General features: G+C 68.8%; 55 protein-coding genes, 1 pseudogene and 1 riboswitch (2 of these 57 running past the window's edge). Of the genes and pseudogenes, 33 read left to right on the top strand and 23 right to left on the bottom strand.

Features of this window, described 5'->3' with window-relative positions:
- Together treS and ACFPN9_RS23995 are read right to left on the bottom strand one after the other, a co-directional pair.
- Positions 1–1,660, bottom strand: the 5' portion of a protein-coding gene (gene treS / locus ACFPN9_RS24000; RefSeq protein ID WP_377817736.1) for a maltose alpha-D-glucosyltransferase. The gene continues 1,625 nt to the left of window position 1, outside the view; the window shows 1,660 of its 3,285 coding nt (coding positions 1–1,660); its start codon is at positions 1,658–1,660; its stop codon lies off the left edge, out of view.
- A complete protein-coding gene (locus tag ACFPN9_RS23995) occupies positions 1,657–4,644 on the bottom strand; it encodes a maltotransferase domain-containing protein (RefSeq protein WP_377817735.1) in 2,988 nt (995 codons plus the stop codon). Before ACFPN9_RS23995 ends, treS begins: the two co-directional genes overlap by 4 nt.
- A gap of 451 nt (positions 4,645–5,095) precedes the next feature.
- Between ACFPN9_RS23995 and ACFPN9_RS23990 the strand changes: the two genes are divergently transcribed.
- The 4 genes from ACFPN9_RS23990 to ACFPN9_RS23975 are packed head-to-tail and all read left to right on the top strand — an operon-like array spanning position 5,096 to position 6,593.
- On the top strand, positions 5,096–5,350 hold the full coding sequence (locus ACFPN9_RS23990; protein WP_066735543.1) for a hypothetical protein: 255 nt from the start codon (positions 5,096–5,098) through the stop codon (positions 5,348–5,350).
- 23 nt (positions 5,351–5,373) lie between these two features.
- Positions 5,374–6,033 carry a DNA-3-methyladenine glycosylase gene (locus ACFPN9_RS23985; protein WP_377817734.1) on the top strand — a complete coding sequence of 220 codons (660 nt, stop codon included), beginning with the start codon at positions 5,374–5,376 and terminating at the stop codon, positions 6,031–6,033.
- Positions 6,030–6,155, top strand: a complete 126-nt coding sequence (locus tag ACFPN9_RS23980; protein WP_377817733.1) for a hypothetical protein — start codon at positions 6,030–6,032, stop codon at positions 6,153–6,155. Before ACFPN9_RS23985 ends, ACFPN9_RS23980 begins: the two co-directional genes overlap by 4 nt.
- Positions 6,156–6,593, top strand: a complete 438-nt coding sequence (locus ACFPN9_RS23975) for a CinA family protein (RefSeq protein WP_377817772.1) — start codon at positions 6,156–6,158, stop codon at positions 6,591–6,593. It begins immediately after the preceding gene.
- Here the strand turns inward: ACFPN9_RS23975 and ACFPN9_RS23970 are convergent.
- The gene (locus ACFPN9_RS23970) at positions 6,560–7,408 is read right to left on the bottom strand and encodes an SDR family oxidoreductase (RefSeq protein WP_377817732.1); all 849 of its coding nucleotides are present in this window, start codon (positions 7,406–7,408) and stop codon (positions 6,560–6,562) included. The two genes, ACFPN9_RS23975 and ACFPN9_RS23970, sit on opposite strands and share 34 nt — an antisense overlap.
- 139 nt (positions 7,409–7,547) lie before the next feature.
- On the opposite strand from ACFPN9_RS23970, the gene ACFPN9_RS23965 reads away from it, so the two are divergent.
- From ACFPN9_RS23965 to ACFPN9_RS23950, 4 genes are all read left to right on the top strand, one after another.
- Positions 7,548–8,555: an alpha/beta fold hydrolase gene (locus ACFPN9_RS23965; protein WP_377817731.1), complete on the top strand. Its 1,008-nt coding sequence runs from the start codon at positions 7,548–7,550 to the stop codon at positions 8,553–8,555.
- Positions 8,552–8,851, top strand: a complete 300-nt coding sequence (locus ACFPN9_RS23960; protein WP_377817730.1) for a SemiSWEET family sugar transporter — start codon at positions 8,552–8,554, stop codon at positions 8,849–8,851. The genes ACFPN9_RS23965 and ACFPN9_RS23960 overlap by 4 nt, the downstream gene beginning before the upstream one ends.
- Positions 8,852–9,039: 188 nt before the next feature.
- On the top strand, positions 9,040–9,543 hold the full coding sequence (locus tag ACFPN9_RS23955; protein WP_067987728.1) for a YciE/YciF ferroxidase family protein: 504 nt from the start codon (positions 9,040–9,042) through the stop codon (positions 9,541–9,543).
- Between the two features lie 42 nt (positions 9,544–9,585).
- A complete protein-coding gene (locus ACFPN9_RS23950) occupies positions 9,586–10,050 on the top strand; it encodes a hypothetical protein (RefSeq protein WP_066735574.1) in 465 nt (154 codons plus the stop codon).
- 92 nt (positions 10,051–10,142) lie between these two features.
- On the opposite strand, the gene ACFPN9_RS23945 is transcribed toward ACFPN9_RS23950, so the two are convergent.
- The 3 genes from ACFPN9_RS23945 to ACFPN9_RS23935 form a co-directional block, all read right to left on the bottom strand.
- Positions 10,143–11,825, bottom strand: coding sequence for a sensor histidine kinase (locus ACFPN9_RS23945; protein ID WP_377817729.1), 1,683 nt, complete (start codon positions 11,823–11,825; stop codon positions 10,143–10,145).
- 385 nt (positions 11,826–12,210) lie between these two features.
- Entirely contained in the window at positions 12,211–12,954 is a 744-nt protein-coding gene (locus tag ACFPN9_RS23940; protein WP_377817728.1) for a Crp/Fnr family transcriptional regulator, read from the bottom strand.
- 69 nt (positions 12,955–13,023) lie between these two features.
- The gene (locus ACFPN9_RS23935; protein WP_066735583.1) at positions 13,024–13,899 is read right to left on the bottom strand and encodes a DUF6551 family protein; all 876 of its coding nucleotides are present in this window, start codon (positions 13,897–13,899) and stop codon (positions 13,024–13,026) included.
- A gap of 389 nt (positions 13,900–14,288) precedes the next feature.
- Between ACFPN9_RS23935 and ACFPN9_RS23930 the strand changes: the two are divergent.
- The 6 genes and pseudogenes from ACFPN9_RS23930 to ACFPN9_RS23905 all read left to right on the top strand — a co-directional run.
- Positions 14,289–15,452 (top strand): annotated as a pseudogene (locus ACFPN9_RS23930) (CaiB/BaiF CoA transferase family protein); the annotation flags it as partial.
- Positions 15,426–16,388 carry an NAD(P)-dependent oxidoreductase gene (locus ACFPN9_RS23925; protein ID WP_377817771.1) on the top strand — a complete coding sequence of 321 codons (963 nt, stop codon included), beginning with the start codon at positions 15,426–15,428 and terminating at the stop codon, positions 16,386–16,388. The pseudogene ACFPN9_RS23930 and the gene ACFPN9_RS23925, both read left to right, overlap by 27 nt.
- A complete protein-coding gene (locus tag ACFPN9_RS23920) occupies positions 16,385–17,305 on the top strand; it encodes an amidohydrolase family protein (protein WP_377817727.1) in 921 nt (306 codons plus the stop codon). The genes ACFPN9_RS23925 and ACFPN9_RS23920 overlap by 4 nt, the downstream gene beginning before the upstream one ends.
- Before the next feature lie 84 nt (positions 17,306–17,389).
- Positions 17,390–17,707, top strand: a complete 318-nt coding sequence (locus ACFPN9_RS23915) for an ArsR/SmtB family transcription factor (protein WP_377817726.1) — start codon at positions 17,390–17,392, stop codon at positions 17,705–17,707.
- 33 nt (positions 17,708–17,740) lie between these two features.
- Positions 17,741–19,141 carry an NAD(P)-binding domain-containing protein gene (locus ACFPN9_RS23910; RefSeq protein WP_377817725.1) on the top strand — a complete coding sequence of 467 codons (1,401 nt, stop codon included), beginning with the start codon at positions 17,741–17,743 and terminating at the stop codon, positions 19,139–19,141.
- On the top strand, positions 19,141–20,376 hold the full coding sequence (locus ACFPN9_RS23905; RefSeq protein ID WP_066723209.1) for an MFS transporter: 1,236 nt from the start codon (positions 19,141–19,143) through the stop codon (positions 20,374–20,376). The genes ACFPN9_RS23910 and ACFPN9_RS23905 overlap by 1 nt, the downstream gene beginning before the upstream one ends.
- Before the next feature lie 145 nt (positions 20,377–20,521).
- Here ACFPN9_RS23905 and ACFPN9_RS23900 read toward each other — a convergent pair whose 3' ends face one another.
- Both ACFPN9_RS23900 and ACFPN9_RS23895 read right to left on the bottom strand, forming a co-directional pair.
- Positions 20,522–21,415 carry a metalloregulator ArsR/SmtB family transcription factor gene (locus ACFPN9_RS23900; RefSeq protein WP_066723212.1) on the bottom strand — a complete coding sequence of 298 codons (894 nt, stop codon included), beginning with the start codon at positions 21,413–21,415 and terminating at the stop codon, positions 20,522–20,524.
- Positions 21,412–21,942, bottom strand: a complete 531-nt coding sequence (locus tag ACFPN9_RS23895; RefSeq protein ID WP_066723214.1) for an arsenate reductase ArsC — start codon at positions 21,940–21,942, stop codon at positions 21,412–21,414. The genes ACFPN9_RS23900 and ACFPN9_RS23895 overlap by 4 nt, the downstream gene beginning before the upstream one ends.
- Positions 21,943–22,074: 132 nt before the next feature.
- Here ACFPN9_RS23895 and ACFPN9_RS23890 point away from each other — a divergent pair, with 132 nt between their 5' ends.
- Both ACFPN9_RS23890 and arsJ read left to right on the top strand, forming a co-directional pair.
- Entirely contained in the window at positions 22,075–23,118 is a 1,044-nt protein-coding gene (locus ACFPN9_RS23890; RefSeq protein WP_377817722.1) for an ArsJ-associated glyceraldehyde-3-phosphate dehydrogenase, read from the top strand.
- A 4-nt stretch (positions 23,119–23,122) separates the two neighbouring features.
- Positions 23,123–24,364 (top strand): organoarsenical effux MFS transporter ArsJ, encoded by a 1,242-nt coding sequence (arsJ, locus tag ACFPN9_RS23885; protein WP_465247898.1) that lies wholly within the window; start codon positions 23,123–23,125, stop codon positions 24,362–24,364.
- A gap of 7 nt (positions 24,365–24,371) precedes the next feature.
- Here the strand turns inward: arsJ and minE are convergent, their stop codons facing one another.
- Genes minE through minC form a run of 3 tightly spaced genes read right to left on the bottom strand, consistent with a single transcriptional unit; the run spans position 24,372 to position 26,226 of the window.
- Complete coding sequence (gene minE, locus ACFPN9_RS23880; RefSeq protein WP_066723222.1) at positions 24,372–24,635, bottom strand: cell division topological specificity factor MinE; 264 nt, start codon at positions 24,633–24,635, stop codon at positions 24,372–24,374.
- Positions 24,632–25,447: a septum site-determining protein MinD gene (gene minD, locus ACFPN9_RS23875; RefSeq protein ID WP_066723225.1), complete on the bottom strand. Its 816-nt coding sequence runs from the start codon at positions 25,445–25,447 to the stop codon at positions 24,632–24,634. Before minD ends, minE begins: the two co-directional genes overlap by 4 nt.
- 32 nt (positions 25,448–25,479) lie before the next feature.
- Positions 25,480–26,226, bottom strand: a complete 747-nt coding sequence (gene minC, locus ACFPN9_RS23870) for a septum site-determining protein MinC (protein WP_067995171.1) — start codon at positions 26,224–26,226, stop codon at positions 25,480–25,482.
- A 183-nt stretch (positions 26,227–26,409) separates the two neighbouring features.
- Here minC and ACFPN9_RS23865 point away from each other — a divergent pair, with 183 nt between their 5' ends.
- The gene (locus tag ACFPN9_RS23865) at positions 26,410–26,649 is read left to right on the top strand and encodes a hypothetical protein (RefSeq protein WP_377817721.1); all 240 of its coding nucleotides are present in this window, start codon (positions 26,410–26,412) and stop codon (positions 26,647–26,649) included.
- On the opposite strand, the gene ACFPN9_RS23860 is transcribed toward ACFPN9_RS23865, so the two are convergent.
- Positions 26,646–27,446: an HpcH/HpaI aldolase family protein gene (locus ACFPN9_RS23860; RefSeq protein WP_377817719.1), complete on the bottom strand. Its 801-nt coding sequence runs from the start codon at positions 27,444–27,446 to the stop codon at positions 26,646–26,648. The genes ACFPN9_RS23865 and ACFPN9_RS23860 overlap by 4 nt on opposite strands.
- 183 nt (positions 27,447–27,629) lie before the next feature.
- On the opposite strand from ACFPN9_RS23860, the gene ACFPN9_RS23855 reads away from it, so the two are divergent.
- Positions 27,630–28,634, top strand: a complete 1,005-nt coding sequence (locus ACFPN9_RS23855) for an NAD(P)H-quinone oxidoreductase (protein WP_377817718.1) — start codon at positions 27,630–27,632, stop codon at positions 28,632–28,634.
- A gap of 25 nt (positions 28,635–28,659) precedes the next feature.
- Here ACFPN9_RS23855 and ACFPN9_RS23850 read toward each other — a convergent pair whose 3' ends face one another.
- Together ACFPN9_RS23850 and ACFPN9_RS23845 are read right to left on the bottom strand one after the other, a co-directional pair.
- On the bottom strand, positions 28,660–29,352 hold the full coding sequence (locus ACFPN9_RS23850) for an alpha/beta hydrolase family protein (protein ID WP_377817716.1): 693 nt from the start codon (positions 29,350–29,352) through the stop codon (positions 28,660–28,662).
- Positions 29,353–29,444: 92 nt separating this feature from the next.
- Positions 29,445–30,536 carry an alpha/beta hydrolase gene (locus tag ACFPN9_RS23845; protein ID WP_197426675.1) on the bottom strand — a complete coding sequence of 364 codons (1,092 nt, stop codon included), beginning with the start codon at positions 30,534–30,536 and terminating at the stop codon, positions 29,445–29,447.
- A 227-nt stretch (positions 30,537–30,763) separates the two neighbouring features.
- On the opposite strand from ACFPN9_RS23845, the gene ACFPN9_RS23840 reads away from it, so the two are divergent.
- From ACFPN9_RS23840 to ACFPN9_RS23830, 3 genes are read left to right on the top strand one after another with little or no spacing between them, the layout of a single operon-like run.
- A complete protein-coding gene (locus ACFPN9_RS23840) occupies positions 30,764–31,282 on the top strand; it encodes a (2Fe-2S)-binding protein (protein WP_066723244.1) in 519 nt (172 codons plus the stop codon).
- Entirely contained in the window at positions 31,279–32,304 is a 1,026-nt protein-coding gene (locus tag ACFPN9_RS23835) for an FAD binding domain-containing protein (protein WP_066723250.1), read from the top strand. Before ACFPN9_RS23840 ends, ACFPN9_RS23835 begins: the two co-directional genes overlap by 4 nt.
- A gap of 13 nt (positions 32,305–32,317) precedes the next feature.
- Complete coding sequence (locus tag ACFPN9_RS23830) at positions 32,318–34,567, top strand: xanthine dehydrogenase family protein molybdopterin-binding subunit (RefSeq protein WP_066723252.1); 2,250 nt, start codon at positions 32,318–32,320, stop codon at positions 34,565–34,567.
- Positions 34,568–34,715: 148 nt separating this feature from the next.
- On the opposite strand, the gene ACFPN9_RS23825 is transcribed toward ACFPN9_RS23830, so the two are convergent.
- Positions 34,716–35,036 (bottom strand): hypothetical protein, encoded by a 321-nt coding sequence (locus tag ACFPN9_RS23825; protein ID WP_156446613.1) that lies wholly within the window; start codon positions 35,034–35,036, stop codon positions 34,716–34,718.
- 30 nt (positions 35,037–35,066) lie between these two features.
- On the opposite strand from ACFPN9_RS23825, the gene ACFPN9_RS23820 reads away from it, so the two are divergent.
- Together ACFPN9_RS23820 and ACFPN9_RS23815 are read left to right on the top strand one after the other, a co-directional pair.
- A complete protein-coding gene (locus ACFPN9_RS23820) occupies positions 35,067–36,305 on the top strand; it encodes an MFS transporter (RefSeq protein ID WP_066723260.1) in 1,239 nt (412 codons plus the stop codon).
- 22 nt (positions 36,306–36,327) lie between these two features.
- On the top strand, positions 36,328–36,549 hold the full coding sequence (locus ACFPN9_RS23815) for a hypothetical protein (RefSeq protein ID WP_066723264.1): 222 nt from the start codon (positions 36,328–36,330) through the stop codon (positions 36,547–36,549).
- On the opposite strand, the gene ACFPN9_RS23810 is transcribed toward ACFPN9_RS23815, so the two are convergent.
- The 6 genes from ACFPN9_RS23810 to ACFPN9_RS23785 form a co-directional block, all read right to left on the bottom strand.
- Positions 36,537–38,021, bottom strand: coding sequence for an ABC transporter ATP-binding protein (locus ACFPN9_RS23810; protein WP_066723268.1), 1,485 nt, complete (start codon positions 38,019–38,021; stop codon positions 36,537–36,539). The genes ACFPN9_RS23815 and ACFPN9_RS23810 overlap by 13 nt on opposite strands.
- The gene (locus ACFPN9_RS23805; RefSeq protein WP_066723271.1) at positions 38,021–38,860 is read right to left on the bottom strand and encodes an ABC transporter permease; all 840 of its coding nucleotides are present in this window, start codon (positions 38,858–38,860) and stop codon (positions 38,021–38,023) included. The genes ACFPN9_RS23810 and ACFPN9_RS23805 overlap by 1 nt, the downstream gene beginning before the upstream one ends.
- Complete coding sequence (locus ACFPN9_RS23800) at positions 38,857–39,807, bottom strand: ABC transporter permease (RefSeq protein ID WP_197426676.1); 951 nt, start codon at positions 39,805–39,807, stop codon at positions 38,857–38,859. The genes ACFPN9_RS23805 and ACFPN9_RS23800 overlap by 4 nt, the downstream gene beginning before the upstream one ends.
- A gap of 31 nt (positions 39,808–39,838) precedes the next feature.
- Positions 39,839–41,377 carry an ABC transporter substrate-binding protein gene (locus tag ACFPN9_RS23795; protein WP_066723277.1) on the bottom strand — a complete coding sequence of 513 codons (1,539 nt, stop codon included), beginning with the start codon at positions 41,375–41,377 and terminating at the stop codon, positions 39,839–39,841.
- Between the two features lie 23 nt (positions 41,378–41,400).
- Positions 41,401–42,204, bottom strand: coding sequence for a class I SAM-dependent methyltransferase (locus ACFPN9_RS23790; RefSeq protein WP_066723280.1), 804 nt, complete (start codon positions 42,202–42,204; stop codon positions 41,401–41,403).
- Between the two features lie 127 nt (positions 42,205–42,331).
- Positions 42,332–42,527, bottom strand: a riboswitch (cobalamin riboswitch).
- 85 nt (positions 42,528–42,612) lie between these two features.
- Complete coding sequence (locus ACFPN9_RS23785) at positions 42,613–43,839, bottom strand: GTP-binding protein (protein WP_377817715.1); 1,227 nt, start codon at positions 43,837–43,839, stop codon at positions 42,613–42,615.
- Positions 43,840–43,985: 146 nt separating this feature from the next.
- Here ACFPN9_RS23785 and ACFPN9_RS23780 point away from each other — a divergent pair, with 146 nt between their 5' ends.
- The 10 genes from ACFPN9_RS23780 (at position 43,986) to ACFPN9_RS23735 (ending at position 52,747) form a co-directional block, all read left to right on the top strand.
- Complete coding sequence (locus ACFPN9_RS23780) at positions 43,986–44,384, top strand: DUF2946 family protein (protein ID WP_377817714.1); 399 nt, start codon at positions 43,986–43,988, stop codon at positions 44,382–44,384.
- A 121-nt stretch (positions 44,385–44,505) separates the two neighbouring features.
- Entirely contained in the window at positions 44,506–44,694 is a 189-nt protein-coding gene (locus ACFPN9_RS23775; protein WP_066723289.1) for a hypothetical protein, read from the top strand.
- 88 nt (positions 44,695–44,782) lie between these two features.
- Positions 44,783–45,301 carry a YcnI family copper-binding membrane protein gene (locus tag ACFPN9_RS23770; RefSeq protein ID WP_066723292.1) on the top strand — a complete coding sequence of 173 codons (519 nt, stop codon included), beginning with the start codon at positions 44,783–44,785 and terminating at the stop codon, positions 45,299–45,301.
- Positions 45,302–45,348: 47 nt separating this feature from the next.
- Complete coding sequence (locus ACFPN9_RS23765; protein ID WP_377817713.1) at positions 45,349–46,938, top strand: copper resistance CopC/CopD family protein; 1,590 nt, start codon at positions 45,349–45,351, stop codon at positions 46,936–46,938.
- A 28-nt stretch (positions 46,939–46,966) separates the two neighbouring features.
- On the top strand, positions 46,967–47,449 hold the full coding sequence (locus tag ACFPN9_RS23760; protein WP_066723300.1) for a copper chaperone PCu(A)C: 483 nt from the start codon (positions 46,967–46,969) through the stop codon (positions 47,447–47,449).
- Between the two features lie 20 nt (positions 47,450–47,469).
- Complete coding sequence (locus tag ACFPN9_RS23755) at positions 47,470–48,585, top strand: ABC transporter substrate-binding protein (protein ID WP_066723302.1); 1,116 nt, start codon at positions 47,470–47,472, stop codon at positions 48,583–48,585.
- Positions 48,586–48,676: 91 nt separating this feature from the next.
- Positions 48,677–49,786 carry an ABC transporter substrate-binding protein gene (locus ACFPN9_RS23750; protein ID WP_066723304.1) on the top strand — a complete coding sequence of 370 codons (1,110 nt, stop codon included), beginning with the start codon at positions 48,677–48,679 and terminating at the stop codon, positions 49,784–49,786.
- Positions 49,787–49,812: 26 nt separating this feature from the next.
- On the top strand, positions 49,813–50,931 hold the full coding sequence (locus tag ACFPN9_RS23745) for an ABC transporter substrate-binding protein (RefSeq protein WP_067254935.1): 1,119 nt from the start codon (positions 49,813–49,815) through the stop codon (positions 50,929–50,931).
- Entirely contained in the window at positions 50,928–51,995 is a 1,068-nt protein-coding gene (locus ACFPN9_RS23740; RefSeq protein ID WP_082735064.1) for a FecCD family ABC transporter permease, read from the top strand. The genes ACFPN9_RS23745 and ACFPN9_RS23740 overlap by 4 nt, the downstream gene beginning before the upstream one ends.
- Positions 51,992–52,747, top strand: a complete 756-nt coding sequence (locus ACFPN9_RS23735; protein WP_066723310.1) for an ABC transporter ATP-binding protein — start codon at positions 51,992–51,994, stop codon at positions 52,745–52,747. Before ACFPN9_RS23740 ends, ACFPN9_RS23735 begins: the two co-directional genes overlap by 4 nt.
- A gap of 24 nt (positions 52,748–52,771) precedes the next feature.
- Here the strand turns inward: ACFPN9_RS23735 and ACFPN9_RS23730 are convergent, their stop codons facing one another.
- The gene (locus ACFPN9_RS23730; protein WP_066723313.1) at positions 52,772–53,788 is read right to left on the bottom strand and encodes an amino acid ABC transporter substrate-binding protein; all 1,017 of its coding nucleotides are present in this window, start codon (positions 53,786–53,788) and stop codon (positions 52,772–52,774) included.
- A 129-nt stretch (positions 53,789–53,917) separates the two neighbouring features.
- Positions 53,918–54,502: the end of a cystathionine beta-lyase gene (metC, locus tag ACFPN9_RS23725; RefSeq protein WP_066723329.1), read on the bottom strand. 600 nt of this gene lie beyond the right edge of the window; only the last 585 of its 1,185 coding nucleotides appear in the window; the start codon falls outside the window, past its right edge; the stop codon is at positions 53,918–53,920.

The following is a 54,502-nucleotide window of genomic DNA, read 5'->3' as shown; positions in this document are numbered from 1 at the left end:
GCACGAACCAGTAGAAGCCATAGGGCGGCAGCGTGATCAGATAGGTGAGCTGGCCGATCGCCGGAAAGACCGAATTGCCGAGCATCTCGACCGGGTGGCGCCCCGCGAACTCAGACAGGTCGAGTTCGAAAGCCTGCGCCGAGCGCGAGAGATTGGCGACGCACAGGATGGTCTTGCCGTCATGCTCGCGCAGATAGGCGAAGGCCTTGCGGTTCTTCGGATAGAGGAAGCGCAGGCTGCCGCGGCCGAAGGCCTGATGTTCCTTGCGAACGGCGAGGATGCGCCGCGTCCAGTTCAGCAGCGAATGCGGATCGCGCGCCTGCGCCTCGACATTGACAGCCTCGAAGCCGTAGAGCGGGTCCATGATCGGCGGCAGGACGAGGCTCGCCGGGTCGGCACGGGAGAAGCCGCCATTGCGATCCGGCGACCACTGCATCGGCGTGCGCACGCCGTCGCGATCCCCCAGAAAGATGTTGTCGCCCATGCCGAGTTCATCGCCGTAATAGATCACCGGCGTGCCAGGCATGGAGAGCAGCAGGCTGTTCATCAATTCGATGCGGCGGCGGTCGCGCTCCAGCAGCGGCGCGAGCCGCCGCCGGATGCCGAGATTGATGCGGGCGCGCTTGTCGGTGGCGTAGAAGTTCCAGAGATAGTCCCGCTCCTTGTCGGTCACCATTTCGAGCGTCAGCTCGTCATGGTTGCGCAGGAAGATCGCCCATTGGCAGCCCTCGGGAATGTCCGGGGTCTGGCGCATGATGTCGGTGATCGGGAAGCGGTCCTCCTGCGCGATCGCCATGTACATGCGCGGCATCAGCGGGAAGTGGAACGCCATGTGGCATTCGTCGCCATCGCCGAAATAGGCCTGCGTGTCCTCGGGCCACATATTGGCCTCGGCCAGCAGCATCCGGTCCGGGAAGGAGGCGTCGAGCTCGGCGCGGATGCGCTTCAGCACCGCATGGGTCTCGGGCAGGTTCTCATTCGAGGTGCCGTCGCGCTCGATCAGATAGGGCACCGCGTCGAGCCGCAGACCGTCCACGCCGAGATCCAGCCAGAAGCGCATCACGCCGAGCACGGCCTTGATCACGGCGGGGTTGTCGAAGTTGAGATCAGGCTGATGCGAATAGAAGCGGTGCCAGAAATAGGCGCCGGCCGTCGCGTCCCAGGTCCAGTTCGAGCGCTCGGTGTCGAGGAAGATGATGCGCGTGCCGGAGTAGAGCTGGTCGTTGTCCGACCAGACGTAATAGTTGCGGTGCGGCGAGCCGGGCTTCGCCAGTCGCGCGCGCTGGAACCAGGGATGCTGGTCGGAGGTGTGGTTGATAACCAGCTCGGTGACGACCCGGATACCGCGGTCATGGGCCGCGCGGATGAAGCGCTTCACATCCGCGATCGTGCCGTAATCGGGATGGACTGCCTTGTATTCGGAGATGTCGTAGCCGTCGTCCAGCCGCGGCGAGGGGTAGAACGGCAGCAGCCAGATCACGTTCACGCCGAGCGAGACGATGTAGTCGAGCTTGGCGATCAGGCCGGGAAAATCCCCGATGCCGTCGCCATTGGCATCGTGGAACGACTTCACATGGAGCTGGTAGATGATCGCGTCCCGGTACCACTGCGGATCGCGCGCATCGGCTGCGGGACGGACGATGCCTTCGGCCATGGTCATTGGGAACCTGTCGGGGCGCTGAGGCGCCAGATCGAGAAGGGCAGATCGCGCGGGTCGAGGCGGATCGACTGCGACTTGCCGTGCCAGTGGAAGCGGTGGCCGCGCATCAGGTCTTCGACCGCCACCGAGGCATGGTCGGGCAGACCGAAATCCCAGAGCGGCACCTCGATGCCGGCCTCGTGCGCGTTGAAAGGATCGAGGTTGACGGCAACGAGGACGATGTCGCCGTCGGCGCCCGCCCTCTTGCCGAAGTAGAGAATGTTGTCGTTGAAGGCGTTGTAGAAGGTCAGCCCGAGATGGCTCTGCAGGGCCGGTTCGCTGCGCCTGATCCGGTTGAGCCGGGTGATCTCGGCGATGATGTTGCCGGGAGCCTGCCAGTCACGCGGCTTGATCTCGTATTTCTCGCTGTCGAGATATTCTTCCTTGCCCGGGATCGCGGCGGCCTCGCAGAGCTCGAAGCCGGAATAGACGCCCCAGAGCCCGGACAGCGTCGCTGCCAGCGCGGCGCGGATCAGGAAGCCGGGCCGGCCCGAGCGCTGCAGGAAGACCGGGTTGATGTCCGGCGTGTTGACGAAGAAGTGCGGGCGGAACACGTCCCGCGCCGGAACCTCGTTCAGCTCGGTGAGATACTCGGTCAGCTCGGCCTTGCTGTTGCGCCAGGTGAAGTAGGTGTAGGACTGCGAGAAGCCGACCTTGCCGAGGCGGTACATCACCTTGGGCCGCGTGAAGGCCTCGGCCAAGAAGATCACGCCCGGATCGCGCGAGCGGATGTCGGCGATCAGCCACTCCCAGAAGGGGAAGGGCTTGGTGTGCGGGTTGTCGACGCGGAAAATCCGCACACCCTCGTCGACCCAACCCTGCACGACGTCGCGCAGCGCCAGCCACAGTCCGGGGACGGCGTCTTTCGCATAGAAATCGACGTTGACGATGTCCTGATACTTCTTCGGCGGGTTCTCGGCGTAGCGCATCGAGCCGTCCGGCCGCCACTGGAACCACCCCGGATGCTCCTCGAGCCAGGGATGGTCGGGCGAGCACTGGATCGCGAAGTCGAGCGCGATTTCGAGGCCGTGCTCCGCCGCCGCCCTGACCAGCTCGCGGAAATCCTCGCGGCTGCCGAGTTCGGGATGGATCGCGTCATGGCCGCCGTCTGCAGACCCGATGGCATAGGGGCTGCCCGGATCGTCCGCGGCGGGCGTCAGCGTGTTGTTGCGGCCCTTGCGGTTCGTCTTCCCGATCGGGTGGATCGGCGGGAAATAGAGCACATCGAAGCCCATCGCCTTCACCGCCGGCAGGCGGCCGATGACATCGCGGAAGGTCCCGTGGCGCGCCGGGCTGTCGGTGATCGAGCGCGGGAAGAGTTCGTACCAGCTGGAAAACGATGCCGCCTCGCGGTCGGCCTCGACGGGGTAGACCCTGTCGCGGCCTGTGGCATGGGGGCGCGGATCGGCGCGTGTCATCGCGAGGTTCAGCGCATCGGCGAGTAGCACCGCCGCATCCTCGGCCTGCGATGCGCCGAGACGGGCGAGATGCGCCTCGATCACATCGCGATCCGCCAGAGCGGCGCCCTGCGCAAAATGCTCGAGGATCAGGCGCCCCTCGCGGATCTCCAGCGCAATGTCGAGGCCGGCCTCGCGCTTCTTGGCCAGGTCGCGACGGAAGGTGCCGAACTCGCTCCACCAGGCTTGGATCGCGAAGAGATGGCGGCCGACCCGCAGGAGCGGAAACCGCCCCTCCCAGATGTCGTTCACCCGAAGATGCATCGGCGCGCGCGACCATTCCGGCTCGTCCTCAGCGCGCCAAAGCAGTTCCGCGGCCAGAACCTCATGACCGTCGCTGAAGATGTCGGCGGTGATCTGCACCGTCTCGCCGGCGCGGCGCTTGACGGCGAAGCGCCCGCCATCGACCGCGGGCGAAACCGCCTCGATGGCGATGCGCGCGCCTGCAAGCTGCGCGCGATCCTCCGGACCAGCGGGGGCGGATCCTCGTACGGGATCGGCCTCCCCAAGATCGAGAACCATGCCCCAAGCCGGAGGCAGCTCGATGGCCTTCGCGTCGCGGGCTGCGAGGCCCAGACCAGCGGCGCTCAGTCTGCCGTCCAGCGTGGCCGCGTTGACGCGATCCGTGTTCAGAAGGGCTAGGCGTGCAACCGCACCGGCGCGTCGCAGAACGATGGCAGAAGGCCCGCTCGCAGCAAGCAGGCGCATGGACCGTTCGGCGCCCTGCGGCAGGGCAGCAGCGGCCTCGTTGGCGGCGCGTACGGCCGCAGTGAAGCCGCTGGACGTCTCTGCGCCGTCCAACGAGACGTCGTCCGGCTCGACGTGAAGAAAGGGGGTATCAAGCCCGTACTCGAACCCCATGGGCATCAGCCAGCCGTCGGCGAGCACAGCCGAGGCCATCATCGCGGCCTGGCGTCCGCGCTCGGGATTGACGGGCGCGGCGGCCGGTCGGCGCGCCGCGAACGGGTTTTCGGGACAACCGATCAGGCGCTGCGTTTCGCCGAGCGCCTGACAATGCTCGATAAGGTCGGTGACGCTGCGGCCCTCCGCGACCGGCGCCGAAACGGCATCGAACACATCTGCCACCGACGCCCTCTCCTGGGACGTCGCCTCGGGCAGCCAGGCCCAGGCCACGACGTCAGGCTGGCTCTGCCGAAGCGGCGCAAGGCAGTCCCGCCAGACATCGAGCGGCGCCGATGCAGCGTCATGGCAGCGGAAGCCCTCGACGCCGCATTCGGCCCAGCGCGTGAGCTGGCCTGCCCAGAATGCAACGAGGCGCCGCGATCCGTCCGGATCGTCGAAGGCAGCCTCCGCGGCGGGACGCTGGAGATCCGTGCGGGGATCGAGTCCGTTTCGGTGCGGCTGTCGCCAGCAACCCGGCAAGGCGGCGGCCAGCGAGCCCTGCGCCTCGACGCGCGTGAGGGCGACATCCATCCAGAGCGTCAATCCGGCATTGCGGCAACGCTCCACAAGCGTCGCGAGGACCACTGCCGCATCCCGTCCGGCGATCCGATCCAGATCGGTCGTCGCAAACAGATCACGCCCGTCCGAGAACGGCCAGGCCAGAAGAACGTGGTCAAATCCCAGATCTTTTGCGCGCGCGGCGTGATCACCCCAGCTCTCCGGCGCTCCGGCGAGCCTCGGGTGGAGATAATACAGGCGTGGATTGCGCCAGATCTTTCGATGGTCCTGAGCGGATGCCGCCATGGAACGAGAAACTCTTGGTTCAGACACCGCCAGGGCATCACGGGTCAGATCCTTCATCGTGATGAGGAACGGCCCGGCGCCGTGTGGGTTCCATCGGGTGCCGAGCGACCCGGGTGCAGGGCCCCGCGCCAGAACGCTCACAGGCCGGCACGGCGCGTCGAACCGGAGCCCGCTCCAGCCGTTGCTGTCATGAGACCCGGCCCCTGCCGGAGCAGCCCTTCAGGAGAGCGAGATGCTGAACGACTTCAACACGACGGGCCCCTCCGATGTCGGCCGCGAACCCGGCCGAAGCGGGCGGGCGGACGAGACAGTGCGCGAGGGCGCGGCGCAGGTCGGTATCGACACGCAGGAACTCGGCCGGGCCGTCGGCGACCGTGCCGGCGAATGGCAGCAGATGCTGCTCGAGGAGATCCAGGCCCGCCCCCTGCGGGCGCTGGGCTGGGCCGTCGCGGCCGGCTTCGTCTTCGGCGTCTGGTCGGCGCGCTGAGGCCGTCCCCACCGGAGGCCGTCATGGACGACGCCGACGACGAACCTTTGACACGAGCGGGTCGCGGGCCGCATGGCCATGCGGCTCGCCTCCGGCGGGAGGAACTCGATCTCACCGCCTGGGAATTGGCCCGGCGGCTAGTCGGTGTTGCCCTGCTCTGCGAGGATGTCGGCGGCATCATCGTGGAGACCGAAGCCTATGCGCGCGACGATGCCGCCTCGCACAGCTTCCGGGGTCTGACACCGCGCAACCGTTCGATGTTCGCCGGGCCGGGCGCTGTCTATGTCTACCGCTCCTACGGGCTGCACTGGTGCTTCAACATCGTCGCGCGCGATGCCGGCGCCGTGCTGATCCGCGCCATCGAGCCGCGATGGGGCCTCGACCTGATGCGCCTACGGCGCGGGCGCAGCGATCAACTCGCCGACGGGCCGGGGCGGCTTGCCCAGGCGCTCGCCATCGACATCGCCCATGACGGGGCCAATGCGACAGCCGCTCCCTTCGCACTGCTGGACCGCGCCGTTGAGCCGCTGGTCCTGACGGGGCGACGCATCGGCATCAGCCGGGAGCGGGAGCGTCCCTGGCGGTTCGCGCTGGCCGGCTCGCCCTGGCTCAGCCGGCCCCTGGCGGCGGCCGAGCCCACTCCGAACGCGGCCCCGCACGAAACCGGCGAGGCCAGGTCATGACTTCCACCCTGCCGACCGACACCAGCGACGAGGCAGTCGTGGCCGCAGCCCAGGGCGTACTCGATCTGCTCTCCGAAGCGGGATGGCGGCTGGTGACGGCGGAATCCTGCACCGCGGGGTGACTGGCCGGTGCGCTCGCCGCCGGTGACGGCGCCGGCTCGGCCCTTCAGGGCGGTTTCGTCTGCTACAGCAAGGACGCGAAGGTCCGGATGCTGGGCCTGCCGTCCGAAACGCTCCAAACGCGCTTGGGCGCGGTCACCGAAACCGTCGCGCGGCTGATGGCCGAAGGCGCCCGCGACCGCTCCGGCGCCGCGATCGCGATCGCGGTGACGGGCGTGCTCGGTCCCTCATGCGACGAGGATGGCAACCCTGTCGGGCTCGTCGATATCGCCTGCGCTGTCGCGGGCCTGACGCGGCATCGGCGCGAGCGCTGGCCGGAAGCGGCGCCGGACGTTCTCATCCGCGCGACGATCCTGTCCGCACTCGGCCTCGTCGCCGCGATGCTGGCGGAGACGCGTGATCTCGCTCAGGAGCCGACGATCGTCCCGCCATTGGGGTGAAGCACCTGGCCCGACATGTAGGACGCCTCCTCGCTGGCCAGGAAGACATGGCAGGAGGCGACCTCGTTGGGCTGGCCGGGCCGGCCCATCTTAACGCTCGATCCGTGCTGCGCCACCTGCTCCTCAGCGAAGGAGGCCGGGATCAGCGGTGTCCAGATCGGCCCCGGTGCGACGGCATTGACGCGGATGCCCTTCTCGGCCAGCGCCTGCGCCAGCGATCGGGTGAAGGCGACGATCGCGCCGCGCGTCGCGGCGTAGTCGATCAGCGTGTCCTTGCCCTTGTAGGCGGTGACCGAGGTGGTGTTGACGATCGCGCTCCCCTTCCGCATGTGCCGCAGGGCGTGCTTGGTCATGTGGAAATAGCCGAAGACATTCGTCCGGAAGGTCCGTTCGAGCTGCTCCGGCGGAATTTCAAGCGGCTCTTCCACGACATGCTGCTCGGCGGCGTTGTTCACCAGGATGTCGAGCCGCCCGAAGGTCTCGATCGTCCGGGAGACGGCCTCCCCGCAGAAGGCCTCGTCGCCGATGTCGCCAGCCAGCGCGAGGGCCTTCCCGCCCTCCGCCTCGACCAGCCGGACGGTTTCCTTCGCGTCGTCGTGCTCATCGAGATAGACGATGGCGACGGAAGCGCCTTCCCGCGCCATGCCGAGGGCAACCGCGCGACCGATCCCGCTGTCGCCGCCGGTGATGAGTGCAATCTTCTCCTTCAGCCGACCGACACCGGGAAAGCGCGGCTCGGATTGCGGGCGCGGCGACATCTGCGCCTCGCTGCCGGGCTGGCGGGATTGCGTCTGCGGCGGGTTGGCGTCCGTCATGGAAGAGCCTTTCTCTGGCGTTGGCCTCAAGGAGACTGATGAAGGGCAACCCTCCGGCGCCGGGGCAGTTCCGGCCCGATCGGGAACCATGGCGGGTTCGGCTCATTGATGTGCCATCGAACCAGAGGACGCTTCGCCCATGCCGGATCCTTCCACACCCGCCGGCGCTGCGGACCCGGTCTCGCCCTCCCTGCCGCTGCCGATGCCGTGCCAGCGCCATGCGCTACCCCGGGGCGACGGGAGCCTGGCGCTTCTGGAGGATGGCGCAGGCCCCCCTCTCCTGCTCGTCCACAGCGTCAACGCCGCCGCCTCGAGCTATGAGGTCAAGCCGATCTTCGAGGCGCTGCGAGCACGACGGCGTGTCTTCGCGCTCGACCTGCCAGGCTTCGGCCTGTCGAGCCGGGGGCCCGACATCTATACGGTCGAGCGCTATGTTGAGGCGATCCTGACCGCGGTGCGGGCCGTTCAGGCGATGTCCGATGGTCGGCCCGTCGCCGCTCTGGCCCTGTCGCTCTCATCCGAGTTCCTGGCGCGCGCGGCGCTGCAGCAGCCAGATCTGTTCGCCGGTCTCGCCCTCGTCACGCCGACCGGCTTCGAAGCCGGCGCCCAGCACCGCCGCGGGGGCATGCCGGAAGCTCGCCCTCGCACGGCCCTGGAGAAGGCCCTGACCGCGCCACTCTGGCGCAGCGGATTGTTCGGCCTGCTCGTCAGCCGGCCCAGCATGCGGTTCTTCCTGCGGCGGACCTTCGGCGGCCCGCCCGATCCCGGGCTGGTCGACTACGCCTGGCAGAGCGCGCACCAGCCGGGGGCCGCGTTCGCAGCCTTCGCCTTCGCGTCGGGCAAGCTGTTCTCGCCTGACATCCGCGACGTCTACGAAGCGCTGGAACTGCCGGTCTGGCTGGCTCATGGCACGCGCGGCTCGTTCAGCGACTTCAGCGAGGCCGGGTGGACGATGGGAAAGCCCAACTGGGAGATCTCCGCCTTCGACACCGGCGCCTTCCCGCATTTCCAGGCGCCGGCCGCCTTCCTGTCCCGGCTCGAACGCTTTCTCGATGCGCTGCCGGGAGATACCCGACAGGCACCAGCCACGGCGACGAGAGCTGCCCCGCATCTGCGCATCGTGGCCGGTGGGGGAGAGCAGGCGTGAACTGGCTGTCATTCATCGGCTACGGCGCGGCGCTGTGCTCGACAGTGAGCTTTGTCCCGCAAGCCTGGCGGGTGCTGAAGACGCGCGACGTCTCGGCGCTCTCGACGCCGACCTATGCGATCACCTGCTGCGGCTTCGCGCTCTGGCTGGCTTATGGCATCGGCAAGTCGGAATGGCCGCTGATCCTGACCAACGGGATCTGCCTCGTGCTCGCCAGCTTCATCCTCGCCATGAAGCTGATGTCGCGCCGGCAACGGGACAGTGTCGCGCAGACGCTGGCGCCGACCGCCGAGTGACCGCTGCAGAGGCGTGCGGCGCACCTCGCCGGAGCCGGCCGGCCCACCTGCCAAGGAGGAAGACGAGGGTCAAAGCTTTGACCCGTGCGCCCGGCCTTCTCGCCCCCCGGGCCTTTCTTTGGCCTCCTCGCCGGAACGATGTCCATGACGGCCGGTTGACGGTGCACACCCTCACCTGGAGATGCCCCATGGCCACCAAGACGAAGACGCTGCACGACCTCTTCATCGACCAGCTCAAGGACACCTACTACGCCGAGAAGCAGATCCTGAAGGCGCTGCCGAAGATGGCGAAGGCCGCTAAGGATGCTGAATCCAAGAAAGCCTTCGAGACGCATCGCGACGAGACGGAGCGCCAGATCGAGCGCCTTGAGCAGGTCTTCGAACTCTGCGAAGTCCCTGCCCGCGGCAAGACCTGCGAGGCGATGGTCGGCATCCTTGAGGAGGGCAAGGAGGTCATGGAGGAGTATGCGGACAGCGAGGCGCTCGACGCCGGGCTGATCGCCTCGGCCCAGGCGGTGGAGCATTACGAGATCGCCCGCTACGGCACGCTCAAGGCGCTGGCGATGCAACTCGGCATGAAGGACGCCGCCAAGCTCCTCGACGAGACGCTGGCGGAGGAGAAGAAGACCGACGAGCTGCTGAGCAAGCTGGCCGCAACCCGCGCCAATGCGAAGGCGCAGAAGGCGGCCTGAGCCGCCTTTTTGCCCAAGGCCATCGTAGAGGAGACGAGCCCCATGACCGACAGCGCGCAGGATCTGCCCGCCACCGGGCCGGCGCTTGCCCTCGCCTTGCAGCGCCGCCATCCGGACCAGGACTGGCTGGCGGCGCTCGCCATGGCCGCGCGTCGCCCGCGCGGCGACGTCGAGCGCTATCTGCAAGAGGAGGGCGAACTGCCGCCTTTTCTGCGCGAGGCCGCCGGCCAGGTCTCCTCGCTCCTGCAGGCTCGGGATGTGGCAGCCCAGGACGCGGCGGGCCGCGACGATGTCTTCGCTGCGCGCACCAACGATCGCGACGCGCCCATGGAGGTCGACAACGAAGCCGGCACCATCGTCCAGCCGTCCAACAAGGGCATGCCTTCCCAATCCGGCTCCGAGCACGAAATGCGGACCAAGCCGCCCAAGGCCGAGAAGAACGAGGAGTTCCTGCCGATCAGCGGCGTACCGGCGTTTGTCAGCCCGCTACGCAAGGACGAGGGGTAAGAAGACGCCAACGTCTTCTCACGGGGCCGGTGAGAGCGCGCGACAGGTCGATGTGGCGGCCGATCACTTCATGATGATGGAGGGTCGCGCGGTCAGCCGGCGGCGGCCGACGCGGACTGTGGCGGAGCCGCCCGCTCGCCGACATCGAACGACAGGCGGAGAACCACGCCCGACGGGAGGTAGTCGACATCCACCTGCGGGTTACATTCCGCGGGCAGCGCCCTCTTGATCAGGCGGCTTCCGAATCCGTGACGATCCGGCGGAATGACCGGCGGGCCGTCGCATTCCCGCCAGAGGAAGCTGAAGCGACCGTTCGCATCCAGCGTCCATTCGATCTTCACCACGCCGTTCCCGTCCCGCAGTGCGCCGTACTTCAGGGCGTTCGTCGAGAGTTCGTGCACGATCATCGACAGCGCCAGCGCCACCTTGCCACTCAACCTGACAAGTGGCCCGGATGTCTGGATGCGGCTCATTCTGTCGACATGGGGCCGCAGCGTCGTCGCCACCACCTCCGCGACCGAACCCTCGCGCTGCTCGTCTGACAGCATGACATCGAGTGCAGAGGACAGCGCGACGACCCGCTCGGAGAAGATGCGCGAGCGCTCGGCGTCGACATAGGGACCGAATGTCTGTCGCGCGATCGCCTGGAGGACGGTCAGCAGGTTCTTGACGCGATGGCCGAGTTCGCGCGTCAGCAGGTCCCTTTGCTCGCCGGCTCGGGCCGCCGCTTCTTCGCGAAGCGCCAATTCGTCGAGCAGCTCGTCGACCGCGTGGCCGACGCTCTCGAGCTCGCCGTGAGCGGTGCGCATACCCGTGCGGCGCTGGCTCTCACCTCGACGCCAGGCGGCGAGGACGTCGTTGATCCGCATGATCGGCCGGCGAACGAAGGCGTTGCCGACGAACCAGGCTGCGGCGAAGGTCAGGATCGCGCCGAGCCCGACGATGATGGCCCCGATCAGACTCGACCGGTCGATCGCCGCGAAGGCCTCGGACCGGGCCAGGCCGGCGCTGACATAGATCCCCGGAACAGGCAGACCGACGGGCTGGTAACCCACGATGCGAGCCTCGCCATCCTGGCTGACGAGATCGAGGGTTCCGGGCCGGGCTGCCCGTACGAGATGCTGGAAGCCGTCCGGAATGCGTGTGCCCACGAAGCGCTCGGGAGCCGGATGGCGCGCGAGGATGACGCCGTTCCGGTCGGCCACCGTCAATGCGCCCGAGGGCGTGACGCCCCGCTCGCGCAGGCGCTCGCCCAGCCAGTCCAGCCGGATTCCCGTGGCAAGGACGCCGCGGGGCGCTCCCTGATTGTCCCGGATGGCGCGCGCGATGGGCAGGACGGCCGTTTCGGTGATCCGGCTCTGCGTGTACTCACCCACCACGGAGCGGTCTGCGGTCAGGGCCTCCTTCCAGTAGCTGCGGTCGGACATGTCCTGGCCCGCGGAAGAGCCCGCGCTGTCGCAGACCACGCGGCCCTCGGCCGACATCAGGAAGATGACGCGGATTGACGGCACGGAAGCCGCCACGGCCGCGAGCGCCATGCCGCAGGCCTGTGGATCGGCGGCCGACACCGCGGCATTGGCCGCCACCGCGATCAGCAGGCCGTCCATGCCCTCGATCAGGCGCTCGATTTCGGAAGCGGCCTGGCGGCTCGCCTGCTGCGCCATGCGGTGGACCTCCCGCTCGCGCTCGGCGCGGTAGGTCACCTCGTTGATCGCCAGGAGCCCAACGCCCGGCGCCAGGGCCGCGGTCGCCAAAAGGAAGAGGCGCTTTTTCAAATGCGACGCTCCGCCGATCTGCGCCAGCGGGCGACCTGGGGCCGCTGCCTCGACGCCGCGCTTTGTCCCCTAGCCTGAATCGTTTCGCCCACCTCGATCACGTTGATCGGGAACGGGTCGATGACGACCGTGTGACGAAGGCAGTATCCCCAGGCTGGCTGCGCCGCGACGCCGCATGGCTGCCGCGCTCGCAGGCTCGGATCCCAACCCCGCCGCATTGCGGCGGCCCTGACGCCGGCGGCGCATTGCGAAGGGAAGGAGTCGTTTGTCTCGCGGATGGGCAATGGCTGAACCCCTTCCCTGTCCGCACCCGGCACGGTTCCACTATGGCAGGGCGACCGATCGCCGCATTAACCTAGGCTAAGATGCGCGCCATTCGCTGAGGTCAGCTGCCCGGCGTCAGATGCAGATAGGCGTCGTCGAAGTCGCCGATGCGAGCGAGACCCGGCCGGTCGAGGATGGTGAGCCGGCGGCTCGCGATGCCGATCACCCCATCCCGCCGCAGGCTCTTCATCACGCGGTTGACATGGACGACCGACAGCCCCAGCGCGTCGCCCAGATGGGTCTGCGTCAGGTGAAAGGGCATGGTCATGTCCTCGGCCAGCCCGACATTGCGATAGCGCAGGAAGAGCTCGCAGAGCAGGTGAGCAACGCGCACGCGCGCGGTGCGGCGTCCGATGCTGCACATCCACTCGCGAAAGAGCGAGCCGTCGATCAGGGTGTCGCGCCAGAGCAGAAATCCGAGCCGCGGGTGGTTCTCGACGAGTTGCATCAGCGTCGGATGCGGGACGAGCGCGAGGCGCACGCGGGTCAGCGTCAGCAATCCGTGGTCCATCTGGTGGAGCAGCAGGCTCTGGAGATCCGGCATGTCCCCCGGGACATGGAACGAATTGATCTGGCGCGCTCCGTCGCCGACGATCTTGAAGCGGCAGCACATGCCGCTGAGCAGGATGCAGCCTTGCGTCGGCCGATCGCGCTCGCGCACGATCTCCTGGCCGGGCGGGTATTCGCGGAGGGTCAGCGGCAGCGATTCGACCGCCGCCGCATCGGCCTGGCTGACTGGGCCGAGCGCGATCAGCTTGCGCAGCAGCGGTGCCAGCGGCCGCCCGTTGTCATCCGCGGCGGCCATCACGGGTTGCCTTCGTAGCGCACATGCAACCGGGCCGGTCGTCCGGCTTGAGCGGATGGCGACATCGACTCAGCCCAGGACGGCGCCGGCCGCTTCATGGCCGCCCGGCGACTCCGCAGGCCGCACCGCTTTGCGCTTTCGGGTGTGCTGATACAGCACGACACCCATGGCCCGGGCGCGCGGGATGGCCTTGGCCAGGGCGAGCTCGACGCTCTTGGCCGTGAGGACCGCACCGTATCTCTCGAAGGCCGCGACGATCTCCTCCGGATCGACCTCGCCATAGTTGCGATCGTGCAGCACCATGTCGACCGCCTTGATCAGGTCGGCGGTGATCGGCGCGGCGCGCACCCGCACCAGCGTTTCGATGACGGTGCGGGCCTTGACCGTGGTCCGGCGCTTCACGAGCTGCATCAGCGCGGCGATGGCGATCAATTCGCCGGGGCGGAAGGGCCGGCCGGGCGACGGGTTGCGCAAAATGCAGGCTCCGGCCCGCTCGCAGATCTGCAGCGCCGTCAACACATCCTCATCGCCCGCGGCGGCGGCGGCGAAGAAGAGCTGGCTGTTGGTGATCTGCACGCGGTCCTTGTTATGGCCGATGAAGGCGCCGGCACGGTCGCTGCGGTCGCCCGCCTCGACGACGAGCACCTCGAGTTCCGCGATCCCGCCATGGGTGACGGCGGCAATGGCCGTATGCTGGCCGTCGATGACGTGCCACTGGTCGTCGACCCGGGTCACGACCGGCACCTTGAAGCGGCGCCAGTCCCACTCCTCGACGAGCTTGCGGATCAGGCGGATCGACTTGGTCGACAGATCGCGCTGATAGGCCGGATCGATGCAAAGATCCTCTGCCCTGATCACCTTGGTCGACGGGCGGGGCCCGACCTCGGCGCGCTGCCATTCAGCCGCCAAATCGAGGGCGGTGATCGGCCTGATTTCATCCGACATCGCTCGTTGCTCCGATCACATCTGTTCAGTCTGCGGTTGTCGGCAGAATAGTCGTCGTTCAATCCACCACATTAACTTGTGATATGATGGCTCTCTCCCGACCGCAGTGACGGCGCTCGCGGATCGCAGGGAACAAAACGCGCCGCCGTGTCGCGGGAGCTTCAGGCTGCTCGATCGCGCCCGCCCGTCCTTGCAAGCGCGAATTCCGCCAATCCCTGCGCGTCCCCGTCGCCATCGCATTCGTGCATACTGCATACGCGCGTCGGGCCATGGCCTATCGCTGCCCGACGCGGAATGATGAAGACGGCGCGCCTTCGCAGGCGGAAGACCGAAGAGGCCGGCGCGGACGAGACATTCCGCAGACTGGCCCGGACAGGAGGAGAAGAGGAATGACGTTGCCGCTCGCGGGCCTTCGGGTGCTCGACATTTCGCAGGTCATGGCCGGGCCGTTCTGCTGCATGCTGCTGGCCGACATGGGCGCGGACGTCATCAAGGTCGAGCCGCCCGGCACAGGGGATTCGACCCGGCAGTCGATGGGCTTTCGCCTGAAAGGCGCCGACAGCCCCGGCTTCCTGGCGCTGAACCGCAACAAGCGCAGCATCGCGCTCGACCTGAAATCCGAGGCTGACCGCGCGGTACTCTACGCGCTGGTCAAGACGGCCGACATTCTGATCGAGAATGCGCGCCCCGGCGTCGCCAAGCGCCTCGGCATGGATTACGTGACGCTGAAGGCGCTCAATCCGCGCCTGATCTTCGCCAGCATTTCCGGCTTCGGCCAAACGGGCCCCTGGTCGCAGCGACCGGGCTTCGATCTGATCGCCCAGGCTGTTTCGGGCGTGCTCAGCGCCAACGGCCTGCCCGGCATGGAGCCGGCAAAGAATTCGATTCCCGTTGCCGATCTCGGGGCCGGGCTGTTCACGACCTATGCCGTTCTGAGTGCGGTGATCGGGCGGCAGAGTTCCGGCCAGGGGCAGTTCGTCGACGCGTCGCTGTTCGAGGCCGCGCTCGCCCTCTCCGTCTGGGAGACGACGGAGTTGTGGGGCACCGGCAGGACGCCGGAGCCGATCGGCTCGGCCAACCGCATGTCGGCGCCCTATCAGGCGGTGGCGGCCTCCGACGGCTGGTTCGTGATCGGCGCCGCCAATCAGGGCCTGTGGATGAAGCTGCTGAAGGTGCTCGGCCGCGAGGATCTGCAGGCGGATGAGCGCTTCGCGACCAACGCCGCGCGCATCGCCAACCGCCTCGAGCTCATCGACGCGATGGCGCCGACCTTCGCCTCGCGCCCACGCCAGGCCTGGATCGACGGGCTGCTGGAGGCCGGCGTCCCCGCCGCGCCGATCCTCGACTATGCGCAGGCCGTGGTCAGCGAGCAGGCGGTGGCGCGCGAGATGGTGCAGATGGTGGCGCATCCGGTGGAAGGGGCCTTCAAGGCGCTCGGATTCCCGGTGAAGCTCAGCGCCACGCCGCAGCAGATGCGCCTGCCGCCGCCGCTGCTCGACCAGCACGGCCCGGAGATCCGGCATGAGCTGGTCGCGCGCGGCCTGCTCGCGCCGGAGGCGGCAGGCCTTACGGCCGACGCGAAGGCTGCTCGCCCGCGGATCGGCTTCATCGGCATCGGGATCATGGGCGAGGCGATGGTGCGTCGCCTGCTCGATCTCGGCTACAGCGTGACCGTCTGGAACCTCGAGCCCGAGCGGCTGGCGACGGTTCTCCCGCACGGTGCCGTCGCGGCGGAGTCTCCTGCGGCTGTCGCGGCCGCGAGCGACATCGTCATGCTCTGCGTGCTGCATATGGAGGCCGTCGAGCGCAGCGTCCTGGCGCCGGACGGGATTGCTGCGGCGAGCCCTGCTCCGAAGCTCGTCATCGATTGCTCGACCGCCGATCCCGAAGGCACGCGCCGTGTCGCGGCGAAGCTGAAGGCGCTGACGGGCGCAGGCTGGATCGATGCGCCGGTCTCGGGCGGGCCGCAGCTCGCCCGCACGGGGCAGATGACGGTGATGGCCGGCGGCGACGCCGCCGATTTCGAGGCGGCCAAGCCGCTCCTTGCGGAGATGGCGGGCAACGTCACGCTGATGGGCCCGGTCGGCGCCGGACAGACGACCAAGGTCATCAACCAGGCGATCGTCGGCACGGGCTATGTCCTGATGGCGGAAGCGCTGATGCTGGCGGAGGCCGCGGGCATCGACGCGGCCCGGCTGCCGCAATGCCTCGCCGGCGGCCATGCCGACAGCAGCCTGTTGCAACGGCTCTATCCGCAGATGCAGCAACGCGCCTTCGAGCCGCCCTCCAGCTATGCGCGGCAATTGCTGAAGGATCTGAAGGCCGTCTCCGCCTTCGCTCAGGGGCTGGGGCTCGATCTCGGCGTCATCGAGCAGGGCGTGCAGCGCTACAAGGACTATGTCGCGCTTGGCCATGAGATGTCGGATTCGGCGGCCGTGGTGAAGCTCTACGAGCACGAGGCCGCGACGCGCGGAAAGGCCCAGCCATGAGTCCTGCGCCGAGCCCCCTGCCCGCCCGCCCGCGCGCCGTGATCGACGCGCATCACCACATCTGGGACCTCGCCAACGACCTGCCCTGGCTGAAGGCGGAGCGCATCCCCTTCCGCTATGGCGACTATTCGCCGATCTGCCGCAACTATCTCCCGGCCGACTACCGCGCCGACACGAAGGCTTGGCCCGTCACGGGCTCGGTCTATGTCGAGGCCGAGTGGGCGCGCGACAAGGCGGCGCTGGAAAGCCCCTGGGTCGCGGCGGTCGCGGCGCGCGAGGGCGTGCCCTCCGTCATCGTCGCCTGGTGCGATTTCGCGGCGCCGGAGGCCGGGGCCTTGCTCGCCTCCCATGCGGCCGTGCCGATCGTGCGCGGCGTCCGGCACAAGCCCGCGGCGGCCGGCAAGCCACAGGACGCCCGCCGCAACGCACCGGGCTCGATGGACGATCCGCGCTGGCGCGAGGGCTATGCCCTGCTGGCGCGACACGGCCTGTCCTACGATCTGCAGACCCCCTGGTGGCATCTCGATGCCGCAGCCGATCTGGCACGAGATTTCCCCGCGACGCAGATCATCGTCAATCACACCGGCCTGCCGGCCGACCGCAGCCCGGAGGCGCTCGCTTCCTGGCGCCGCGCGCTGGAGCAGGCGGCTGCGCAGCCCAATATCGCCCTCAAGATCTCCGGCATCGGCCTGCCGGGGCGGCCCTGGACCGTCGAGGCCAATGGCCCGGTGATCCGCGACGCGATCGCGATCTTCGGGCTGGACCGGGCGATGTTCGCCAGCAATTTCCCGGTCGACGGTCTCGTTGGCGATTTCGACACGATCTTCTCGGGCTTCCTCGCCGCCACCGCTGCGATGACCGAGGTCGAGCGCGACCGCCTGTTCCATGACAATGCGCGTCGGATCTACCGGTTCTGACGGGCGCACCCGCCGCAGCGCTTTATTTCGATAAAACCGGAACTATCGATTGCCGATCTTTGCCGTGTCGATCATGCTCGCGGCATGGACACGATCATCGCAGCGTCGCGGCTGGAGGCGCTGGGCAATCCGACCCGGCTTTCGCTCTACCGCGCCCTCGTCCGCGCCGGTCATGGCGGGTTGTCGGTCGGGGATTGCCAGAGCCGGCTGGGCATCGCGCAGTCGACCCTCTCCTTTCATCTGAAGGCGCTGATCGTGGCCGGGCTGGTGAGCCAGGAGCGGCAGGGCCGCACCCTCGTCTGCCGCGCGAATTTCGAGGTGATGAACGGGCTCGTCGACTTCCTCGTGGCGGAGTGCTGCCGCGACGAGTGCTGCGAGACGTCGGGTGCCAGCGCCGCCTGACGGCGCCGGCGACAGGGGACAGGGAGAACAGCCATGAGCCAGACCATCGCCATCATCGGTGCGGGACCGGTGGGACTCGCCGCCGCCGCGCATGCGCTCGAGCGCGGGCTCGATCCGGTCGTGCTGGAGAAGGGACCCGCGGTCGGCCATGCCGTCCGGCAGTGGTCGCATGTGCCGATGTTCTCGCCCTGGGCCTTCAATGTCGATGCGGCGGCCGAGCGGCTGCTGAAGGCCGCGGGTTGGACGCGCCCGGACGGCGACAGCTATCCGACCGGCGGCGATCTCGTCGCGCGCTACCTCGCTCCGCTGGCGGCGATCACTGCGATGCGCGAGCGCATCCGGCTGAGCACCGAGGTCGTGGCCGTCTCGCGCCGCGGCTTCGACAAGGTCCGCACCGCCGGGCGCGAAACAGCGCCCTTCGCGCTGCGCTGCCGCACCGGCGGCGAGGAGACGACGCTCTTCGCGGACGCCGTGATCGACACCTCCGGCACCTGGTTTTCGCCCACCCCCGCCGGCTCGGGCGGGCTTCCCGCGATCGGCGAGGCGCAGAACGCCGGACGCATCCGCTACGGCATGCCGGATGTGCTCGGCGCCGACCGCGCGCGCTATGCCGGCCGCAGGGTCGCCGTGCTCGGCGGGGGTCACAGCGCCATCGGCACGCTGACCGCGCTCGCCGCCCTGCCCGACGCTCCGGCTCCGACCGCCATCACCTGGCTCTATCGCGGCGCCGATGTCGCCAAGGCCTTTGGTGGAGGGGCCGCAGACCAGCTCTCGGCGCGCGGTGAACTCGGCCTGCGCCTCGCGCGGCTCGTCGAGAGCGGGCGCCTGGCCGTCGAGACCGGCTACCGGCCCGAGCGTATCGAGAGTGATGCCGCCGGGCTGCGGCTGATCGCCGATGACGGCCGGACGGTGGCAGTGGACGAGCTGATCGTCGCCGCCGGCTTCCGCCCGGACCTCGGCCCGCTCCGGGAATTGCGGGTCGCGCTCGACCCGGCGCTGGAATGCCCGCCAGTGCTGGCGCCGCTGATCGACCCGAACGAACATTCCTGCGGCACGGTGCGCCCGCATGGCGCGGCCGAGCTCGCCCATCCCGAGCCCGGCTTCTACATCGCCGGGATGAAGGCCTATGGCCGGGCCCCGACCTTCCTGCTCGCCACCGGCCATGAGCAGGTCCGCTCCATCGTGGCGGCACTCGCGGGCGACCATGAGGCGGCGCGGCGGGTCGAACTGGTGCTGCCAGAGACGGGCGTCTGCAGCGCCACGCCGGGCGGCAAGGCGGGCAGCGGCGGCGCGGCGTCGGCTGCTTGCTGCGGTGGGCCGGCTCCCGTCGCCAGCACCGCCTGCTGCGCGCAGGATCACGAGGCCAAGGCCGTGGGCGAGACCGGTTGCGGCTGCGGCAACACCACCAAGACGCCGGAGCTCGCGACCGCCTGATGACGACCATGCCCACCCCACTGCCCCAGACCGCCGCGCAAGGCGGCCTGGGTCTCATCCTGGCGCTCGGCGCCACGCAGGTCGCCGGCTATGGCACGCTCTACTATGCCTTTGCGGTGCTCGCCCCGGAGATCACCAAGAGCTTCGGCTGGGCGCCGGAGTGGACCTATGGCGCCTTCGCGGCCGGCCTGCTGGCCGGCGGTCTGGCGGCGCCCTTCTCAGGCCAGCTGATCGACCGCTTCGGCACGCGGGCGATGATGAGCCTCGGCAGCGTGCTGGCGGCGGCCGCGCTCTACGGCCTGTCGCAGGCGCGCGACCCGGTGAGCTTCTATGCCGCCATGATCGCGGTGGAGACCGTGGGAACGCTCGTGTTCTACGATGCCGCCTTCACCGCGCTGACTCAGGCTCACGGGTCAAGCGCCCGCCGCGCGATCAGCAAGCTTACCCTGATCGGCGGCTTCGCCTCGACATTGTTCTGGCCGCTGACGACGGCCCTGCTCGCGCATCACGACTGGCGCAGCATCTACCAGTTCTATGCGATCGGCTATCTCGTGCTGTGCCTGCCGCTACATGCGCTGCTGCTGCCGGCCCGTGGCGGCAAGGCCGCGGCCGTCATGGCGCCCAGGCCGGAGGGGGATGCGCACGCCTATCTCCTCGGCCGGGATCGGATGCGCGCCTTCCTGCTGCTGGCACTGGCCTTTTCGCTCCAGGGCTTCGTGGTCTCGGCCATGTCGGTGCATCTGCTGACGATGCTGGAGGGTCTCGGCCTCAGCGCGGCGCTCGCGGTCGGGATCGGCGCCATGGTCGGCCCCTCGCAGGTGGCGGGGCGGCTGGTCGAGATGCTGTTCGGAACGGAACTCGAGCCGACTACGACCGCCTGGGTTTCGGCGACGCTGATGCCGCTCGGCTTCGCGCTGCTGCTGGTCAGCGGCACGACGGCGACGCTCGCCGGGCTCTTCGCCATCGCCTATGGCGTCAGCATGGGGCTGAGCTCGATCGTGCGGGGCACGGTGCCGCTGCGGCTCTTCGGCCCGGCCGGCTATGGGGCGATGCTGGGCAAGCTATCGGCGCCGGGGCTGGCCATCCGGGCGGCTGCGCCGGTCGCCTTCGCGGTCATGGTCGAGCGGGCCGGGCTGCTGCCGAGCACGATCCTGCTGATCGTGCTCTCGGGCGCGGCCGCCCTGTCGCTGTTCCTGCTGTCACGGCTGGCTGCCGCCCTGCCGGCCCCGAAATGACCGGCCGCCAGCGCAGGGTGCGAGCAGACCGACCGCTCCAAAGCGCCGGCCCTTCAGCGACGCAACCGGTATCTCGCCCGAGACCCGGACATCGCCAGGACGTTGCGCGAGGCCCCGCCGTCGGGTCTGCGATCGATTGTGACGCTCACGCCGCCCGTTCCAGCGTCATCGGCGTCGCGCCATCCATCCGGCCGATCGCCGCCAGCACGGGAGCGAGTTCATCCGCCGCCATCTGTTCGAAGGGCAGGTTGACGAAGGCGGTCACCCGTGCGGTGAGCTGGCGGTAGCTCTGCAGGAAGGCCGCACGCTGGGCGGCAGCGGGGCCGGCTGCCGCCGCCGGATCGTCCAGTCCCCAATGGGCACGCAATGGCGCGCCCGGAAAGACGGGGCATGGCGTCTCCGCCGCGCCGTCGCAGACGGTGACGACGAGGTCCAGTGGCGGCGCCTCGGGTCCGAGGAACTCGTCCCAGGACTTCGAGCGCATGGCGGAGACGTCGTATCCGAGTTCCGCCAGCAACCCGAGGGCCGCCGGGTGAGGCGCCTCCTGCGGGCGGCTGCCGGCCGAGAAGGCCTCGATCCGTCCCAGGCCCTCACGGTTGAGAATGGCCTCGGCCATGATGGAGCGGGCCGAGTTGCCGGTGCAGACCACGAGGACACGCAGCGGCCGCTCGCTCGCGACGGGCTCGCGCCGCGCCGGGATCGCCGTGGCCCCTGGCGGGCAGGCGGCCGGGCCCTGGGTGCAGCAGGCATCCGTCAGGAACGCCAGCAGCGCATCGGCGGGGCCTGGCTTGGCGGCGAAGATGATGTGACGCCCCTCGCGCCGCGAGGCCAGCAGGCCGACCTGCTCCAGCGCCGCGAGATGGGCCGAGAGGGTGTTGTGCGCGACGGCGAGCAGCCGGCCGATATCGCCCGCTGCCAGCCCATGCGGCCGGTAGCGCATCAGCAGGCGAAAGATCTCGAGCCGCGTCGGCTGGGCGAGCGCTGCCAGGAGCGCGACCGCCTCCGCGGATTCCAGCCTCGGCGCCGGCCCCTGCTTCACGCGGCGTCATCCCTCTGCAATGGATCGGCGCGCGACGTGTCCTTGCCGATCGCGTCCAGCCGGTGCTGCAGAGCCATGCCCTTCAGCGTCGCCAGAGGCAAGCTCGCGAAGAGCGAGATGCGGTTGTTCAGCATGCGGTAGGCATCGGCGAAGGCGAGCGCCTTCTGAACGTCGTCGCCTTCATGGGCGGCCGGATCCGGCAGGGTCCAGAGCGCCGTCACGGGATTGCCCGGCCAGGCCGGCGGAACGGCATTGGCCGCCGTCTCCGAGAGGGTGAAGACGAAGTCGAGCTGCGGCGCGTTCGGGCCGGAAAATGCGTCCCAGCTCTTGGGCCGCAGGTCGGAGACATCGTGGTTGAGCGATTTGAGCAGCCTGACGACGAAGGGATTGATCGAAGCACGGGGCTGCGAGCCGGCACTGTAGACGGCGAACTTGCCGGCCATGCGCCGCATGATCGCCTCGGCCATGATGGAGCGCGCGTGATTGCCTTTGCACACGAAAAGCACCGCGAGAGGAGAGGTCGTCATGGCGTCGTCCCGATATGTCGGTTTCGGATGACATGAGTCTCATCACAGAATATGTCGTTGTCAACCGACATATTGACATGATGCCTTCATCCGGGTGATGCAGCCTCCCTGAGACAGACAGGGAGCAGAGTCATGCGGGTCGGCATCAACGGCATGGGGCGGATCGGGCGTCTGGCGCTGCGGGCCGCCCTGGGGGCGGCCGACCGGCAGGGCGACGATCCGCGCGCCGGCAACCGGCTCGACGTCGTCCATCTCAACGAGATCAAGGGTGGTGCGGCGGCGACCGCCCATCTGCTCGAATTCGACAGCATGCAGGGCCGCTGGCGCGGCGGCATCGCGAGCGCCGGCGAGGATGCGGTCACGATCGGCGAGCGCCGCTTAAGTTTCTCGGCGGCGGGCGAGCCGGGCGACATCCCCTGGGGGGATCTCGGCGTCGATGTCGTGCTCGAATGCACCGGCAAGTTCCTGACGCCGGCGACACTGGAGGGGCATCTGAAGCGCGGCGCCAAGCGCGTCATCGTCGCCGCCCCCGTGAAGGACGCCTCGGTCCTCAACGTCGTCGTCGGCGTCAACGAGCATCTCTACGACCCCGCCGTTCACCCGATCGTCACCGCCGCCTCCTGCACGACGAACTGCCTCGCCCCGGTGGTGAAGGTCGTGCACGAGAATTTGCGCATCCGGCACGGCCAGATCACCACGATCCATGACCCGACCAACACCAATGTCGTGGTCGACGCGCCCCACAAGGATCTGCGCCGCGCCCGCTCGGCCATGCTCTCGCTGCAGCCGACGACGACCGGCAGCGCCACGGCCATCGCGCTGATCTATCCCGAGCTCAAGGGCAAGCTCGACGGCCACGCCGTGCGCGCGCCCGTGCTGAACGCCTCGCTGACCGACTGCGTCTTCGAACTGGAGCGGTCGACGACCGCCGCCGAGGTCAACGCCCTGTTCGAGGCGGCGGCGCGCGGGCCCCTTGCCGGCATCCTCGGCTTCGAGCCGCGCCCGTTGGTGTCGATCGATTATCAGCGCGACACGCGCTCGAGCATCGTCGACGGTCTCTCGACGCTGGTCACCGACGGCACGATGCTCAAGGTCTATGCCTGGTACGACAACGAGATGGGCTATGCCTGCCGGATGGTCGATCTCGCCTGCCATCTCGAACAGGTCGGGATCTGATCGGGTGACCGAGGGAGCCCGCAACTACGCCATCGTCACCGCCGCCTATTGGGGCTTCACCCTGACCGACGGCGCGCTGCGCATGCTCGTGCTGCTGCATTTCTTCCGGCTCGGCTATTCGCCCTTCACCCTCGCCTTCCTGTTCCTGCTCTACGAGGCGGCCGGGATCGTCGCCAATCTGATCGGCGGCTGGCTCGCGGCGCGTTACGGCATCACCCGCATGCTCGCGGTGGGTCTCGGCACGCAGGTCGTGGGCTTCCTGCTGCTGTCGGGCCTGTCGCCGGACTGGACGGCTGCCGCCTCCGTTGCCTGGGTGGTGATGGCGCAGGGGGTGTGCGGCGTCGCCAAGGACCTGACCAAGACGGCCTCGAAATCCGCGATCAAGGTGGCCGAGGCCGCGGCGCGCAGCGAGGACGCCGAGGGACGGCTGTTCCGCTGGGTCGCCTGGTTCACCGGCTCCAAGAACGCGATGAAGGGCGTCGGCTTCTTCCTCGGCGGGCTGCTGCTCGAAGGGTTCGGCTTCCGCGGCGCGCTCTGGGCGATGGCCGCGATGCTTGGGCTGATCCTGCTCGGCGTGCTGACCGCGCTGCCGGCGATGATGGGCAAGGCCAAGGCGAGCAAGAGCGCGCGCGAGCTCTTCGCCAAGAACCGCGGCGTCAATCTGCTGGCGCTGGCGCGTGTCGCGCTCTTCGGTGCGCGCGACGTCTGGTTCGTCGTCGGGGTTCCGGTGTTTCTCTACGCCTCGGGCTGGACCTTCACGATGGTCGGCACGTTTCTCGCGCTCTGGACGATCGGCTACGGGCTGGTCCAGGCGGCTGCGCCCGCCTTCATCGCCCGAAGCGGCGACGGGCTGTCGTCGGAGGTGCCGGCGGCGCGGCTGTGGTCGCTGGCGCTGGCGGCGATTCCCTTTGCGCTCGCCGCGTTGCTGCTGAGCGGGGCAGTCTCCTGGCCCGATCTCGTGCTGGTCGCGGGGCTTGGCCTGTTCGGCTTCGCCTTTGCGGTCAACTCGTCGCTGCACTCCTATCTGATCCTGGCCTATGCCGGGTCCGAGAAGGCGGCCGAGGATGTCGGGTTCTACTATGCCGCCAATGCGCTGGGGCGGTTCGGCGGCACGCTGCTGTCAGGCCTGCTCTACCAGGCGGGCGGGCTTCAAGCCTGCCTCATCGGCTCGGGCCTGATGCTGGCGGCGTGCTTCGGGGCGACGCTGGCGCTGCCGGAGCGGAGGGATGCCCCGGCTCGCGCATAGGCTCGTGTCACGCCGCCTTGCGGGCGACGTCGAAGGGGATCTCGATGTCGACGGCCAGCGTCGAGACCTGGGCGCCGCGCTCCATCGTGACGCTGACCTTCTCTGAATCGATCTGCATGTGCTTGGAGATCGCACGCAGGATCTCGTCCCGGAGCTTGGCGACAAGATCGGAGTCGCCGACCGCGGCGCGCTCATGCGCCAGTAGGACCTTGAGGCGCTCGCGTGCGGCGGGGGCCGACTGCACGCGCGAGAAGAAACGACGCAGGTTCATGCCGCCTTCCTTCCGAAGATCTTGCCGAAGAAGCCGCGCTTCTCGCCCGGGACCATGATCGGCAGGTTCTCGCCCTGGAGCCGGCGCGCAGCCTCGAAATAGGCGATCGAGGGGGCGCTGCGATCGTCGGCAAGCGTGACCGGCGAGCCGAGATTGGAGGCGCGCAGCACGTCCATGCTCTCGGGGATGATGCCGAGCAGCGGGATGGAGAGGATCTCCAGCACGTCGTCGACCTTGAGCATGTCGCCGCGCTCGGCCCGGACCGGGTCGTAGCGGGTCAGCAGCAGGTGCTTCTCCATGTGCTCGCCCTGCTCGGCGCGCAGCGTCTTGGAATCGAGCAGGCCGATGATGCGGTCGGAATCTCGCACCGAGGAGACCTCCGGATTGGTCACCACGATCGCGACGTCGGCATGGCGCATGGCCAGCGTGGCGCCACGCTCGATACCGGCGGGGCTGTCGCAGATCACCCAGTCGAAGACGCTCTTTAGCGCGCCGATGACCTTCTCCACGCCCTCGGCGGTGAGGTTGTCCTTGTCGCGGGTCTGCGAGGCCGGCAGCAGATAGAGCGTCTCGACGCGCTTGTCGCGGATCAGCGCCTGGGTGAGCTTGGCCTCGCCCTGGATGACGTTGACGAGGTCGTAGACGACCCGCCGCTCGGCCCCCATGACGAGGTCGAGATTGCGCAGCCCGACGTCGAAATCCACCACCACGACCTTCTCGCCCCCCTTGGCGAGCGCTGCCCCGAGCGCGGCGGACGAGGTCGTCTTGCCGACGCCTCCCTTGCCCGAGGTGACCACGATGACCTTGCCCATAGACCTCTCCCGATTGTCCCGATGTCGCCTGGTCAGGCGATCGACCCGACCTTGAATGTTTCGCCTTCGAGCCAGATCTGCACGGCCTTGCCGCGCAGTTCCGGCTCCATGTCCTCGGCTGTCTTGTAGAAGCCGTCGATCGCCAGCAGCTCGGCCTCGAGCCGGCTGCAGAAGATGCGCGCCGAGGCATTGCCCATGGTGCCGGCGAGCGCCCGGCCCCGCAGCGTCCCGTAGACATGGATCGAGCCGCCCGCGACGATTTCGGCGCCCGAGGCGACCGAGCCGACGATGGTGACGTCCCCCTCCGGGAAGAACAGCGACTGACCCGAGCGCACCGGCTGGGTGACGATGATCGACGGCGTCGGCTTGCCCGGCGTCGGATCCGAGCGGACGACGCTTTCCGCCGCCACCGCGTCCGGCACCGGCTCCGGAACCGCCTCGGCGGCCGGCGGCTCGACATCGGCGGTGGAACGCCCGCCGGACATCGCCGGCGGCAGATCCGAGCCCAGCATGGAGGCCCTGGCCCCCTCGATGCCCATGATCCGGACGCCACGACCGGAGAGCTTGCCGACGAGGTCGCGCAGCTCCGCCCGGTCCAGCTCGAGCCCCTCGATGTCGAGCACGACGGGCCGCCGCAGGAAGAAGCCGGCCGAGAGCGCGGCCAGTTCGTCGAGCCGGATCAGCCAGTCCTCGAGCGGCAGCTCGGGGGTCAGCGTCAAGGCAAGGTAGGAGCGCCCCTTGAGGCGGATGGGCCTGGGTTTGGTTAACACGGCGGTCATCTTGGTAAATTTTCGGTGTCTTCGGTGTATTCAGCCAATGGTTAACGGCCGGTAAATGACGCTGCTCCTGAGGCCATTCGCACGAGCTGTGGCAGCCGCGCCGCAACGCCTCGCAAAGCATGAGGCGGCTCGCCCCGAAACGTGCGATCCTCGCGGCCGGGCGATGGGCCTGCGGAGCCGACCATGGACATCATCGTCACGCCCAGCGGCCCGACCAGCTGGGCCCTGACCGACCTGCTCGGACGCGATATGGGGCGCGTCGAGCTGGCGGCGCCGGGCGAATACCGAATCATTCCCGGTGAGCGCGTCGCCGAGAGCATGCGCGCGATGAAGCATGGCCCCTTCGCCACGCTCGACGCCGCCCTGTCGCAGATCGAGGTGTTCACCCGCTCGACCTGCCGGCTCGCCCCCGCGGCCGACTAGCGCGGAGCGGCGGGAGCGGCCGACCCGGTGCGCGCGCGCAGCGTCTGCGCGACCGCGGCTCCCTGGTCGATCAGCAGGTTGATGTCGTTGGTGGCGACGATCAGCCGGGCGCCGAGATCGAGTGCATGCGATTGCAACAGCGCCGCGCCGACGCCGATGACGCCGAAGATCTTGCCCTGCGCACGCGTCGCCGCCGCGACAGCCGCGAAGGCGGCGAGAACCTCGGGATGGTCGACCGCGCCGAGGTGGCCCATGTCGGCGGCGAGGTCGTTGGCGCCGATGATGACGGCGTCGATGCCGGCGACGGCCGCGATGTCACTGGCCGCCGCGACGCCACCGGCGCTCTCGACCATGGCCACGACGAAGGTGTCCGCCTCGATCCGCTGGACCATCTCGGCGGCCGGGGGCACCTGGAAGCCGAGCCGCGCCAGCGGGCTCGGCAGAGAGCGTTTTCCCAGCGGCTGGAAGCGACATTTCTCGACGATCAGCCGCGCTTCTTCCGCCGTCTCGACATGGGGGACCACCACGCCCTCGGCGCCGCAGTCGAGCACCCGCGCCAGATCCGGCGCGTAGGGCCCGCCGACGCGGACCAGGCAGGGCAGCCCGGCCTCGAAGGCGGCAACACTGATCGAGGCAGCGTCACCGATCGCGATCGGGCCATGCTCCATGTCGACCAGCAGAAAATCGAAGCCGCAGCTGCGCGTGACGGTGACGATCTCGACCGTGCGTACGACGCAGGCCGCCAGCCCGATGGCCACCGAGCCGCTTTCCAACGCCGCTCTCAACGTCCGCCGCATTCCCCTCTCCATCGTTACCACGACCATCTCATGGCCCTTGTCCCGCCGAATGCAGGATGTGTGCAAGGCACTGCCCAACCCGTGAGTGGAACGGGCCTCTCCGGGAGGCGATGCTTGAACCGCGTCGCGACCCGGCCCACAAGTCCCTCAATAGGCGCCTCCCGGTGCCGCTCCACGGAGACGATGATGGCTTTGCCGCAGACGATGAAGCAGGTGCGCTTTTCCGGGCCCGGCGGGCCGGAGGTGATCGAGATCGAGACGGCGCCGGTGCCGCAGCCCGGTCCGGGCCAGGTGCTGATCGCGGTGGCTGCCGCCGGCATCAACCGGCCGGACTGCCTGCAGCGGGCCGGCGGCTATCCGCCGCCGCCCGGCGCGACCACGGTGCCGGGGCTCGAAGTCTCGGGCCACATCGTCGCCGTCGGCGCGGGCGTGGCCGGGAGCCGCGTCGGCGAGGCCGTCTGCGCGCTGCTGATCAGCGGCGGCTATGCTGAATACGCCGTCGCCGACGAGGCGCTCTGCCTGCCGGTGCCCAAGCCGCTCTCGCTGCTGGAGGCCGCTGGCCTGCCCGAGACCTATTTCACCGTCTACGACAATGTCTTCACCCGCGGGCGGCTGCGGGCCGGCGAGACGATCCTGATCCATGGCGGCTCCAGCGGCATCGGCTCGACCGCGATCCAGCTCGCGAAGCAGTTCGGCGCGACCGTCTATGCGACCGCCGGCTCGCCTGAGAAATGCGATTTCTGCCGGTCGCTGGGGGCCGACGAGGCGATCGATTATCGTGCGCAGGACTTCCTGGCCGAGGTCAAGCGCCTGACCGACGGCAAGGGCGTCAACGTCGTCCTCGACATGGTCGGTGGGCCTTATATCCAGCGCAACATCGCAGCCTTGGCTGTGGAGGGGCGGCTGGTGCAGATCGCCTTCCTGCAGGGCCCGAAGGCGGAGCTCGACCTCACGCCGATGATGATCCGCCGGCTGACGCTGACCGGCTCGACGCTGCGGCCGCGCTCGGTCGCGCTCAAGGCGGAGATCGCCGCGAAGCTGCGCGAGGACATCTGGCCCCTGCTGGAGGCCGGCGCCGTGAAGCCGATCATCCATGCGACCTTCCCGCTCGACCAGGCGCGGCAGGGCCATGCGCTGATGGAATCGAGCGCCCATCTCGGCAAGATCATGCTGACTATCGGCGGCTGAGCCGTCGGTCGACACTCGGCGCCGCTCAGGCGCCGAGATAACGTCGCAGGAAGGCGACGCTGCGGGTCGCTGCGTCGAGCTGGGCGGTCTGGCTGAAGCCATGGCCCTCGCCCGGATAGATCTGCGTCTCGACCGGCACGCCGCGGCCGCGCAGCAGCGCCTCGATGCGCTCGGCATTGCGGACAGGGACGATGCGGTCGGCGGAGCCGTGCAGGATCAGCGTCGGCGCGCGCGGCCGGCCCTCGTCGAGATCCTCAGGCAGGAAGCCGAAATAGCTGACGACGGCGCCGATGCGCCTGTCGCGCGCGGCGAGCGACAAGGCGAGCGCGCCGCCCAGCGAGATCCCGACGATTGCGAGGCGCGAGGGATCGATGGTCGGGTCCCTGCGGACGCTCTCGATCACCGAGACAAGCCCGCTGCGCCAGACCGGATATTTGCGGCCGATCTCGCCATAGGAGGCGCGCTGTTCGCCGGTGACCTCGAAGTAATGCGGAAACAGGACGGTATAGCCCTGGCCTGCAAGCGCATTGGCAGCGAACTGGTATTGCGCGCGCCTGGTGATGCCATCGGCGCCATGGAGAAGCAGGATGGCGGGCCTGCGACCGCGGCCTGCCCCTTCGACCCGGTCGATGGTCACGGGCGCCTGGGCCAAGGCCGAAGATGGGGCCCCGGCAACGAGGGCTCCGGTGAGACCGAGCAAGGCGGTTCGGCGATCCATGAGGGCTCCATCGACAACGAAATGATGACCGCCGCGGCGCGAGCCCGCGGCGGTCGGGATAAGGGCGTGCGGCGGAGCCGCGCGCCGTTTCGTCACTTGCGGGCTTCGAAACCCTTGCGGATCTGCGCGACGGCGAAGTCCTGCGCTTCGCGGGCCTTGGCGACGACCGCGTCCATGCCAAAGAACTCGTGTGTTACGCCGGTGTAGAGGTGGTGCGTCGTCTCGACGCCCGCTTCCTTCAGTTTGGCGACGATGAGGTCACCGTCCGACTTCAGCGGATCGATCTCGGCGTTGATCACCGTTGTCGGCGGCAGGCCCTTCAGATTGGACGCGACGAGGTTGAGGCGCGGGTCCTGCGTATCGGCCTCGCTCTTGACGACATGCTTCACGAACCAGGCCATCATCGGCGTGTTCAGCGGCTTGGCGTTGGCCTGCTCCTTCTTGGAGGGCGTATCGAGGCTGGTCGTCGCCACCGGATAGACCGAGACGATCGCCAGCGGCTTGGTCAGGTTCTGGTCGCGGGCGGCGATGGCCGTGTTGATGGCGAGGTTGCCGCCGGCGCTCTCGCCGACCAGCGCGATGCGGTTGGGATCGTAGCCCCAGCCCTGCGCGTTCTTCAGCACGTATTTATAGGCCTCGATCGCCTCGTCATGCGCAGCCGGGAACTTGTTTTCCGGTGCCATCGGATAGTCGACCGAGACGACCGCCGCGCCCGTCTTGCGAGCAAGCGCCGAGGGGGTGGCGTCGTAAACGTCGAGGCTCGCGATCACCCAGCCGCCGCCGCGGAAGAAGACGATGATCGGAAGGTTGGAATCCTTCGTCGCGTTCTCCGGCACGTACCAGCGCAGCCGCAGATTGCCCATGTCGGCGAAGCGGCTGTTAGAGACCTTGAGGCCGGCATGCGGATCGGCCTCGATCTTCTTGTCCTTGATGATCTTCATCACCGCGTCGGTCGGCGTCGGCTGGTCGCGGGCATCGCCCGGCTCCAGGCTCTCGATCGGCTTGCCGCCGAGGCCGGCCAGCACGGAGAGCACCTCGGCCATGTCGGCGTCGGGCTTGGACGCGTTCTGCATCGCCGCAGCCGGCGGCGCGGCGGTCTGGGCCATGGCGGGTGTCAGAGCACTGGTCGCGAGCATCAGCGAAAGCCAGACGGTTTTCGCCGGCACGAAGGAAGAGATCGGCATCGAGAGATCCTTGTTGGAGGTTTGCACTCCCAACCGGGGCGGCCTGCGGAGGTTCCGTAACGACGACGCCGTGGCCGATCCGGACCGCGGCCGTCTTCACGAAACCGCTGTGGAACAACCGTCGGGCACAGCCTGTTGTGGCGGGACGAAGTGCGGGTGCGTCGCAAGGCGATGCCGGCCCGCCATGGCTGCGCCTTCCCGACATTCCGCCGAAGCAGGAGTTGCCCTTGCCCGCCCATGCCATCGTCGGGACGCAGACCGTTCCCATCGAGATCACGCTGAACGGTGAGCGCCGTTCGCTGGAGGTCTCCCCCGTTACCTCCCTGCTCGATCTGCTGCGGCACGATCTGGAGCTGACCGGCACGAAGAAGGGCTGCGATCACGGCCAGTGCGGCGCCTGCACCGTGCTGATCGACGGGCGGCGCATCAACAGCTGCCTGCAGCTCGCCGTGATGCAGGACGGCAAGTCGATCACCACCATCGAAGGGCTGGCCGCGGATAGCCGCCTGCACCCGCTCCAGCAGGCGTTCATCGAGCATGACGCCTTCCAGTGCGGCTATTGCACGCCGGGGCAGATCTGCTCGGCGGTGGCGCTGATCGAGGAGGGGCACGCGACCAGCCGTGAGGAAATCCGCGAGTTCATGAGCGGCAATCTCTGCCGCTGCGGCGCCTACACCAACATCGTCGATGCGATCGAGGACGTGGCGGGCCGGCAGCGCCGGCCGGTGCGGGAGGCCGCGGAATGAACCCGTATTCCTATCACCGCGCCGGCAGCATCGAAGACGCGGTCCGCGCACTCGCAGCCAGCCCCGACGCCCGGATCGTCGCGGGCGGCACCAATCTCATCGATCTGATGAAATACGGCGTCGAGACGCCGGCCGCGCTGGTCGACATCACCCGGATCGAGGCGCTGAACGGGATCGCGGAGACCGAGGATGGCGGGCTGCGGATCGGGGCGCTCGTGCCCAATACGGTTGTCGCCGAGGACGCCCGCATTGCGGAGCGCTACCCGCTGCTCGCCAGCGCGATCCTCGCCGGGGCGACGCCGCAGCTGCGCAATGCCGCGACCACGGGCGGCAATTTGAACCAGCGGACGCGCTGCTACTACTTCTACGACGTCAAGACGCCCTGCAACAAACGCGAGCCGGGCACCGGCTGCGGCGCGATCGGTGGCGTCAACCGGATCCATGCGATCCTGGGCGCAAGCGAGCACTGCATCGCCACACATCCCTCCGACATGTGCGTTGGGCTGGCGGCTCTCGGGGCGGAGGTCCGCATCCAGGGGCCCAATGGCGCGCGCAGCATTTCCTTTGCCGACTATCACCGTCTGCCGGGAGATGCACCGGAGCGCGACAACACGCTCCAGGCCGGCGAGATCGTGGAAGCCGTGATCCTGCCCGCCGATGCGCAGGCCTATGCCGCCCATCACAGCTATCTCAAGCTGCGCGACCGGCTCTCCTACGCCTTCGCGCTGGTCTCGGTGGCAGCCGCGCTCGACATCCGCGACGGGCAGATCGCTTCGGCCCGGCTGGCGCTGGGCGGCGTGGCGCACAAGCCGTGGCGACGCGAAGAGGCCGAAGCCCTTCTGGTCGGTGGCCGAGCCGACGAGGCAGCCTTCGCCGCGGCAGCGACGAGCCTGCTCGCGGGCGCTCAAGGTCATGAGCACAACGGCTTCAAGATCGACCTCGCCCGCCGCGCCATCCTCCGCAGCCTGCGACAGGCGGCCGCCGGCACGCCGCAATCGCAGACCGACAAGCGCATCGCGTGAAAGGCTTCCGATCATGCTGAAGAACGATCTCCATGTCGGCGCGCCCCGCAGCCGCGTCGACGGCCCTGCCAAGGTGACGGGCCAGGCCACCTATGCCGCCGAGTTCACGACGCCCGATCTGGCCCATGGCTACATCGTCGAAAGCGCGATCCCGCGCGGCCGGATCCGCTCGATCGACACCCGCGCCGCGGAAGCGGTCCCCGGCGTCGTGCGGGTGTTCACCCATGAGAACCGCCCGCGGACGGCCTGGTTCAGCTTCAGCTACCAGGACATGGTCGGCCCGCCGGGCAAGCCTTTCCGCCCGCTCTACAGCGACGAGATCCAGTATAGCGGCCAGCCGATCGCACTCGTTGTGGCGGAAAGCTTCGACGTCGCCCGCCACGCCGCTTCGCTGGTTGCCGTCGATTACGAGCGCACCGAGCACGAGACGGATCTCGGCCGGGCCCGGCACGACAGCTACGAGCCGCCGAAGAGGCGCCTGGGCATCGCCCCTCCGCCCAAGCCCAGAGGCGATGCGGCGGCCGCCTTCGGTGCCGCGCCGGTGCGGGTCGCTGGCGAATACGCGATCGCCGCGGAGTTCCACAACCCGATGGAGCCGCATGCGACGACGGTGATCCGGGGCGAGGACGGCAAGCTCACCGTCCACGACAAGACGCAGGGCGTGCAGAACAGCCAGGCCTATGTCGCCAGCGTCTTCGGCCTGTCGAAGGACGATGTGCGGGTCGTGGCGCCCTTTGTTGGCGGCGGCTTCGGCTCGGGACTGCGACCCCAGCACCAGCTTTTCCTCGCGGTGATGGCGTCCCTGGCGCTGGAGCGTCCGGTGCGCGTCGAGCTGACGCGCCAGCAGATGTTCGGCCATGTCCACCGGCCGGAGACGATCAACCTCGTCTCGCTCGGCGCCGGCGAAGATGGAAAGCTGCGCTCGATCCAGCATCAGGCGATCGCGGCGACGTCGCGGTTCGAGGACCATCAGGAGGTCGTCGTGAACTGGTCGGGCCTGCTCTATCCGGCCGAGCATGTCGATCTCCGCTACGAACTGGCCAAGCTCGATATCTATTCGCCCGGCGACATGCGGGCGCCCGGCGCACCGCTCGGGGTCTTCGCGCTGGAAAGCGCGATGGACGAACTCGCGGTCTCGACCGGCATCGACCCCGTCGAGCTGCGGCTGCGCAACTATGCCGAGCGGGACGAGAACGAGGACAAGCCCTTCACCTCCAAGGAGCTGCGCGAATGCTACCGCCAGGGCGCCGAGCGCTTCGGCTGGAGCCGTCGCGACCCGCGCCCCGGCTCGATGCGCGAGGGACATGAGCTGATCGGCTGGGGCATGGCCAGCGGCGTCTGGGAAGCGAACATGATGAAGACCTCGGCACGGGCCAAGCTCACGGCCGATGGTCGCCTCGCCATCGCCTGCGCGACTTCCGATATCGGCACCGGCACCTACACCATCCTCGCGCAGATCGCCGCGGATTCGCTCGGGCTGCCGATGGAGGCGGTCGAGGTCTCGCTCGGCGATTCGACCCTGCCGGATTCGCCGGTGCAGGGCGGGTCCTGGACCGCGGCGTCCGCCGGAAGCGCCGTCTCGGCGGCGTGCCTGAGCCTGCGCAAGGAGCTGCTGCGGCTGGCCGCGAAGATCGACGGCTCGCCCCTCGCCGAGGCCGGCCTCGGGGATGTCGCCTTCACGCAGGGCAGCATCCGCCTGATCGCCGATCCGGGCCGCGCAGTCCCGCTGGCGCAGGCGCTGGCGGCCGGCGGCAAGGAGAGCCTCGAGGCGACGGAATCGGCAGGTCCCGGCCTGATCGGCATGATGCTGCCGAAGAGCCATTCGTCCTACACGCATTCGGCCGTCTTCGCCGAGGTGCGGATCGACGAGGAGCTCGGCGTCCTGCGGGTCACCCGCATCGTCAGCGCGGTCGCGGCCGGGCGTATCCTCAATCCCAAGACGGCGCGCAGCCAGATCCTCGGCGGTGTGGTCTGGGGCGTCGGCATGGCGCTGCACGAGGAGGGGATGACCGATCACCGCCTCGGCCGCGTGATGAACCACTCGCTGGCCGAGTACCATGTGCCGGTGAACGCCGACATCCACGATATCGAGGTGATTTTCGTGGAGGAGGAGGATGAAAAGACCAGCCCGATCGGCGTGAAGGGGCTGGGCGAGATCGGCGTCGTCGGCACGGCGGCGGCGATCGCCAACGCCGTCCATCACGCGACGGGGAAGCGCATCCGCAATCTTCCCATCACGATCGACAAGATCCTCGCCGGCTAGGTTGCCGAGCGGCGTCGGACCCGCGCCCGGCGCCATGGCCGGGCCGCGATCATCGTGCTGTTATGGCGGCGAATCGCGCCCTGACACCGCCCCCTGCGTCGCCCTGGAAGAGACCGCGCATGCCGACCGCCGCCTCCGCCGCTACGCCTCAGAGCGTCCCCCGCTCGAAGCTGTCGATCGCGGCGCTGGCGAGGTCTCCGATGGATTGCGAGCCGTCAGCCATGAGCCGCACCACGATTCCGCCGAGTTTCGCCTTCGCCACCTGGTCGTCGTCGCGGAAGCGGCCCTGGCCGGCGAGGACGGCCCAGGCGCGGGCCTGGACGGCCTCGGCGACGAGCAACTCCTTCGAATTGAGAACCCCGGGAAAGCGGAAATCGGCGGTCTGCATAGGCGTGGCCTTCATCGTTGAGAGCGCGAGATATGATGCGGCGAGCGCCGCGCAACCCCACTCTCCCAAGGTCAGTTTCATGATGTGTCGCCCGCTCGCGGGCATTGCCCCATGACGACGCAGAAGCCCCCGACGGGTTCCGTCGCCGCGCTCGGCGCCATCGTCTCCGGCGCGCTTCTGCTGCAGCTTGCCGGCACCATCGTGAATATGGTCGTGCCCCTGCGCATGGCGGTCGCCGGTCAGCCGCCCCTGCTGATCGGCCTCGTCGCCTCGGCCTATTCGGTCGGATTTCTGGTCGGCTGCTTCGCGATGCCCTCGCTGGTGCGCCGGATCGGCCATATCCGGGCCTTCGCGGTCTTTGCGGCGTTGCAGGCGGCGGCGACGCTGAGCTTTCCGCTCATGTCCGAAACCTGGTGGGCTGCGCCGCGCCTGTTCATGGGGCTGGCCGCAGCCGGCCATGGGATCTGCATCGAGAGCTGGATCAGCGGCCAGGCCAGCGGGGCGCGGCGCGGGCGCATTTTCGGTGTCTACCAGCTGCTCAACCGTGTGGCGATGATCGGCTCCCAGCTCGGCGTCGGCTATCTCGCGATCCAGTCTCAGGACGTGTTTCTGCTGGCGAGCATGGTGTTCTCGATCGCGCTGATCCCGGTGGCGCTGACGCGGGCCCGCGGGCCGGAGTCGAGCGAGGTCGTCTCGGTCGGACTCAAGGCGCTCTGGCGGCAGGCGCCGGCGGCGGTGGTCGGCTGCCTCTATGTCGGGCTCGTCAGCGGTCCTCTCACCAGCGTCACGCCCGCCTATGGCATCCTGGCGGGGCTCGACCAGCGCGACACCATCCTGCTGACGGCCGGGATCCAGCTCGGCGCCCTCCTGATGCAATGGCCGATGAGCCTGCTCGCCGACCGGGTGGCCAGCCGCCCGATCATGCTCTGCGCCGTCAGCCTCGTCGCCGCTACGGCCTCCGCGCTGCTGATCATCCAGAGCGCCGAGCCATCGCAGGCGCGGTTCTGGATGTTCGGCCTGTTCGCGCTGATCGGCGGCTGCAGCGTGCCGCTCTACACCGTGGCGGTGACGCATGCCTATCTGCGGATCGGCCGCGAGCAGGCCGTGGGTCTTTCGGCCCAGCTCCTCTTCCTGTGGGGGACGGGTGCCGCGATCGGCCCCGTCGTCGCCACAGCCCTGATGCAGGTGCTGGGCGCCGGCGGGATGCTGGTCTATCTGATGGGACTGTCGGCGCTGGTGGCGATCTACATCGCGCTGCGGATCACGCGCAAACCCTCTCCCCTGATCCTCGACGGAGAGCGTGTGTCACCCGGGCCGACCATTCCCGAGATCGAACTGACGAAGCGCTAGCAGCGCCGCTGAGGAGCCCGCCTTGTCCAGCACTCCCTATTTCGACGGCGTCGTCATCGACCAGACCGATCGCAGCGCGCCGCTCGAGCTCGAGTTCGGCCGCTCGAGCGACTGGCAGGACGAGAACCTGATCTATCTCGTCGTCGACGGCCGTCCGCTGATCATGGACGATGCGACGGGGCGGCAGATCTACCGGGCGATGATGAAGCTCGGCGCCTTTCTCGGCTACGATCAGGCGCCCTGAAGCCCACGGGCATAGCCCGGCAGCGTCGTCACCCCCTCGCCCGCGCCGATATCGAGCACCTCGTCGGCCGTCGCCGCGAGCAGCGCCCGGTCATGGCTGATCAGGACGAGGCCGAGCCCTTCGCTGGCGACGATCTCGGAGAGCAGGGCCATGGTCTCGCGCTGGACCAGCGGATCGAGCCGCGAGGTCGGCTCGTCCGCAACGATCAGCGCGGGTTTCAGCAGCAGGATGCGCGCCAGCGCCAGGCGCTGCGCCTCGCCTCCCGAGACCTCGCCGGGGCGCCTCCCGAGCAGCTTGCGGTCGAGCCTCAGCCGCTCGAGCAGCGGCGGCAGCGCGTCATCGAGCGCGAGCCCCGGCACGACCTCGGCGAGATCGCCGAACTGGCGCGCGAAGCTGCGTCCGGGCAGAAAGACGCTCGCCGGGTCCTGATGGAGCTTCTGGTAGCGCTGGCGCAGGCGGCGCGCGCCGGCGCGATCGCGATAGGGCTCGACGCCCTGCCAGCTCACATGGCCCGCCGCCGGCGGCCGCAGGCCGAGCAGGATGTTGCCGAGCGTGGTCTTGCCGCAGCCACTGCGGCCGGTCAGGCCGAGAATGCCACCGGCGGGGACATGGATGTCGACGCCCGAGAAGAGCGGCGCGGCCCCGCTGAAGCCGAAGCCGAGACCATGGGCCGCGAGCACCGGCGCATCGAGATCGCAGCAGCGCAGGCAGGGCCGCCAGCCGGCCGGATCGGCCGCGAGCCAGGCCCGCGTATAGGGATGCTGCGGCGCGGCGAAGACGGACTCCGCCGGTCCCTGTTCCACGATCCGCCCGTCGCGCAACACGGCGAGGCTGCCGCCGAGCGCCCGGGCCAGCGCGACGTCATGGGTGATCACGAGCAGCGCGCGTCCGGCGCCTCCGAGCGCGGCCAGCAGCGAGGCGGATTGCGCGATGCGGGCGGCGTCGAGCCCCTTGGTCGGCTCATCGGCGACGACCAACGGCGCGCACCCGACGAGAGCGGAGGCGACGAGGACACGCTGGGCCATGCCTCCGGACAATTCGTCGGGGAAGGCGCGCCCGACGCGCGGCGGCAGGTCGACGGCGGCGAGCGCCTCCTGCGTGGTGAAGGCCGGCGCCGGGCGCGCGTCGGGCGAAGCGCGCAACTGCCCGGTGATCCGCATCGTCGGGTCGAGCGCGGCGCGTGGTTCCTGCGGCAGCAGCAGTGTCTCGCGTGACCAGAGCAGCCGCAGCAGCCCGGCCTGGCTGGCCTCGACCGGCGCATGCCCGTTGATGGCGATGCGGCCGCTGGCGGTGAAGCCCGCCGGCAGCAGGCCCATCACCGCCTGCGCGATCAGGCTCTTGCCGCTCCCTGTCTCGCCGATCAGGAGCAGCACGGAGCCACTGGCCAGCGTCAGGTCGATGTCGGAGACCAGAGCGGTACCGCTCCGGTCCCGGATCGTCAGTCCCGAAAGGACCAGTGCGGGCGCGGTCATCACATCTCCTCCGGCAAAGCGGGCGGCTCGGCGAGGGCCTGGCCGAGCAGCGTGGCCCCGAGCACGGCAAGGAAGATCGCCAGGCAGGGCGCAGCCATCTGGACGGGAGCCTCCGCCAGATAGGGCAGGAGCTCGCTGATCATCGCGCCCCATTCGGGTGTCGGCGGCTGCAGGCCCAGCCCGAGGAAGCCGAGCGCGGAGATCGACATGATCGCGGCGCCGAGCCCCAGCGTCGCCAGCGTCACCGTCTGGCGCAGCACCGGGGGCAGGACGTGGCGGCGCAGGATCGTCAGCGCCGGGAAACCGGCGAGGCGCGCCGCCTCGACATGGGGCTGCGCCAGCTCGCCGATGGCGATGGCACGCGCCATGCGCGCGAATTGCGGCCAGAGCGCGAGCTTGATGCCGATCAGCATGGGCAGGACGCCCCCGCCGAGGAAGCCGGAGATCAGCAGCGCCAGCAGGATACCCGGAAAGGCGAGCATCAGGTCGGCAAGGCGCATGATCGCGATGTCGGCGAAGCGGCCGGCATAGGCGGCGAGGAGGCCGAGCGCGAGGCCAACCCCCGTCGAAACCGCTACGCACAGCACGGCGATGCCGAGAGACCGCGATCCGCCATGCACCAGCCGCGCCGCGATGTCGCGGCCGAGATGATCGGTCCCGAGCCAATGCTTCGCGCTGGCGCCCTCCAGAGCGCTCAGAAGATCCTGGGCCGTGGGATCATGCTGCACCAGCCAGGGACCGACGAGCACCAGGGCTGCGACGACTCCCAGGATGGTCAGCGGAAAGACAAGCCGCCGCCGCGGCCGTTCGGAAGCCGGTAGCGCAAGGGAGAGCGTCATGCCGCGGCCACCTTGAGGCGTCGGGGATCGAGCCCGATGCAGGCGAGATCGGCGAGCAAATTCACGGCCGCATACATCGTCCCGATCACCAATCCCACACCCATGATCATCGGCACGTCGCGCGCGATCAGGGCCTTGACCAGCACCTCGCCCAATCCGGGATAGTTGAACAGCGTCTCGACGACGACGAAGCCGTCGACGACATAGGCAAATTGCAGGGCCGCGAAGGTGGCCACGGGGATCGCCGCGTTCCGTACGCCATGATGCAGGAAGGCGGAGCCCGCGCTGCGGCCGCGAATGCGCGCGAAGGTCATGTAGAAGGCGCTTCTGACCTCGACGACCGCATTCCGGATGATCCGCACCGAGAAGGCGGCGAGCCCCAAGGCCAGCGTCAGCGCCGGCAGCACCATATGTGCGCCGGTGCGGAAACCCGCCGGCGGCAGCCAGCGCAGCGTCAGAGCGAAGAGCGAGATCAGGCCGATGCCGACGAGAAAGCTCGGCATCGAGGCGAGCGCCACCGCCAGCGCATTGGTGCCCCGGTCGAGCCAGCCGCCGGGCCTGAAGCCGCAGGCGATGCCGAGCGGCAGCGCGATGGCGTAGGAGAGCAGCCAGCCCAGCGTGCCGAGCCCCAGCGTATGGCGGCCATGATAGGCGATTTCTTGCCAGACAGGCTTGCCCGTCACCCGCGAATGGCCGAGATCGCCCGTCGCGAGCCTCCCGAGCCAGGACACATACTGGACGGTGAGAGGGCGATCGAGCCCCTCCTCGCGGCGCACGCGTTCCGTCGTCTCGGCTGTAACGCGCTCGCCGACGCGCGCCGCCGAGATCGCGAGCGCGGTGTCGCCCGGCAGCGCGTGGACGAAAGCGAAGCAGAGGCTGGCCAGAAGCCAGGCCGTCAGCACCGCCTGCAGCACGCGCGAACCGACGAGGGTGCCGAACGTCCTCATGCCGCCCGGCCCGCCCATGACGAGATGCGACTCATTTCCACGCCATGCGCTCGATCAGATAGCGCATCTCGTAGGGGTCGATGCCGACGCCGCTCACTCGTTTCGACACGGCGACGTTGTGCTCGAACCAGGATACCGGGACACCGGGAGCCTCGTCGTGGATCAGGCGGATGATCTGGCCGCGCAGCTCGCTCTTCTTCGCCTCGTCGAAGCTCGCGATATAGGCGTCGGTGAGCGCCTTCATCCGGTCGCGCCCCTCCCAGCGCACCGTGCCCCAGGACGAACGTTCGCGGGTGAAGTCGGGGATGACCGTCGCGATCGGCTCGGGCACGTTGACATAGGTCCGGGCGACGAGCGTGAACTGCATCGTGCCGTCCTTGATCGCGGCGGGAACGCTTCCGCTCGCTCCGACCTCGATCGCCACATCCATGCCGATCTGCTTCAGTTGCGCCTGGATCGCGGCGGCCATGACCGGAAGCTCGGGGCGATTGGCGAGAGTCAGGAGCTTCGCCGCCAGTCGCACGCCGTCCTTGGAGCGGATCCCGTCGGGGCCGGCGGACCAGCCCGCCTCGTCGAGCAGCTTGCGCGCAGCAGCGGGGTCGAATGCGACTTTCGGCAAATCGGATCGGTGCCAGTTCGACAGGATCGGCGGCAGGAGCTGGCTCGCGCTCGAGTCGGGATGGCGCAGGATCGCGCGGGCGATGCCGTCGCGATCAATCCCCATCGCGATCGCCCGGCGCACGCGCCTATCCGAGAATTGCGGCAGGCCGCTGTCGAAGAACAAGGCGCGGATGCGCGGGATGGTGAGGCTCGCAACCTTGGTCTGCCCGGCCGCGTCGATGCGCGGGATCGCTGCCGGCGCCAGGGTATAGATGAGGTCGGCATCGCCGGCGATCGCGATATTGGCGCGGGTGTCGCCATTGACCACGGCCGTGTAACGCGCCTTCGCGATGGCGGGCTTGGCACGCGCATAACCCTCGAAGCGCTCCAGCTCCAGAGTCGTCTTGCCGTCGACCGAGACCAACTTGTAGGGGCCGGTGGCAACGATCTTGACCACCTTGCCATCGGGCCCATAGGCGGACGGCGCCAGCACGATCGAGGCGTAATCGCAGAGGAAAGCCGGCAGCACGCTGAAAGGCGTCTTCGTGCGGACGACGATCTCGTCGCCCTCGACCGTGATCGTGTCGAGCGGCACGGCCGAGAGGCTTTCACCCCGGAAGGACGTCTTCAGGCTGTCGGCGACGGCATCGGCCGTGACCGAGCTGCCGTCGTGAAAGGAGGCGCCCGCCCGGATTCTGAAGCGCCAGCTCAGCTTGTCCTCGGAGACACGCCAGCTCTCCGCGACTCCGCCGATGAGCTGCCCCTCCGGCTCCACCTGGACCAATGTCTCGCCGATCCCCATGCGGGCGAGGATGAAGCCCGTGTCGGCCGGATCGTTTGAGGTGTATTCCCAGGGCGCGACGACGCGCAGAACCGGCTCGCCCTGCTGGGCGGAGATCGGCTGGGAGGCCAAAGGCCAAGCGAGGGCGGTCGCGAGCAGCAGACGGCGCGTCAGGATGGTGATCGTCATGGTGGCTCTCCGGGAACCAGGCTTCAACGAGGTTTGCGGGCGGACAGGATGAAGGTGTCGTCATAGGTGGCTAGCAGGCGCAGTCGCTCGCTCCAGGAGGCGGCGGCGAATTGCCGGCGCTTGATGCCCGTCAAAGGGCCGGTGCGGATATCGGCGAAACCCGCCGCCTGCAGCATCGCCTGCAGGGCGGGGGCCTTCAGCCCGTCGCGGAAGAAGACACCGCGCATGATTCGCTGATGGGCCTGCTCGTCCCAGAGGCGCGGCGCGCCGGTCAGGCGATCCAGCCATTGCGAAAGGCGCTGGAGCAGCCTTGCGCGCCGCGAGCGGTTGACCCAGTCGCCATCGATCACGACCACGGCCCCGCCGGGCTTCAGCACGCGCAGCCAGTCGGCCAGCGCGGCCTGGGGATCGAGGAGGGTCCAGACCAGATGGCGGCAGATCACCAGATCGTAGCGGGCGTCCGGCATCATCGTGTTCTCGGCATCGCCGAGATGAAAGCGCACGGCGGAGCCACGATGTTTCGCCTTCGCCCGCTCGATCATCGGCTCGCAGAGATCGATGGCATCGACGCTGCAGCCGAAGCCGAGCAGCACCCGCGTGACCTCGCCGGTGCCGGAGGCGAGTTCGAGCACGCGGTCGCCCGGTCCGATCGGCGCATGGCGCGCGATCAGCCGCGACCAGGCGTCGAGTTCGCCGCGCGAGCGGATCTTATGGCCGTAGGAGAGATCGAAGGTCTCGGCGCGCTTCGACCAATAGGCACGAATCTCGTCCTTGAGGCCGAAATTCGAACCCGCTTGCGCGGCGTCTAGGGTTGATTCCTGCAGCATCCGTCACCGGGCTCCCGCGAGCGGGGAGCGGTCGGTGCTGTGGCGCCGTTGCGTTCCGGACGCGCGACAAGCCCGCGCGGGAGAGCGACCGTCATCAGAGCTCCTTCCGGGGCACCCCGCCCGGTCGATTGGCTTCACGACGTCGGCAGGTCTCCTGGCTCGCGGGTCGATGCTGCGTCCGGCCTTCCCGGGCGAACCCAGTGGCATGATCGAACGTCGCTCGCCGCTGACAGTTGCGGGGGCAGCTCCGGATTTGCGCCCTGACGGGCGCGCACCGGATTCCCTTTTGATCCCTCTCGGGAACCGACGCGGCGAAAAGAGCATGCCGGATGCTGCGCCGCAAGACAGAATGTCGCAGGCGGTCGCGGGCGCGGCGCAGCGCCCGGTCTTTTCGAGATCGCGCATGGCTTACGCGGCCTGCCGGTCCCAGGCCGGGAAGGGATCCTCGAGCGCGAGGAGGGACTGCGTCATGCCGGTTGCAGCGCTGCCGGTAAGGCAGGCGTCGAGCATCGCGCGGATGGCCGCCTCGTCCATCGCCTGCGTGCCGATGAAGACCAGTTCCTGGCGCCGGTCGCCCCAGGTCGGCGACCAGTGCCTGCGCATCAGCGAGACGAATTCCTCCGAGCGCGGCCAGCGCTCCTTGGGCACCGCCGCCCACCAGCTGCCCATGCCCTCGGTGCGGGTGATGCGGCCGGCGAGCGAATACTCCCCCACCCAGCGCGGCCGCGTCGCCAGCCAGAAATGGCCCTTGGCGCGGATCACACCTGGCAGGCGTTGCTCCAGGAGATCGTAGAGCTTGCGCGGGTTAAACGGGCGGCGGGCCCGGTAGACGAAGGAGCGGATGCCGTATTCCTCCGTCTCCGGGACGTGATCCTTGAAGCCGAACAGTTCCTTGTGCCAGAGCGGATGCTCCTGCGAGCGTTCCTCGCTGTAGAGCCTGGTGTCGAGCACGGCGGCCAGCGGCACGCGGCCGAAATCGGCCTCGACGATCCGGGCATCGCCGTTCAATCCGCGTACGACCTGCCGCACCTTCTCGCGCTGCTCGGGCGTGGCCTCGCCTATCTTGTTGATGACGACCACGTCGGCGAACTCGATCTGCTCGACCAGGAGATCGACCAGCGTGCGGCCATCGCCCTCGCCCGCCGTCTCGCCGCGGTCGGCCAGGAAGTCGCGGCTGTCGTAATCGGCCAACAGGTTGAGCGCGTCGACGACGGTGACCATCGTGTCGAGCCGCGCGACATCGTCCAGCGACTGGTCGTCCTCGTCGCGGAAGGAGAAGGTCGCCGCGATCGGCAAGGGCTCGGCGATGCCCGTGCCCTCGATCAGCAGGTAGTCGAAGCGCTTCTCGGCGGCGAGCCGGCGCACCTCGCTCAGCAGATCGTCGCGCAGCGTGCAGCAGATGCAGCCATTGCTCATCTCGACGAGCTTCTCTTCGGTCTGCGACAGCCCTGCCCCGCCCTCGCGCACCAGGTCGGCGTCGATATTGACCTCGCTCATGTCGTTGACGATCACCGCGACGCGCTTGCCCTCGCGGTTGTTGAGAATGTGGTTCAGCAGGGTCGTCTTGCCGGCGCCGAGGAAGCCGGAAAGCACGGTCACGGGCAGGCGGCGGTCGATGAACAGGGCCTCGGTCATGGCGGGCAGTCCCAGGAGTGATCGTCGAATTTTGTTACAGTATAACATTACTCGGTTGTCAACGGCCCCGGTGGACAAGCCGCCGCAGCCCCGCCTCTTTGACAGACGCCGCCCCGGTGCTAGGAAGCGAGCCGGGAGACCCGTCCTTGTCCGCAGTCCGCCAGAGCGCAGCATCTCGCCGTTGGGTCGCGATCATCGCGGCCTATCTGCTCGTGCTGCAGGCGTTGTTCACCGGGCTGGCCTCCGGCGCCCATGCCGCGAGCACGAGCCTCGACCGGTCGATGGCTCTGGCGCTCTGTGCGCCGGGCGAAATGCCGGCACCCTCGGCGTCCGACCAGGGCGCAGCCCAGCATGACCGGACCAGCTGCTGCGTGATCGGCTGTGCCCTCACGGGCGGCGGCCTGCCCGCGCCGGCCGCGAGTTTCCTGCCGGTCATCCACCGCCCCGTCGATCTCGTGGCCTTCGCGCGCCATCTCGACGCACCGCAGGGCTATGTCGCCGGCCGTTCGCCGGCCAAACCACGCGCGCCGCCGTCCGTGGCCTGATTTCGCCCGCGCGCATCCGCCAGGATGCCCGCTGGCCTTCATGCCCCCGGACCAAGGCCGGCGCAGGCTGATCCCCCGCGATCATGACCTGCAGCCGTGCCGAGCAGCACGGACACCCTCCATGCACCTCCATCCGCTGACGCGCCTGTGTGCGTGTTTCGCGACGGGTCTGCTGATCGCAGCCGTCGTGCTGATCGCGGTCGATCGTGCCGTTCCGCTCGAACCGGCGCTCAAGATCGCCTGGCTCTGGCTCGGCGGCAACGCCGCGGTCGCGCTGTCGCACATCCTGCCCGTGCTGCTGCGCGGCTGATCCGCAACGGCGCCCGCCCGCCGCTGCCTCGCCTTTCCCACTGCCATCGTACGGCCCTGCGGGGCCTCGTCACCCAAAGGACAGTCTCATGTCGATCCGCACAGTTCTTGCCACCCTCGCCGCGCTCATCGCCGGCCCCGCTTTCGCCCATGTCACGCTGGAGACGCAGACAGCGCCCGTCGGCTCGACCTACAAGGCCGTGGCGCGCGTGCCCCATGGCTGCAAGGGTGCCGCCACCATCAAGGTCCGCGTACAGATTCCGGAAGGTGTGATTGCGATCAAGCCGATGCCGAAGGCCGGCTGGACGCTGGAGACCGTCAAGGGCGCGTACGCGAAATCCTATGACTACTACGGCACGCCAACCTCCGAGGGTGTCAAGGAAGTGGTCTGGAGCGGCGGCAAGCTGCTCGACGAGCATTATGACGAGTTCGTTTTCCGCGGTTACCTGACGACCGACCTCAAGCCCGACACGATGCTTTACATTCCGGTCGTGCAGGAATGCGAGGGCGGTGGCGTCGAGCGCTGGATCGAGATCCCCGCCGCCGGCAAGGTCTCCGACGACTACAAGTTCCCGGCTCCGGGCTTGAAGCTCGCCCCCAAGAAGTGAACCGAAACCCGCGACCGGGCCCTCGGGCCCGGCCGCCAGGAACCGTCATGGCCGCTCGCCTGCGTCTCTTCCTCGTCCTGATCGGACTGCTTGCCGCTGCCCTCGCCCCGACGAGCGGCGCGTTCGCGCATGCGGCACTGAACGGCGCGAGCCCGGCGGATGGCAGCGTGCTTCCTTCAGCCCCGTCCGAACTGACGCTGACCTTTAGCGAGCCGGTGTCGCCGCTGGCGCTGCGGCTGATCGGACCTGACGGGCAGGCGAGGCCGCTCGATCGTTACCAGCTCCGCGACCAGATGCTCGTCATCTCCGCGCCCGGGGCGCTCGGGGCGGGCACGCATGTCCTGAGCTGGCGTGTGGTTTCGGCGGATGGCCACCCCGTCGGCGGTTCGGTCCTGTTCTCGATCGGCGCGCCGAGCGCGACGGCGCCGATCGCGGAGGCACAGGCCGGTGTCTCGGTGCGGATCCTGCTTTGGGCCAGTCGCGTCGCCCTCTATCTCGGCCTGTTCATCGGCTGCGGCGGCGCCGTCTTCGCGGCCTGGGTCGCTCCGCTTCCGCCCGCGGCGCGGAGCGGCATCAACGCCGCCCTGCTGCTGGGCCTGGCCGCGTTGCCGACATCGCTCGGCGCCCAGGGGCTCGATGCGCTGGGGGCGGATCTCGGCGCGCTGCTCCAGCCAACCGTCTGGCGCGCCGCCCTCGCAACCAGTTTGTCGTTGATGCTCGCGATCGCCGCCGTCGCGCTGGCGACCGGGTTCCTGGCGCTGTGGTCGGCAGGGCTGGCAGGGCGCATCGCCGGCCTCTTAGGCGCCGGCCTTGCGGGTCTCGCCCTGGCGTCGAGCGGCCATGCCAGCGCCGCCAGCCCGCAGGCGCTGATGCGGCCGGCGGTGTTCCTGCACGTGGCCGGCGTCGCGCTCTGGGCCGGCGCCCTGCTGCCGCTGGCCAAAGCCCTGAACAAGCCCGACGCAGCCGCGACGCTGCGGCGCTTTTCCTCGCGCATCCCCGCCGTCATCGCGATGCTGCTCGGCAGCGGGCTCGTGCTCGCGGTGGTGCAGGTTGAACGGCCCGCCGGGCTGATCGAGACGAGTTATGGCCGCGTGCTGCTGGCCAAGCTCGGGCTGGTCGCGCTTGTAATGGGGCTCGCCGCATTCAACCGCTGGCGGCAGACGTCGCAGGTCGAGGCGGGACGGCTTTCCGCTCGTCGCGTCATGGCGCGCATCGTCACCGTGGAACTCGCCCTGATGCTTGCGATCTTCGGCACGGCGGCGCTGTGGCGCTTCACCCCGCCGCCGCGGGCGCTTGCCATCGCGTCCGCGCAGCCGGCGACCATCCATATCCACACGCTCAAAGCGATGGCCGACATGACCCTGACGCAGGGTCGCGCCGGCCCCGTCGCCATCGCGATCGTGCTGATGAACGGCGAATTCGGACCGCTGCCGGCGAAGGAGCTCTCGCTCTCCTTCGCCAACGCAGCCGCCGGCATCGAGGCGATCGAGCGCCCAGCGATTCGCGGCACCGATGGTGTCTGGCGGATCGAGGGTCTCAGCCTGCCGCGCCCCGGCCGCTGGAGCGTCGAGCTCGCCATCCTGATCTCGGACTTCGAGATGATCCGCCTCACCGAAACGGTCGAGATCCGGCCTTAGAACTGCCCGCAACCAACGGAGAAACACGATGAACAAGCCTGTCCACTATCTCGCCGCCGCGATGCTGACGCTAACCAGCGTGGTGGCACTCGCGCATGACTACACGCTCGGCTCGCTCAAGATCGACCATCCGTGGACGCGGGCGACCCCCGGCGGCGCCAAGGTCGCCGGCGGCTATCTCACCGTCCAGAACAACGGCAGCGCGCCCGACCGCCTGATCGGCGGTTCGTCCGAGATCGCCGGCCGCGTCGAGATCCATGAGATGGCGGTGAAGGACGGCATCATGACGATGCGGCCGCTGGACAAGGGCCTCGAGGTCAAGCCCGGCGAGAAGGCCGAGCTGAAGCCCGGCGGCTACCACATCATGTTCATGGAGCTGAAGCGCCCGCTGAAGGAGGGCGAGCGCGTCAAGGGCACGCTGCAGTTCGAGAAGGCCGGCACGGTCGCGGTCGAATTCGCCGTCCAGGGCGTCGGCGCCCGCGACACCGGCCACACCGGCCACAAGCACTGAACGGCGGAGCGCGACCCGTCATGCATCTCTCGTTCAAATCGGTTCTGGCCGGCGCGGCACTGCTGGCCTCCTCCCTGGCCGCGCTCGCCGCCCCCACCGAGATCACCGACGCGCTCGGCCGCAAGGTCACGGTCGATCTGCCGGCCAAGCGCCTGGTGGTGAACTTCAATTTCGAGGAGTTCACCGCCGTCGGCGGCGTCGAGGCCTGGCAGAAGGTCGTCGGCATCTCGCGCGGCCCCTGGGAAGGCTGGCGGCCCCTGATCTTCAACCGCTACAAGGCGGTGATTCCCAATCTGGCCGCCATGCCGGATGTCGGCTTCACCGAGGACAACAGCCTCAGCGCCGAGAAGATCATCGGGCTCAAGCCGGACGTGCTGCTCATGTCCGAATGGGGCTACAAGGCCGCCAAGCCTCAGATGGACCAGATCGAGGGTGCCGGCATCCCGATCGTGGTCATCGACTACAACGCCCAGCTGCTCGAGCGGCACCTCGCCTCGACCCGGGCGCTCGGCAACGTCACCGGCCAGGAGGCGCGGGCCGAGGAGTTGGCGACGCTCTACCAGAGCCGGTACGAGGACGTGCTCGCCCGCGTCGCAAAGGCCAAGGCGGCCGGCGCCCCGACCAAGAAGGTCTATGTCGAGCTCGGCCAGGCCGGGGCCGAGACGATCGGCAACACCTACAACAACACGATGTGGGGCAAGATCATCACCACGCTGGGAGCGGAGAACATCGCCACCGGCAAGATTCCCGGGCCCTGGGGACCGCTCAATGCGGAAGCCGTGATCGCCGAGAACCCTGACCTGATCCTCATGGCGTCGTCCTCCTGGGTGAACCGGCCCAAGGCGGTTCGCACCGGCTACGACATCCCCGAGAGTGAAACCCGCGCCAGCCTGCTTCCTTATGCACAACGCCCCGGCTGGGCCGATCTCAAGGCGATCAAGGCGGGCGACATCAACGCCATCGAGCACGGTCTCGCCCGCACGCTCTATGACTTCGTGGCGATGCAATACATCGGCAAGCGGCTCTATCCGGAGGCTTTCGCCGACGTCGATCCGGTCGCGTCCTTCAAGGCCTATCACGAGAAGTACCTGCCGATCTCCTTCAGCGGCACCTGGATGCTGCCGCTGAAGCCCTGAGCCCGGCACGTCTCGCTCAGCGGAGTCGCGCCCCCGGCCGCGGCTCCGCACCGGCTCTCGTTCGTCACCATCGCGCCTCCCGGAGACTTCCATGATCGCCCCTTTCAGGGCCCTGCTCGTCGCAGCAGCGCTTCTCGTCAGCCCCTTCGCCGCGACCGCCGCCCCGACCGAGATCACCGACGCGCTCGGCCGCAAGGTCGCGGTGGAGCTCCCTGCCAAGCGCCTCGTGGTGAATTTCAACTTCGAGGAGTTCACGGCGGTGGCCGGCGTCGCGGGCTGGCAGAGCGTCGTCGGCATGTCGCGCACGGCCTGGGAAGGCTGGCGGCCGTCCATCTTCAAGCGCTACACGGCGGTCATCCCCAATCTGGCGGCGATGCCGGATGTCGGCCTGATCGAGGATGGCAGCTTCAGCGCGGAAAAGCTGATCGCGCTCAAGCCGGACGCCTTCCTGGTGGCGGACTGGATGTTCACCGCGCTCGGCAGCGAGCGGGAGCGGATCGAGGCGGCGGGCATCCCGATTCTGGTCATCGACTACAACGCCCAGATCCTGGAACGCCACCTCGCTTCGACCCGCGCGCTCGGCAAGGTCACGGGCAATGACGCCCGCGCCGAAGAACTCGCGACCTTCTATGAGAGCCAGTATCGCGATGTGCTCGCCCGCGTCGCGAAGGCCAAGGTCGCGCGCAAGCCGCGCACCTATGTCGAGGTCGGGCCCGACGGCGCCGACACGGTCGGCGTCAGCTATGCGACGACGATGTGGGGCAAAATCCTGACGCTTCTGGGCAGCGAGAACATCGCGGTCGGCAGGCTGGCCGGCGCCTCGGGGCGGATGAATCCGGAGGCCATCATCGCGGCCGACCCGGATGCGATCTTCATCGCCGGCTCGTCCTGGGCGAACAAGCCCAAGGCGGTGAAGACCGGCTACGAGATGAGCGAGGAGCAGACCCGCGCCTCGCTCGCTCCCTATGCGGCGCGGGCCGGCTGGGCCGATCTGACCGCTGTCCGCGCCGGCAATGTCAACGCGATCGAGCATGGCTTGAGCCGCTCGCTCTTCGACTTCGTGGCGATGCAGTACATCGGCAAGCGGCTCTATCCGGAGGCTTTAGCCGACGTCGATCCGGCGGCGTCCTTCAAGGCCTATCACGCGAAATACCTGCCCGTTTCCTATGGCGGCACCTGGATGCTGCCGTTGAAGCCCTGATCCGCAGCACCGAGACGAGGCTTCTCATGTCCACCCCATCCGCTCCACTGACCCGCCGCGCCGCGTTGGCGCTCCCGCTGGTCGCCACCCTGCCCCGGCCTGCGCAGGCGGCGATCAGCATCACCGACGCTGTCGGCCGCAAGGTCGAGCTGACCAAACCCGCCGAGCGGGTCGTGATCGCCTTCTATCTGGAGGAGTTCACCGCGATCGGCGGGGCGGCCGGCTGGGAGCGCGTCGTCGGCTTCCGCAAGCATCAATGGGCGGTCAACCGCGCCAAGACCTATGAGCGCTTCGTCGCGGCAATCCCGCGCCTTGCCGCGCTGCCCGATGTCGGGCTGGGCGAGAACGAGGTGCTTGTGCCGGAGAAGGTGCTCGCGCTGCGGCCCGACCTCGTGATCGTGCCGCCCTGGGCGATGACGGGAGCGAGCGCGGTTACGGCCGCGATCGAAGCGGCGGGCATCCCCATCCTCGTCGCCGACTACAATTCGCAGAGCCTCGAAAAGCACATCGCCAGCACCATCGCGATCGGACAGGCGATCGGCGCCGAGGCGCGGGCGCGGGAACTGGCCTCGCTCTACGAGACGCAGATCGCCGACATCCGCCGTCGGGCTGCCTTGGCCCAGGGGCCCAGGCCCAAGGTCTATATCGAGATCGGTTGGCTCGGCGCCGGCGAGTTCGGCAGCACCTATAAGGACACGATGTGGGGCCGCATGCTCGACACGATCGGCGCCGACAACATCGCCAATGCGGCGCTGGCGCAGCCGGCCGGCTTCGTGCCGATCGCACCCGAGAAGGTCTTGGCCGCGGCGCCGGACCACATCTTCATCACCGGCTCGTCCTGGGCCAACCGGCCCCATGCGGTGCGTCTCGGCTACGATGTCAATCCCGAGACGGCCCGCGCCAGCTTGCGGCCCTATCTCGCGCGCCCCGGCTGGGACGCGCTGCCCGCGGTCAGGGCGGGAAATGTCTACACCGTCGAGCATTCGCTGGTGCGCTCGCTGACCGACTGGATCTCGCTGCAGTTCATCGCCAAGCAGATCTATCCCGAGCCCTTCGCCGACATCGACCCGGTCGCCTCGCTACGGGCGTTTCATGAGCGCTTCCTGCCCATCCCGTTCGAGGGCACCTGGATGTTGCGGTTATGAGCGCCATGCTGAACGAGGGGTCCGGGGGCGCATCATCGCTGACCGCGACCTATGCCGCGATGGGCACGCGCCGCGTCGCGGTGCTCGCCATCGGCTGCGTCGCCATTCTGGTCAGCCTCGTGCTCGACGTCGCGACGGGGCCGGCCTTCCTGCCGGTCGGCGCCGTCGCGAAGTCTGTGTTCGGGCTGGCGCAAGACCGGACGGTCGACGCCATCGTCTGGTCGATCCGCCTGCCGATCGCCTTCGTCGCGCTCGTGGTGGGGGCGGCGCTGGGTCTGTCCGGCGCGATCATGCAGACGATCCTGAACAACCCGCTGGCGTCGAGCTACACGCTCGGCGTCTCGGCCGGGGCCGGCTTCGGGGCGGCGCTGGTCATCGTGCTCGGCGTCGCCATGTCGGTGCCCGAGGCCTGGGGCATCCCGCTGATGGCCTTCCTCTTCGCGGCCATCGCCTGCGCGGGGGTCTACGGCATCGGCCAGGCGCGGGATTCCTCGCCCGAGATGCTGGTGCTGGCGGGCATCGCGCTGCTCTTCCTGTTCCAGGCGCTGCTGGCGCTCCTGCAGTTCGTCGCCTCGCCCGAGGCGCTGCAGCAGATCGTGTTCTGGCTGTTCGGCTCGCTGCAGAAGGCGAGCTGGAGCAAGCTCTGGATCATCACGATCGTGCTGGCGGCCTGCATCCCCGTCCTCATCATCGATGTCTGGAGGCTCACCGCGTTGAAGCTCGGCGACGAGCGGGCGCGGGGGCTGGGCGTCGATGTCCGGCGGCTGCGGCTGCGCTCCTTCGTGCTGATCTCGGCCCTGACCGGGGTCGCCGTCGCCTTCGTCGGGACGATCGGCTTCGTCGGGCTGGTCGCCCCGCATATCGCGCGGATGCTGGTCGGCGAGGACCAGCGCAGCTTCCTGCCGGCCTCGGCGCTCTCTGGCGCGCTGCTGCTCTCGCTGGCGTCGATCGCCAGCGAGACGGTTCTGCCCGGCGCGATCGTGCCGATCGGTATCGTCACCTCGCTGATCGGCGTGCCCTTCTTCGTCTGGCTGATCCTGCGCAACCGGAGGGCCTTCTGGTGAAGCTGACCGTCGAAGGGCTGAGTGTCCGCTACTGCACGACACAGGCGATCGACGCGCTGGACGTCGCGGCCCATCCCGGCGAGGTGCTCGCCGTCATCGGGCCCAACGGCTCGGGCAAGTCCTCGCTGGTCAAGGCCGTCGCCGGGCTGGTGAAGCATGACGGCGTGATCAGGTTCGACGGCTCGCCGGTCAGGCCGGAGCGGATCGGCTACATGCCGCAGGACATCGGCGCGCGCGCCGCGCTGACCTTGCTGGAGGCCGTGCTGCTCGGGCGTCTCGGACGGCTGGGCCTGCGGGTGCGGCCCGACGATCTCGCCGCGGTCGAGGCGGTTCTGGGCGAGCTTGCCCTCAAGCCGCTCGCCTCGCGCTATCTCGGCGAGCTCAGCGGCGGCCAGCGCCAGCTCGTCTTCCTGGCTCAGGCACTGGCCTCGGAACCTTCGCTGCTGCTGCTCGACGAGCCGATCAGCGCGCTCGACATCCGCCACCAGCTCGAGGTGATGGAGATCGTGCTGCGCATGACCCGCGCGCGGTCCCTGACCACGCTCGTCATCCTGCACGATCTCAACATTGCCGCACGCTTCGCCGACGCGGTCATGGTCATGCGCCAGGGCCGGCTGGTGTGCTGCGGCAAGCCGGAGGGGGTGATCGATGCAGCCATGGTCGCCTCGGTCTTCGGCGTCGAGGCGAGTCTGTCCATCGATCCGCAGGGGCGCCTGATCGTCACGCCGCTGCGGGCGCTCGCGGCGGCCTGAGGCTGCCGCAAGCGCCGGACCGTCTCACCGGAAGGGCGGGCTGTATTGCAGGCCGCCTTGCGTCCAGAGCGCGTTGGGGCCACGGGCGAGCTTCAGCCGTGACTGGCTGCCGAGATAGCGGTCGAAGGATTCGCCGTAATTGCCGACGGTCGCGATGATGCGCACGACCCAGTCATTGGTCACGCCCATCGCCTCGCCGAACTTGCCGTCCAGACCGAGGAAACGCCGGATTTCGGGATTGGCCGATTTGGTCATCTCGCGGACATTGGCCTGGGTGACCCCCAGTTCCTCGGCATTGACCAGCGCCGCGACTGTCCAGCGCACGAGATTGAACCAGCCCTCGTCGCCGGTGCGGACCCAGGGACCGAGCGGCTCCTTGGAGATGACCTCCGGCAGAACCACATGCCCGTCGGGATTCTGCAGCTTGAGCTTCACCGCGGCCAGTGCAGAGACGTCCGTGGTGTAGGCATCGCAGCGGCCGGCCTCATAGGCCTTCAGCGCCTCCTCCGAGGTCGAGAAGGCGGCGGGCTCGTATTTCATGCCGAGCTTGCGGAAATAGTCGGCGAGGTTGAGTTCGCTGGTCGTGCCCTGCGCCACGCAGATCGAGGCGCCGTCGAGCTTGGTGGCGCTGGCGACGCCGAGCGTCTTCGCCACCATGAAGCCCTGGCCGTCATAGTAGTTCACCGCCGTGAAGGTGACGCCCTGGCCGAGATTGCGCGACAGGGTCCAGGTCGTGGTGCGCGGGAGAACGTCGATCTCGCCGCCCTGCAGCGCGATCAGCCGGTCCTTCGAGGTCAGCGGCACGAACTTCGCCCTGTCGGGGTCGTTGAAGATCGCGACCGCCAGCGCCCGGCAGATGTCGATATCGAAGCCGTTCCAGCGCCCCGCCGCATCCTGGATCGAGAAGCCGGCGACGCCAGGGCTGGTGCCGCAGATGATGTGGCCGCGCTCCCTGATCTTGGCGAGCGTCGGGCCCGTCTGGGCTGAGGCCGGCAGGGTGGCGGCCGCCAGCGCGGCCAGGCCGAGAATCCAGTGCTTCATCGTCTTTCCCCTTGTCGTTGTCGGTCGAAATCGGGCGCAGCTCTCCCCGCGCGGCGAATGCGTGTCCGCCGCGTCATCGGTCCGGTATGTCGTCTTTTCGCTCGTCTGGCGGCCGCGGGTCCGTGACCGTCAGGCCGCCGCCGCTCCGGCCCTGCCCTCCAGCGCGATCAGAAGCGCGTCGAGGTCGTTCCAGAGATCGTCCTCGTCCTCGAGGCCGATGCTGATGCGCAGCACCGGGCCCTCCTTCGTCCAGGGCACGACGCTGCGGTCGCCCTTCACCGCCATCGGTGCGATCAGGCTGCGCGTGCCGCCCCAGGAGGCACCGATGGCGAAGACCTTGAGCGCCGTCAGCGCGGCTTCCAGCACGTCGTCGGCGACCGGCTTAAGCACGAGGCTGAACACGCCCGAGGAGCGGCCCATGTCGCGCTTCCAGTGTTCATGACCGGGGCAGGAGGGCAGCGCCGGGTGCAACACGGTCTCAACCGCCGGCGAATGCGCGAGGCGCTTGGCGAAGTCCTCGGAGACCCGGCCCATATGGGCGACGCGAAGCCCCATGGTCTCGATGCCGCGCAGCGCCAGCTGGCATTCGTCCGGCGAGATGCCGACGCCGAAGCCCCGCAGGAGTTCCTTGAGCTTCTGGCGCAGCGCCATGTCGGACACGGTGATCGAGCCGAGCAGCAGGTCGGAATGGCCGCCGACATATTTGGTCAGCGC

Origin of the sequence: Allobosea massiliensis (assembly GCF_042655245.1) — a bacterium.
In the GTDB taxonomy this organism is placed as follows: Bacteria; Pseudomonadota; Alphaproteobacteria; order Rhizobiales; family Beijerinckiaceae; genus Allobosea; species Allobosea massiliensis.
The sequence above is the reverse complement of the archived record's forward strand: the minus strand, read 5'-3'. Positions and strand labels throughout refer to the sequence as shown.

Excerpts from the sequence above, each read along its gene's own strand:
- ACFPN9_RS23990 (WP_066735543.1), top strand. The coding sequence starts at position 5,096 with ATGCTGAACGACTTCAACACGACGGGCCCCTCCGATGTCGGCCGCGAA.
- ACFPN9_RS23985 (WP_377817734.1), top strand. The coding sequence starts at position 5,374 with ATGGACGACGCCGACGACGAACCTTTGACACGAGCGGGTCGCGGGCCG.
- ACFPN9_RS23980 (WP_377817733.1), top strand. The coding sequence starts at position 6,030 with ATGACTTCCACCCTGCCGACCGACACCAGCGACGAGGCAGTCGTGGCC.
- ACFPN9_RS23970 (WP_377817732.1), bottom strand. The coding sequence starts at position 7,408 with ATGACGGACGCCAACCCGCCGCAGACGCAATCCCGCCAGCCCGGCAGC.
- ACFPN9_RS23965 (WP_377817731.1), top strand. The coding sequence starts at position 7,548 with ATGCCGGATCCTTCCACACCCGCCGGCGCTGCGGACCCGGTCTCGCCC.
- ACFPN9_RS23955 (WP_067987728.1), top strand. The coding sequence starts at position 9,040 with ATGGCCACCAAGACGAAGACGCTGCACGACCTCTTCATCGACCAGCTC.
- ACFPN9_RS23950 (WP_066735574.1), top strand. The coding sequence starts at position 9,586 with ATGACCGACAGCGCGCAGGATCTGCCCGCCACCGGGCCGGCGCTTGCC.
- ACFPN9_RS23940 (WP_377817728.1), bottom strand. The coding sequence starts at position 12,954 with ATGGCCGCCGCGGATGACAACGGGCGGCCGCTGGCACCGCTGCTGCGC.
- ACFPN9_RS23935 (WP_066735583.1), bottom strand. The coding sequence starts at position 13,899 with ATGTCGGATGAAATCAGGCCGATCACCGCCCTCGATTTGGCGGCTGAA.
- ACFPN9_RS23920 (WP_377817727.1), top strand. The coding sequence starts at position 16,385 with ATGAGTCCTGCGCCGAGCCCCCTGCCCGCCCGCCCGCGCGCCGTGATC.
- ACFPN9_RS23915 (WP_377817726.1), top strand. The coding sequence starts at position 17,390 with ATGGACACGATCATCGCAGCGTCGCGGCTGGAGGCGCTGGGCAATCCG.
- ACFPN9_RS23910 (WP_377817725.1), top strand. The coding sequence starts at position 17,741 with ATGAGCCAGACCATCGCCATCATCGGTGCGGGACCGGTGGGACTCGCC.
- ACFPN9_RS23905 (WP_066723209.1), top strand. The coding sequence starts at position 19,141 with ATGACGACCATGCCCACCCCACTGCCCCAGACCGCCGCGCAAGGCGGC.
- ACFPN9_RS23895 (WP_066723214.1), bottom strand. The coding sequence starts at position 21,942 with ATGACGACCTCTCCTCTCGCGGTGCTTTTCGTGTGCAAAGGCAATCAC.
- ACFPN9_RS23890 (WP_377817722.1), top strand. The coding sequence starts at position 22,075 with ATGCGGGTCGGCATCAACGGCATGGGGCGGATCGGGCGTCTGGCGCTG.
- minE (WP_066723222.1), bottom strand. The coding sequence starts at position 24,635 with ATGAACCTGCGTCGTTTCTTCTCGCGCGTGCAGTCGGCCCCCGCCGCA.
- minD (WP_066723225.1), bottom strand. The coding sequence starts at position 25,447 with ATGGGCAAGGTCATCGTGGTCACCTCGGGCAAGGGAGGCGTCGGCAAG.
- minC (WP_067995171.1), bottom strand. The coding sequence starts at position 26,226 with ATGACCGCCGTGTTAACCAAACCCAGGCCCATCCGCCTCAAGGGGCGC.
- ACFPN9_RS23865 (WP_377817721.1), top strand. The coding sequence starts at position 26,410 with ATGGACATCATCGTCACGCCCAGCGGCCCGACCAGCTGGGCCCTGACC.
- ACFPN9_RS23860 (WP_377817719.1), bottom strand. The coding sequence starts at position 27,446 with ATGCGGCGGACGTTGAGAGCGGCGTTGGAAAGCGGCTCGGTGGCCATC.
- ACFPN9_RS23855 (WP_377817718.1), top strand. The coding sequence starts at position 27,630 with ATGATGGCTTTGCCGCAGACGATGAAGCAGGTGCGCTTTTCCGGGCCC.
- ACFPN9_RS23850 (WP_377817716.1), bottom strand. The coding sequence starts at position 29,352 with ATGGATCGCCGAACCGCCTTGCTCGGTCTCACCGGAGCCCTCGTTGCC.
- ACFPN9_RS23845 (WP_197426675.1), bottom strand. The coding sequence starts at position 30,536 with ATGCCGATCTCTTCCTTCGTGCCGGCGAAAACCGTCTGGCTTTCGCTG.
- ACFPN9_RS23835 (WP_066723250.1), top strand. The coding sequence starts at position 31,279 with ATGAACCCGTATTCCTATCACCGCGCCGGCAGCATCGAAGACGCGGTC.
- ACFPN9_RS23830 (WP_066723252.1), top strand. The coding sequence starts at position 32,318 with ATGCTGAAGAACGATCTCCATGTCGGCGCGCCCCGCAGCCGCGTCGAC.
- ACFPN9_RS23825 (WP_156446613.1), bottom strand. The coding sequence starts at position 35,036 with ATGAAACTGACCTTGGGAGAGTGGGGTTGCGCGGCGCTCGCCGCATCA.
- ACFPN9_RS23820 (WP_066723260.1), top strand. The coding sequence starts at position 35,067 with ATGACGACGCAGAAGCCCCCGACGGGTTCCGTCGCCGCGCTCGGCGCC.
- ACFPN9_RS23810 (WP_066723268.1), bottom strand. The coding sequence starts at position 38,021 with ATGACCGCGCCCGCACTGGTCCTTTCGGGACTGACGATCCGGGACCGG.
- ACFPN9_RS23805 (WP_066723271.1), bottom strand. The coding sequence starts at position 38,860 with ATGACGCTCTCCCTTGCGCTACCGGCTTCCGAACGGCCGCGGCGGCGG.
- ACFPN9_RS23800 (WP_197426676.1), bottom strand. The coding sequence starts at position 39,807 with ATGAGGACGTTCGGCACCCTCGTCGGTTCGCGCGTGCTGCAGGCGGTG.
- ACFPN9_RS23795 (WP_066723277.1), bottom strand. The coding sequence starts at position 41,377 with ATGACGATCACCATCCTGACGCGCCGTCTGCTGCTCGCGACCGCCCTC.
- ACFPN9_RS23790 (WP_066723280.1), bottom strand. The coding sequence starts at position 42,204 with ATGCTGCAGGAATCAACCCTAGACGCCGCGCAAGCGGGTTCGAATTTC.
- ACFPN9_RS23785 (WP_377817715.1), bottom strand. The coding sequence starts at position 43,839 with ATGACCGAGGCCCTGTTCATCGACCGCCGCCTGCCCGTGACCGTGCTT.
- ACFPN9_RS23775 (WP_066723289.1), top strand. The coding sequence starts at position 44,506 with ATGCACCTCCATCCGCTGACGCGCCTGTGTGCGTGTTTCGCGACGGGT.
- ACFPN9_RS23770 (WP_066723292.1), top strand. The coding sequence starts at position 44,783 with ATGTCGATCCGCACAGTTCTTGCCACCCTCGCCGCGCTCATCGCCGGC.
- ACFPN9_RS23765 (WP_377817713.1), top strand. The coding sequence starts at position 45,349 with ATGGCCGCTCGCCTGCGTCTCTTCCTCGTCCTGATCGGACTGCTTGCC.
- ACFPN9_RS23760 (WP_066723300.1), top strand. The coding sequence starts at position 46,967 with ATGAACAAGCCTGTCCACTATCTCGCCGCCGCGATGCTGACGCTAACC.
- ACFPN9_RS23755 (WP_066723302.1), top strand. The coding sequence starts at position 47,470 with ATGCATCTCTCGTTCAAATCGGTTCTGGCCGGCGCGGCACTGCTGGCC.
- ACFPN9_RS23750 (WP_066723304.1), top strand. The coding sequence starts at position 48,677 with ATGATCGCCCCTTTCAGGGCCCTGCTCGTCGCAGCAGCGCTTCTCGTC.
- ACFPN9_RS23745 (WP_067254935.1), top strand. The coding sequence starts at position 49,813 with ATGTCCACCCCATCCGCTCCACTGACCCGCCGCGCCGCGTTGGCGCTC.
- ACFPN9_RS23740 (WP_082735064.1), top strand. The coding sequence starts at position 50,928 with ATGAGCGCCATGCTGAACGAGGGGTCCGGGGGCGCATCATCGCTGACC.
- ACFPN9_RS23730 (WP_066723313.1), bottom strand. The coding sequence starts at position 53,788 with ATGAAGCACTGGATTCTCGGCCTGGCCGCGCTGGCGGCCGCCACCCTG.